Genomic DNA, 54674 nt, shown 5'->3' with positions numbered 1-54674 from the left:
CGCCGAGCGATCCGGTGATGTCCGGCGCGAGCACGTTGAGCGCCTGGTTCACGAACGCGTCGGTGATCGCCAGCATGCCGACCGCGATCACGGGATAGAACCTCATGACGGATCGAAGACGATCGGCTTGACCTCGCCGCGGCTGTACAGCGCGGCCTGGCCGGGCATGGACACGCTCCACGAGCGCATGCCATACCCGCTCAGCGCGACGATCCTCAGGCAGGGACCTCCGGCGAAGGCCGTGCCCTCCGCGTAGTAGGTCGACCGCAGGGACACGTCGAGGTCCAGCGCGCCGCCGCGGCCCGGCACGCCCGGCAGGAGCTCGTGCCCCTCCCCGTAGGTTTCGTAGACCCCGTCGGGCACGGCCCGCGCGGCCTGTTCGACGGCGTCCAGGAGGTCGTCGCCGGAGATCCGCGTCCGCCACGAGATCCAGGCCGTCGCGTCCGCCGACTCCGGGCGGGCGCGGCCGTCGAAGGCGAGCAGCCGGTGCAGGAGCCGTCTGTGCCCGCCCGGCCAGCCGCGGATCCGGCCGGGCTCCGCGGACGCGGCGGCCAGGAGCCTCGCCTGCCAGGTCGCGGTGTCCGGCCACCGGTCGTCCAGCGCCCACGCGGTCGCCTCGGGGACATCGACGGCGAAGGCGCGGGGCAGCAGCTCGGCGAGGCGTCTTCCCCGGCTCGTGTCACGGCCCGGCTCGTCGTTGAAGACGTCCGGATGCCACCGTTGCGGCGCCAGGGCCGGATCGGGCGTGACCGTGTCGGGGGCGGTGTTGCAGTTCTGCAGGTATCCGGAGGCGGGATTGCCGATCTGGACCAGGTCGGACGCCGGGCGGACGCCGAGCCAGGAGGTGGCGGAGGTGTTGCCGTCCAGTACGCCGCCCTCGCCGGAGGACCTGACCGGCACCCGCCCCGCGCGCAGGTAGAAACAGTCGCCCGCGGCGTCGGCGGCCAGCACGTTCTGGGGCGGGAACGCGCACGCCTCGAACGCCGCGCGCAGCTCGGCGACGTCACGGGCGCGCACCATGGCCATGAACTGCTGCTCGGTCTCCCCGGCCAGCCCCATGTACGGCGTGCACACCACGTAGACCGCCTCGTCGTCCCTGGCCAGGACGGGCGCGACCACCCCGTTGTGGACGACGTACTCGTGGCCGTCGTGCCGCAGGACCTTCCTGGGCTCGCCGTCGTACAGGTAGACGTCGCCGTCCACGGCGATCCGGTAGGCGTCCGCGACCCGCGGTCCCCCGGTGGTCAGGCCCCAGGCGCAGGTCCGGTTGTGGGCCAGCGGGGGCAGCATGGCTCCGAGGAAGCCGAACCCGGTGTAGTGCAGGTCACCGGCCTTGACGACCGCCTCGTACATGGCGAAGGCGCCGCCGAAGGGCAGGTGCGGGTCGCTGACCACGATCGTCTCACCGGTCGCGGTCCGCCACGGCCGGATCACCCAGGCGTTGGAGCCGAGAGGGGCGTAGCCGACGTCCTTCTCCGAGGCCGGGGCGGCCGAGAGCGCACCGGACGCGCGGAGCGCCTCGACGCCGTCGGTGATGATCCAGAACAGCATGACCGCGCGGTTGACGCCGATCGGCAGGGCGGGCTCCAGCGGCGGCGCCCAGGCGGGGACGCGCTCGGGATGCTCGTCCATCCAGGCGCCGATCCCGGCGACGAAGGCCTCGTAGCAGACGCGCAGCCCGGCGGGGAGGGCGTCGAAGCCGCGCCGGGCCTCCTCCAGCACCTGCCAGCGCCGGTGGACGGCGTCCCGCTCCGGGTCGCCGAGCTCGCCGCGGACCAGCAGGTACTGCCTGAGCACACCGTGCAGGTCGTCCTCGGCCTGCGCGTAGCCGAGCCCGTAGTAGGCGGCGGGTTCGCTGGACGCGTCGAGGAGCGGCATGCCGTACGCGTCCCGGTGGATCCGCACCGATCCCCAGGAATTGTTCATGCGCCAACCTTGGGTGAAGACCAGCCGTAATTCCTTGTCCGATCGGATGAGGAATCGTTACGGCCTTTGGCCGATACTTCACGGATGAACCAGGTCGAATACCTCGAACCATCACTCGCCCAGGTGGTCGAGCGGATCGGGGCCGGCTACGTGACGGTCGTCGCCGCGCCGCGCGGGACCGAGATCCCGGTCTCCGGGCCCGCGATCCACGATCCGCTGAGCGGCGCGCCGCCCCGCCCCGGGTCGATGGTGCTGCTGGTCGGGCTGACCGCGGGGACGCCCGGCGCCGCCCGGGTGCTCCGCGGGCTCGGCGGTGCGGCGGCGGCCGTACTCCGGTCCGACGCGGCGAGCGCCGCGCCGCTGGCCGAGGCCGCGGCCGAGGCGGGGGTCGCCCTGGTCGCGCTGGAGTCGGCGATGTCCTGGAGCCACCTGCACACCCTGGTCGAGGACACGGTCCCGCTGGGCGAGAACCTGGTCGCGGTGCCCGGCCGTGACCTCGGCAGCGTCGCGGTGCCCGGCCGCGACCTCGGCAGCGTCTCGGTCGGCGACCTGAACGCGCTGGTCAACGTCATCGCCGAGACGCTCGACCGGCCGGTGGGGATCGTGGACACGCAGTGGCGGCTGCTCGCCTACTCGGCCGTGCCCGGCCAGGTCAACGACGACCTGCAGCGGGACGTCATCATGCACAGGGTCGTGCCCGCCAGGAACGCCCCGCGGGAGACACGGCGGCTGCTGCTGACCACCGGCCGCGCGCTGCGCTTCCTCACCAACGCGCCGTACGACACCGCCGAGTACACGATCTGGCGGGTGGGCGCGGGCATCCGCAACGGCCTTGAGCCGCTCGGCATGCTGTGGGTCCTGGAGGGGCGGGACCAGCTCCCCGACGACAGGCTGGTGCTCGTCGAGGAGTTCGCCCGGCTGGCGGCCGTCCACCTGCTGCGGGCGCGAACGGCCAGGAGCGTCGACCGCGAGCGCCGCGGCGAGCTGGTCGGGCAGGCCCTGGACGGCACGAACCCGCGGGCCGCCTGCCGCCGCCTCGGCCTCGATCCGGACTCGGGGATCGCGGTGCTGGCCGTGGCCGAGACGGCCGATGGGAACGGTCCATCGGGTGAGCACCTCCTCGACGGCGTCGCGACCTACTTCGACGCCTACCGGCGCTCGGCCGCGTGCGTGCTGCGCGACGACACCGTCTACTGCCTGATGCCCACGCCGGACCTCGCCGTGCTCAGGGAGATCGCCTCCGACCTCACCCGGAGGCTCAGCCCGCGCCGCCGCCCGGTGGTGGCCGTCGGCGGCCGGGGGAGCGCGGACGATCTGCCGCGCTCCCGTCGCCAGGCGGATCTGGTCCTGGCCGCGCTGCGGGGCTCGGGCACGGCCGTGGCCACGATCGACGATGTCCGCGCGGCGGCGACGCTCATCGAGGTGGGCTCCCTTCTCGACGACCATCCCGGCCTGCTCCTGCACGAGGAGGATCCGGCGTCGGGCGACGTCGCGGACTCCGCGCTGGCGTGGATCGAGTGCCACGGGGACGTCCGCGCCGCCGCCCGGCGTCTGGGCGTGCACCCCAACACGCTCCGCTACCGGATCCGCAGGCTCGCCGCCGGAGGTCTCGACCTGGCCGATCCGGACACCCGCCTGGTCACCTGGCTCCGGCTCCGGCTCCGGCGAGGAGGGCCGGGGCCGGCCGGTCAGGAGTGAGGACCGGGCAGCGGTGTCAGGAGTGAGGACCAGGCCGCGGTGCGGGGCGTGAGGACCGGGCCGCTGTGTCAGGCGGCGGATCCGGCCATGCCCGCGCCGAGCAGGGCGAACGCCCGTTCCGCGTCCGCGACGGCCTCGGGGTGGACCTCGTCCGCGGTGCGCCCGGCCACGAGCTTGCGCCAGTTCTCGCGGGAGAGCACCTGGTGGACGGCGACGAGCTGGGCGGCGGCCAGCCGCGGGAGCAGGTCGTGCGGCCCGGCGGCCGTCGCCTCGCGCAGGGCCTCGGCCAGGGCCTCCTCGTCCCGCGCGAGGTAGCGCACGACGCTCGTCAGCAGGGCCGGGGTGGAGTACACCAGGTTGTGGAAGCTCAGCACCGCGGGATGGTCGTTGAGGCCGGTGACGGGCTCCCGCTCGCGCAGCCCGGTCAGGAAGTGGCGGCGCAGCGCGGTCAGCGGCGGCTCACCGGGGGCGCGGCCGCGCACGACACGGGCCCACTCCCCCTGGTGGTCGGCGATCCGGTGCAGCACCAGGTCTTCCTTGCTCGGAAAGTAGCGAAACAGCGTCGGCTTGGAGACCTCGGCCGCCGCGGCGATGTCGGCCACCGAGACCCGGTCGAAACCGTGGGTCAGGAACAGTGAGATCGCGGCATCCGAGATGGCCTGGTGTGTCCGCTCCTTTTTGCGTGCTCGCAACCCTGTCCGCTCGTCCACGCCGTTCACCGTATCACCTTGCACAACCGAGCCTCTTTTCTTACTCAGTTGCTTTTTTAACCTGGTTGCGTTTTTGTGGTGGCCGGACACGAGACGTCCACGGAGACGAGGAGACGAGCATGACCGATGTGCTGATCGTGGGAGCCGGACCGACCGGGCTGACCCTGGCCTGTGACCTCGCCAGGCGCGGCGTCGCCGTACGGATCATCGACAGGGCACCCGGGTCCACGGCCGGCTCGCGCGCCAAGGGGCCCAACCCCCGCAGCCTTGAGATCCTGGCGGACCTGGGCGTCGTCGAGGCGATCCTCGCCTCCGGCGTCGCGCCGCTGCCCATGCGCAAGTACCGGGACGGCCGGCCGATCACCGACACCGACCCCCACGAGGGATCCGTCCCGGCTCCCGGCGCCCCCTACGACCGGGGGTGGCTCATCCCGCAGTGGCGGGTGGAGGAGATCCTGCGGGACCGCCTGGCCGAGTACGGCGTCGGCGTCGAGACGGGCACCGAGCTGACGGGGTTCGAACAGGACGGCGACGGGGTCGTCGCCACGCTCGCCGGCGGCGGACACGTCGCGGCGTCCTACCTGGTGGGCTGCGACGGAGGGCACAGCGGCGTCCGCAAGGCGCTGGGCCTGAGCTTCGACGGCGAGACCGACCGGACGCAGGTGATGGTCTGCGGCGACGTCGAGGCGGACGGGCTGGACCGCGGCTACTGGCACCAGTGGTTCGACGAGGACGGCGGCGTGCTGCTGTGCCCGATGCCCGGCACGTCCTCGTGGCAGTTCCAGGCCACCCCCGAGCGGGACGCCGGGGGCGGTCTCGTCGAGCCGTCGCTGGAGAGCTTCCAGCGGCTCTTCGACCGGTACACCCGGGTCCCCGGCGTCCGCCTGGCCAACGCCACCTGGCTGTCGACCTACCGGGTCAACGTGCGCATGGTCGACCGTTACCGGGTGGGACGCGTCCTGCTGGCGGGCGACGCCGCGCACGTCCACCCCATCGCCGGCGGGCTGGGCATGAGCACCGGCATCCAGGACGCCTTCAACCTCGGCTGGAAGCTCGCGCTGGTCGTGACCGGCCAGGCGGGGGCCGGCCTGCTCGACACCTACGAGGAGGAGCGCCTGCCCGTCGCCGCCTGGACGCTGGACATCACCTCAGACCGCCTGCGCGCGGCCATGGAGGCGATCAGGGAGCCGGGCGGCGGCCTGGACGTGGTGGTCACCCGGGAGACGACCAACCTGGACCTGGGATACCGGTGGAGCTCGCTGTCCCGGCAGCCGGACGGGTACGACGGCCGGCTCCGGGCCGGTGACCGCGCCCCGGACGCGCCCTGCCGGGACGCCCGCACCGGCGCCCCGGTGCGCCTGTTCGAGGTGTTCGCCGGGCCGCACTTCACCCTGCTCGGTTTCGGCGCGGACACGGCCGGAGCACTGCGGGAGGTGGCCGCGGCGCGCGGCGACGCCGTACGGGCCTGCCCGGTGGGGGCGGGACCGGAGGGGCTGCTCGACGACCGGGGACACGCCCGGTCGGCCTACGGGACGACCGGCGCGCTGGTGCTGGTCCGGCCCGACGGCCACGTGGGGCTGATCGCGCCCGCCGGTGACTCCCGGGCGGTGCTCGGCTATCTGGACGGCCTCGGCCGCTGACGGGGCGAGAGGGCCCGAAGGGAGCCGAGAGGCGTCGGCGGGAGGAGGGCGGGCACCCCCGGCGGGTCAGAGCCGGGGGCGGGCGCCCAGGTGGGCGATGGCCTTGGCGGCCAGGCGGCAGCCGGAGGCGAGGGCGTCAGCGGGGGGCTTGCCCTCCAGCCAGGCGGGCAGGAAGCCCGCGGTGAACGCGTCACCGGCGCCGGTGCCGTCGACCACGCGCTCCACGGTCTCGGCGGGCGCCTTGACCGGCTCGGCGTGGCTGTTGGTGTACCACAGCGCGCCCTTGTCGTTGAGCTTGACGACGACCTGCGGGAACCAGGCGGTCAGCACCTTGGCGGCGGCCGCCGGGTCATCCCGGCCCGTCAGGACCTTGGCCTGGTCGGCGTTGGCGAACAGCAGCTTGGCGTTCTGGGTCCACTCCAGGAACGGCTCGGCCCCGGTCCGCTCCAGGGGGGCGGAGGAGGAGCAGTCGACCGAGACGGACATGCCGGCACGGCGGGCCAGCTCCAGCGCGGCCAGGCCCGCCTCGCGGGAACCCTCGTTGATGAGGGTGTAGCCGGAAAGGTGCAGGTGACCGCCCTGGACGAACAGGTCGCGGGGCAGGTCCTCCGGGGACAGGGCGGCGTTCGCCCCCGGGTCGGACAGCATGGTGCGCTCGCCCTTGTGGGTGACGAGCACCACGCAGGTGCCGGTGGGCCGTTCGGGGTCCATGACGAGACGCGCGTCGACGCCGTAGCCCATCAGCTCCATGTCGCGGTTACGCCCGGTGATGTCGGCACCGCGCCGGCCGATGAAGGCCACCTCGGCGCCCTCGACCGCCAGCCAGGAGGCGATGTTCGCCCCCGAACCGCCGCCGTGCATGGTGACGATCGCCGGTGTGTCGCTGGCCCTGGCCAATGGGTAGCGGGCCCTCGCGACCGCGTCGGTCATGAGATCGCCCACCACGACCACCCGCGTCATGATGTCACCACCTTGCTGCCTTCGATGCTGACGTACCTCTAGCCGCGAAAAACTTAACAGCTTCCGGCCAGCGTATGGGGTCCGGACCGGACAGCGCGCCACAGTCGATGCACAAGCGTTGCGTTAACCTGCCCTAATCTGCCCGGTCGGCCGGAGATATGTGATTGCCGTCTACTCTCGGGACTGTGGAGGCTGCTCAGTATCCCGCTCACTGGGAGGCGGACGTCGTCCTGTCGGACGGCGGCACCGCTCACGTACGCCCGATCCGGCCGGCCGACGCCGACCGGTTGCGTTCCTTCTACTCCAGGCTCTCCGAGGAGTCGATCTACTTCCGCTTCTTCGGTCCCCGGCCCCGCCTCTCCGAGCGGGAGATCACCCGCTTCACCAACGTCGACTACGTCGACCGCGTCGCGCTGATCGCGCTGATCGGCACGGAGATGGTGGCGGTGATCCGCTACGACCGGATCGAGCCGGGGGAGGCCGAGGTGGCCTTCCTGGTCGAGGACGCCCACCAGGGACGCGGGGTCGCCTCGGTGCTGCTGGAGCACCTGGCCGAGACGGCCCGGGAGCGGGGCATCACCCGCTTCGTCGCCGACGTGCTGCCCGCCAACCGCAAGATGATGGCCGTGCTCAAGCAGGTGGGCTACACCGCGCAGAGCCGGTTCGCCGACGGCGTGGTCCGGATGACCCTCGACCTCACCCCGACCGAGACCTCCCAGGAGGTCACGGCCTCCCGCGAGCACCGGGCCGAGTCCCGCTCGATCGAGCGGCTGCTGTCGCCCGGCTCGGTCGCGGTCGTCGGCGCGGGCCGGGAGCCGGGCGGCGTCGGCCAGACCGTGCTGCGCAACCTGCTCGCCGCCGACTTCACCGGCCCCGTCTACCCGGTGCACCGCGAGGCGCGGGCCGTGGCCGGGGTTCGGGCCTACCCCAGCGTGACGGCCATCGACGGCGAGGTGGACCTCGCGGTGCTGGCCGTACCCGCGGACGGGGTGATCGAGGTGGTGAAGGAGTGCGCGGAGAAGGGGGTGCGCGGGCTCATCGTGGTCTCCTCCGGGTTCGGCGAGACCGGTCCCGAGGGGCGGGCCAGGCAGGACGAGATGGTCCGCATCGCCCGCGCGTACGGCCTGCGCGTCGTCGGCCCCAACTGCCTCGGGGTCGCCAACACCGACTCGGCGGTCCGGCTGAACGCCACGCTGGCCGCGACCATCCCGGGACAGGGCAGGGTCGGCTTCTTCAGCCAGTCGGGCGCCCTGGGCACCGCGCTGCTGCAGCGGGTCGCCCAGCGAGGCATGGGCATCTCCTCGTTCGTCTCCGCGGGCAACCGCGCCGACGTCTCGGGCAACGACCTCCTGCAGTACTGGGAGGAGGACCCGAGGACCGACGTGATCCTGCTCTATCTGGAGTCGCTGGGAAACCCCCGCAAGTTCGCCCGCCTCGCGCGGCGGATCTCCCGGCGCAAGCCGATCGTGGTGGTCAAGAGCGGCGGCACCACCCAGGGGGTGCCCACCGGCCACGCCGCGCCCGTCCTCGGCCTGCCCGACACCGCGCTGAGCTCGCTGTTCGAGCAGGCGGGGGTGATCCGGGTCGACGACCTGATGCAGCAGTTCGACGTGGCGCAGCTGCTGGCCTACCAGCCGCTGCCCACCGGGCCGAGGGTCGGCCTGGTCAGCAACTCCGACGCGCTGGCGCTGCTCGCGGTCGACGCCTGCGTGCAGGCCGGGCTCGACCCCAGGCCTCCGGTCAACCTGGGCGCGCGGGCGGGCGCGGTGGAGTTCGGCGCGGCCCTGACGTCGGTGATCCCGGACGTGGACGCGGTGGTCGTCATCTACATGCCGCCGATCCCCGGCCCTGCCGAGGAGGTCGCCGCCGAGCTGCTGAGGGTCTCGCACGACTGCGGCAAGCCCGTGCTGGCCACGTTCGAGGGGAAGATCGGCGTGCCGCGCGGCCTGCGGACCGGCGCCGTCCCCGGGCGGGGGTCGATCCCCTCCTACGCCGCGCCCGAGGAGGCGGTCCGCGCGCTGGCCCACGTGGTACGGCACGCGCGCTGGCGGCAGCGGCCCGCGGGCCAGCCCGAGGAGATCGAGGGCGTCGACACCTCCGGGGCGCGGCGGCTGGTGCTGGCGAGGCTGCGGGAGGCGGGCCTGGAGGACCGGGTGGAGAGCAGGGTCGAGATCGACCCCGCCGAGCTGCTCGCCTGCTACGGGCTGACCGTCTGGTCCGCCGAGGTGGTGCACTCCCCCGAGGAGGCCGTGGCGGTCGCCGAGCGGCTGGGCTGGCCGGTCGTGCTGAAGGCGGCCGACCCGGAGGCGGCCAAGCGCGCGGGGACGGTCCGGCTCGGGCTGGCGGGGCCCGACGGAGTGCGCGAGGCGTTCTCGGGCCTGAAGGAGCAGCTCGGCCGGGACGCGGTGCTCGCCGTACAGCGGATGGCCCCGCAGCCCGCGGTGCCGACCGTGGTCAGCGTCATCGAGGACTCCGCGTTCGGCGCGGTCGTCTCGTTCGGGCTGGGCGAGGTCACCGCGCGCCTGCTGCGGGACAAGGCCTACCGCCTCGCCCCGCTGACCCGCGAGGACGCGGCGACGCTGGTCAGGGCGCCGCACGCGGCCCCGCTGCTCTTCGGCGAGTACGGCTACCCGCCGGTCGCGGTCGAGGCGTTGCGGGAGCTGCTGGTCCGGGTCGGGCGGCTGGCGGACGATCTCCCCGAGGTGGCCAGGCTGGACCTCGATCCGGTGCTGGTGGGAGAGTCCGAGGTGATCGTGCTGGGGGCGCGCGCGGTGCTGAGCAGCATGCAGGGACCCAGGGTCGACGCGGGGCCGCGCCGTCTCGGCGCCGTCCCGGTCGAATCTCCTCCGGACGGACCGGTGCGGCCTCGGCGGGGGACCGATCAATCGTAATTACGGCAAATTTGCAAATTGGCCACTTAAACCTTCAAAGCAGTCGCATTTGGTCGGGAGCGTATTTTTCGCCGAGGGCCGAACCTCGTGCGCTCCAGGCGAAAGCGCTGCCCCGGACAGGGCAGGATGGACCCATGAGGGAAACCCGACTCTCGGCCGCCGGCCTGCGTGACGCCATCGATCGCAGCGGCTACTATCCCGACCTGGTCGCCGACGCGGTCGACTCCGCACTGGGCAAGGAGCAGGTGAACGCCTATGTGGTGCACCACGAGGCCACCTTCGACCCGGCCATGGAAGTGCGCAGGCACGTCACCGTGCTGGTGCTCTCCCCGACCCGCCTGCTCGTCTGCCACACCGACGAGCACTCGCCGGTCGAGGGGGTCTCGGTCTCGCACGCGTCCACGACCACCGAGGCCGTGCGCCTGAGCAGGATCCAGTCGGTCGCCGTCACCCGGGTCGTCCCCGACCCCGCCTCCTACGTGCCGGGCGTTCCGCCGACCGAGGTCACGCTCACGATCGGCTGGGGCGCCATCTCCCACGTCGACCTGGAGCCGGCCACCTGCGGCGACGAGAACTGCGAGGCCGACCACGGATACACCGGCGCCATCACGGCCGACGACCTCTCCCTGCGGGTGAGCGAGGCGGCGGACGGCCCCGAAGCCGTCTCCCACGTGCTGGCCTTCGCCAAGGCACTGTCGGAGGCCACCGCCCGCGACGCCTCATGACCGCCCCGCTGATCCCCGCGTACGGCGAGGCCTCGCTGGCCGACCTGTCTTCCTCGCTCCTGGCCGTGCTGGGAATGAAGACGGACGGGACGGGGAGCACGGGCGGGGGAACGGGCAACCCGCTGGGCCTCGAACCCGCCGGGCGTGTCCTGCTGTTCCTCGTCGACGGCCTGGGCGCCGAGCTGCTGCGCGCCCACCCGGAGACGGCCCCCTTCCTGTCCGCCAGGCCGGGCAGGGTGCTCACCGCGGGTTTTCCGGCCACCACGGCGACCAGCCTCGGCACGCTGGGCACCGGCCTGGCCCCGGGAGAGCACGGCATGCTCGGCTACCGGCTCGCCGTGCCCGGCGCCGGATACCTGCTCAACTGCCTGCGCTGGACCGCCTCGGGCCCGCTGATCCCGCCCGACGAGTGGCAGCCGACCCCGACGGTCTTCGAGCGCGCCGCGGCGGCCGGGATCCCCGTGAGCTACGTCGCCCCGTCCGCGTTCGGGCCGACGCCGTTCAACCGGGCCGTCTACCGGGGCGTCGGCTTCGTCGGCGCCGACACGCTCGACGACCGGGTCGAGGGGGTGCGCGCGGCGCTGGCCGAGCCCCGCGCCCACGTGACGGTCTACTACGGCGACCTCGACGCCGCCGGTCACCGTTTCGGCTGGGGCTCCCCGGAGTGGCTCGAACAGCTCGCCGTCGTCGACGGGCTGGCCGAGCGTCTGGCCGGCACGCTCCCGCCCGGGTCGGCCATGTACGTCACCGCCGACCACGGCATGGTCAACATCACCGAGCGGATCGACGTGGACGACGCCGCCGACTGGGCCGCCGCGCTGCGCGAGGGCGTCGCCCTGCTCGGCGGGGACGGCCGGGCCCGTCACGTCTACACCGCCCCGGGCGCGGCCGGGGCCGTCCTCGACACCTGGCGCGGCGTCCTCGCGGGCAAGGCGTGGGTCGTCTCCCGGGAGGAGGCCGTCGAGTCGGGCTGGTTCGGGCCGCGCGTGCGGTCCGGCTGGCTGCCCAGGATCGGCGACGTCCTCGCGGTGCCCCACACCGACTGCGCGATCGTCGCCTCGGTCGCCGAGCCGGTCGAGTCGTCGTTCGTCGGTGCGCACGGTTCCCTGACCGCCGCCGAGCAGCATGTTCCTCTGTTGGAGGTAAGCACCCGATGAGCCCGCTGATCACTCCGTCCGAGCTGGCCGAGCTGGCCGGGCCGGCGATCCTGGACGTGCGCTGGAAGCTCGGCGGCCCGCCCGGGGCCGAGTCCTACCGCGAAGGACACGTCCCCGGCGCCGTCTTCTGCGACCTGAACGCCGACCTCGCAGCCCCGGCGGGACCGCTGGGCCGCCATCCGCTGCCCGCGCCCGGCGCCTTCCAGGACGCGATGCGCCGCCTGGGCGTCTCCGGCTCCCGCACCGTGGTGGTCTACGACGAGGCCGACTCGACCGCCGCCGCGCGGGCCTGGTGGACGCTGCGTTACTTCGGCCACTCCGACGTCCGGGTCCTGGACGGCGGGCTGCGCGCGTGGATCTCGGCGGGCCTGCCCGTCGCCGAGGGCGAGGAGCGGGCCGCGGCGCCCGGCGACTTCGTCGCGCGCCCGGACGGGATGCCCGTGCTCGACGCCGGGCAGGCTCAGGAGCTCGCCGCCGACGGGGTGCTCCTGGACGCCCGCGCCGCCGAGCGCTACCGGGGAGAGGTCGAGCCGATCGACCCCGTGGCCGGGCACATCCCCGGCGCGATCAGCGCTCCGACGAGCGAGAACGTCGATCCGGCCGGGCGCTTCCACCTGCCCGACTTCCTGCGCGAACGCTTCAACACCCTCGGCGCCGTTCCCGGCGTGCGGGTCGGCGTCTACTGCGGCTCCGGGGTGACGGCGGCCCACGAGGCGCTCGCCCTGGAGGTGGCCGGCATCCAGAGCGCCCTCTACGTCGGTTCCTGGTCCAACTGGGTCGCCGACCCCGCGAGGCCCGTCGCGACCGGCTGACCGCCGGCCACCGTACCGGCGGCCCACCGGATCACCGGGCGACCGGCTCCGTGCCGTCCGTCGCCGTGGGCGGGTCCACGGGCGGGCCGCCGTAGCCGAAGCAGACGAAACCGGCCACTTCCGTCTTGACGCTCGCCGTGGCGAGCGCCTCGGCGGGGGAGTGGCCGGTGGCCAGCAGCTCGTGGAAGACCGTCATGAGCGTCAGGGTCTCCTCGTCGCGCACCGGCACCAGGCTGGCCACCACGCACTGCGTGCCCAGTGACAGGAAGGTGCCCGCCAGTCCCAGCGGCGCCCCGTCCGCCGGGGCGTGCGCCATGCCCGCCTCACACGCCGACAGCACGACCAGCCGGGGCGGGGTGCGCAACCGCAGCAGGTCGTAGGCCATCAACCGGCCGTCGTCGAGGTCGATGCCCGACAGCAGCGGGCTGCGCGGGCAGAACGTCCCGTGCGCGGCCAGATGCGCCACCTCGGCCCGCTCCAGCGCCGCGATCACCGCGGGGCGCAGCGCCGCGACCCGTTCCGTCCCCGGATGGAGGTCGCCGACCATGTCCGCCTCGGCCTCCGCGCACCGCAGTCCGGGACCGGTCACCGCCACGACCCTCCCGTTCCGCGTGGTCCGCGCCCGCCGCCCGGCGAGCCAGGCGGCGGCCCCCGAGGCCACCGAGACCTGACGCCCGGTGTTCATCGGCAGGACGGGCCAGGGCAGGGTGTGCAGCGCCCCGGTCGGCACGACGACCAGGGGCCGGTCGCCGAGACGGCCGAGCAGCGGGCCGAAGAGCAGCCGTTCCAGCAGCGACGCCTCCCCGGCCACGCCGGGTCTCCTCCCGTCGCGCAGGTGCGCCCGGCGCAGGCCGTACCTGAGCCGGACCGTGGCCTCCGCGGCGGCGGTGAAGGAGCCCAGGCGGCGCAGCAGGACGCGCTCCGGGGTGACCGCGACGGCGACCAGCTCGTCGTCGTGCCGGGCGAACTCCACCAGGACCGCGTCGCCGAGCGCGGCCCTGAGCTCGTCCACCCCGGGGGCGACGGGCCGCGCCGCGCCTCCCACGACCGACCGCCACCGCTCGGCCCAGGCCAGGAGCGTCCTGGCCCGTCCGGTCCGCAGGGCCAGGGCCAGGCCGAACCCGGCCAGCGGCTCACCGGTCCTGACGGCGTGGGCGCGCACCGCCGGGTCGCCGACCCCCGCCGCCTTCGCGCCGGCCTCGGCCAGTCCCGCCCGCACGGCCGCGAAGGCTCCGCGCCGGTCTCCCGCCAGCTCCCGCAGGAGCGCCGTGGCGTGACGGGAGACCGTCCCGGGGCCGAGGCGGGTGAGGCGGGTGAGGCGGGTGAGCTGGTCTCGGGCGCTCTCCCGGTCGCCGATCCGCAGCGCGGTCTCGGCCGCGGTGAGCCTGAGCGCCGCCGAGACCTCCCGATGCCCCGCGCCGCCGAGGGCGTCGGCGCACGACAGCATCCCGGCCAGCAGCCCGCCGTCCGGGGGGCCGAGCGCCAGCCGGGCCCGCAGGAGGATCTCGGTGGCGAGCGGCACCAGGGCGGTACGGCCCTGCGCCGCGAGGTCCGCGGCGGCCCGCCGCGCGCTCTGCCCGGCGCGGTGGGGGTCTCCGGCGCGCAACTCGGCCCTGGCCAGCAGGAGACGGGCCTCGGCCAGAGCCACCTCCGCGCCCGCCGCGGCCAGTTCCGGCACCGCCAGGTCGAGCAGCGTCCGCGCCTCGCCGGGCAGATGGGCCGCGATCAGCGCCTCGGCCAGGTCGCAGCGCATCGCCGCCAGCCGCTCCGGATAGCCGAACAGGCTGCTCTCGGCCCGCCGGTAGGCCGAGAACGCGGCGGGCAGGTCTCCGCGCCGCGCGGCCAGGAAGGGCAGGTTCCCCTCGGCGAGCACGAGCACGTGGTCCAGCCCCGCCTCCGCGGCCAGCTCCGCGCACCGGGTCAGATCGGCCTCCGCGGTGTCGAACTCGCCGAGGAACACCCGGGCCAGCCCACGGTTCAGCATCGCCCCGGCCAGGAACCTGGTGTCGTCTCCGAGGAGACCGACCGCGCGGTCGCAGTGGTCGGCGGCCTCGGCGTAGCGGCCCAGCCTGACCAGGGCCACGGCCCGGTGGACGCCGAGCTTGGCCACCTCGACCGGGCTGAGATGGGGCTCGGCGGCCTCGGCGACGGCCAGGGCCTGCCGGGGGCGGCCGAGCTCGGCGCTGACGTGGACCAGCGAAAGGCGCGCCTGCGCCGCCCTGCGCGGCAGACCGGCGGACAGCGCGATGCTCACCGCCCGGTGCAGGTGCTCCTCGGCCAGCGGCAGGTCCCCCAGCTCCCTGGCGGCCACCGCCAGCGCCCGGTGGGCGATCGCCGCGGCCTCTCCCGCCGTCGCCGCCGAACGCAGCACCGCGTGTGCCGCGGCCCTGGCCCGCGCCGGGTCGCTGCCCGACAGCTCCAGCGCGCGCTCCGCGGCGGCTATCGCGTCGTGGCGGCCCACCTACGGGCGGATCCGGGTCCAGCTGGTGACGACCGGGCACTCCTCGGGCCGCCTGCACACCACGCTGAACCAGCCGGGAGGCAGCCCGGTGACGGCGAACTGGCCCGTCGCCGAGACCTCGCGCGACTGGGTGAGGTGCGGCGTGCGGACCTCGACCGTCGTGCCCGCCTCGGGGAGAGGCGACACCTGCCCCGCCAGGTCGACCAGGCCGTCCACCGAGGTGATCTCCAGCTCCACCGTGAGCTCGGCGGCCGTGAAGCGCAACAGCCGTCCCTCCTCCGCCGACCGGACGCCAAGCGGGGCGGGCACGGCCACCGGCAGGGCCGTCGAGGCGCCGGGCAGCCGCAGGCCGAAGGCCGCCCTGGCCGAGGCGGAGACGTGGGCGGGCACGGGGTCCCTGCCCGCCGTCAGGCGGAGCGCGGCGACCAGGGACTCGTCGTCGATCGCGGGTGGGCGTCGGGTCACGGTTTCGCCTCCTGGGCGGTGAGCATGATGCGTAGCCGGTTCAGGCAGCGGCCCCGGGTGGGACCGTAACTGCCGCTGGGCATGCCCAGCCGTCCGGCCAGCTGGTGGACTCCCGCGTCGGGCGCCGTGGCCATCAGCAGGAGCAGCGAACGGCAGGGTTCGTGCATCGCCTCGACGGCCTGCCACAACCGGCGGCCCTCGTCTGCGGAGAGCACGGTCAGTGCCGGATCGGGATGGACCTGCCCGGCCGGTGCCCGGCCGGAGGCGGCGTGCTCGTCGTCGGCCGGATCCGCGACGAGCCGTTCGCCCCGGGTGCGCCTGCTCAGGAGGGAGGCTTCGCGTCTGAGCGTGGTGAGCAGCCATGCGCCGATCCGCTCGGGATCGCGAACGGTGTGCAGGCTCTCGACCAGCCTCAGCCACGTCCCCTGCACCGCGTCGGCCGCGTCCGCGGCGCTCAGGCCGTGGGCGCGTGCCACCGCCCAGAGACGACCGGAGAACCGGGTGACCAGCGCGTCCCACGCCGCCTGGTCTCCCGCCAGTGCGGCGTCGATCGTCTGCTGGTCACTCACCGGCGCCTCCGAGATCACGTCGAACACCCTGGGTGTTCGCGCGAAGACTTTGGGTGAGACTTTACCTCGGCGTGGGCACGACAACCCCCAGATCGGGAATTTGCCGGGTCCTCAGCGGATCGAGAACGCGCGCCACGGCCTCCTTCGGGGGCAGGCTCCGCGCCGCCGCCGCGATCGCCCCGCTGACCGCGGCGGCGGCGAAGGAGGTCCCGCTCCACCGCGCGTAGCCCTGGAACGCTCCGTGATGGAGGAAGGCGCTCGCCGGCCATTCGCCCCGGGCACAGGCGTCCACCCAGGGGCCGTAGGCGGAGAACGGCGCCCTGCTCTCCTCCGCCGCGTCCAGCGCGCCGACGGCGACGACCCCGGGCAGCGCGGCGGGCCAGAACGGGCGCGCCGAGGCCGTGTTCCCGGCGCAGGCCACCACGGCGGTGCCGGTCAGACCGGCCAGCGCGGCCTCGACCAGCGGTGAGGGCCGGTCGTCGAAGGTGTGGCCGCCGAGGGAGAGGTTGAGCACCCCGGGTGGATCGTTCCCGAGCCTGCCCAGGACGCGCAGCAGTCCCGCCTCGTCCCCGACGCCGCTGCCGTCCAGCACCCGCAGCGGGCGGATCCACGCGGCCGGGGCCGCCCGCAGGATCAGGCCGGTGACGAAGGTGCCGTGCCCGGCCTGGGCGTCCAGCAGGCCGTCGCCGTCCGAGTCGGGTGTTTCCGCGGCCTCGTGCCGCTGCTCCTCGAACCAGGGGCGCTCCCGCCACCAGGGGTGCGCGCTCAGGCCGGTGTCGGCCACCGCCACGGTCACCGTCTCGCCGCCGGGCTCACCCGCCTCGGGGGCGGGCGGAGGATCGGCGGGGAAGGGACGGGAGGCGGGACCCCCGAAGAAGAGCGGCTGGCCCGCCAGCACGTGGTTGGGGGAGGCGGCGTGCCCCCGGTCGCGCAGTGCGGTCACCAGGTCGCAGACGTCGACCCCGGGAGAGAGCCGTATGCGGAAGACCCCGCCGGCCTCGGCCGCGGCGGCGGTCCACCGGGCGGCGGCGGCCGCGCCGGAGGCGTCGGTGAGCAGCTGGCCGGGCCTGATGAGCGCGGGCGCTCCGGTGACGGGCTCTACCCTTTTGATATCGGCGTCCATCCGGCACTCCAGGGGTGATCGCCAGGTCGATGGGTGTCTTCCTTTCAGAGGATGCCGTAGTCGCGCCCGCGCGTCGCAACATCTCGGTATGACCCTCCTCTGGTGCCGCGTCGCGACCGACGGTAGTCTCTCCTTCAGTCACTTGTGATCATCCTGGCGAGGCCGTTGGGGAAGGCGCACCTCGTACGAAACGGGAGGTCCGGTGTCTGCTCGTGGCGTGCTTTACGTCCACTCAGCTCAGCCTGCGCTGTGCCCGCATATCGAATGGGCGGTCGCAGGTGTCCTTGGCGTCCCCGTAGACCTGACCTGGACGCCACAGCCTGCCGCGCCCGGTCACGTGCGCGCACAGGCCGAGTGGGAGGGCCGGCAGGGGATCGCGGCGGCCATCACCTCATCCCTGATGGGCTGGCAGCGGATCCGCTTCGAGGTCACCGAGGACGCCTCACCGGGTGTCGACGGATCACGGCACGCCTACACTCCGTCACTGGGCGCCTTCACGGCGGTGATCGGGGCCACGGGCGACATCCTGATCCCCGAGGACCGGCTGCGCTCGGCCATGCTGATGGCACGGCAGGGCCGGGTGGTGCTGGAGGAGGAACTGGACCGCATGCTCGGCAGGCAGTGGGACGCCGAGCTGGAGTCCTTCCGCTACGCGGGCGAGGGCGCGCCGGTCCGCTGGCTGCACGCCGCCGTGTGACGGCGGGCACGGCCGGTCCGTGCCCTGTCGTCCCCTCGTGTGCCGCTGTGCGCCTCCCTGTGCCGTCGTGAGCCGCCGCGCGCCGTCTCCCGCCGGGGAAAGATCGGGCCGGGGTCCCGGCCTCCGTACGGCGGGCTCAGGGCGCCGTCCCGCGGGCGGGGGATCCCGGGGCGGAGACGGCGGCGGTCACGTTCGGTGACCGGCCGCCGGGGCGGGTGTCCGGGTCCGGGCCGCCGCCGGAGGGGCGCGGCCGTCGCGGGAGGCCGTCACGGAAGAGCACGACGCCCCCGTACGGCGGGGCCGTACGGGGGCGTCGTGGAACGGTTCAGAGCGGGATGTTGCCGTGGGCGCCGCGGGCCGGGGTGGCCTGGGCCAGGACCCTGGCGATCGCCCCACGGGTCTCCTCGGGCCTGATGACCTCGTCGACCACGCCGAGCTCCATGGCGCGCTGGAGACCGCCGGCGAGGATCTCGTGCTCCTCGGCGAGCCTGGCCTCCAGGGCCGCGCGCTCCTCCTCCGGCGCGGCGGCCAGCTCACGGCGCTTGAGGACGCGGACGGCGGCGACCGCGCCCATGACCGCGATCTGGGCGGTCGGCCAGCCGAAGACCCTGGTGGCGCCCAGCGAGCGGGAGTTCATCGCGACGTAGGCGCCGCCGTACGCCTTGCGGGTCACCAGGGTGACCCTCGGCACCGAGGCCTCGGCGAAGGCGTGCAGGAGCTTGGCGCCGCGGCGGACCACCCCGCCGTGCTCCTGGCCGACGCCCGGCAGGTAGCCGGGCACGTCGACCAGCACGACCAGCGGCACCCCGAAGGCATCGCACATACGGACGAACCGCGCCGCCTTCTCCGCCGAGGCGGAATCCAGGCAGCCGGCCAGCCGTATCGGGTTGTTGGCGATCACACCGACGGTCCGGCCGCCGAGCCGGCCCAGCGTGGTGACGACGTTGGGCGCCCACTTGGCGTGCAACTCGACGCCCGGCTCATCGAGCAGGCCCGCGACCAGCGGCTTCACGTCGTATGCGCGGCGGGCGTTCTCCGGCAGCAGGCCGGAGAAGTCGATCTCCTCGACCTCGGCGCGGATCCGGCCCTGGTGGCCGAGGAGCACCGTCAGGCGCCGGGCCTGGACGTAGGCGTCGCTCTCGGTCTTGGTGACCACGTGGACGACGCCGCTGCGCCTGCTGTGCGGCTCGGGGCCGCCGAGCCCGGCCATGTCGATCTGCTCGCCGGTGACGCTGCGGACCACGTCGGGGCCGGTGACGAAGATGCGGCCCTCGTCGGCCAGGATCACGACGTCGGTCAGCGCCGGGCCGTACGCGGCGCCGCCGGCCGCGGGGCCGACCACCACCGAGAGCTGCGGGACCGTGCCGGAGGCCCGGGTCATCGCGGCGAAGACGCGGCCGACGGCGTGCAGCGACTCCACGCCCTCGGCGAGCCGGGCGCCGCCGGAGTGCCACACGCCGATGATCGGGATCCGCTCGCGGACCGCGACGTCGTAGGCGTGCACGATGTGCTCGCAGCCCTCGCCGCCCATGGCGCCGCCCTGGACGCGGGCGTCGCTGACGAACGCCACGACCGGCACGCCCTCCACGCGGCCCGTCGCGGAGAGCACGCCGCTGCGGTCCACGGGAGAGATCAGCCGGACCGAGCCCTCGTCGAGGAGGGACGCGAGACGCACCTGGGGGTCTCGGGGATCGGTGTCCTCCCCGTCGGAGACACCGGTCACCACCCCATCGTCGAGCACGGTCATCGCGGGGTTCCCGTCAGACGCTGGTGAAGGCGACGGCGACGTCGTGCCCGCCGAACCCGAAGGAGTTGTTGATCGCGGCGATCTGGCCGTCGGGCAGCGCGCGCGGCTTGTCGCGCACGATGTCCACCTCGACGCTGTCGTCGAGCTCGTCGATGTTGATCGTGGCCGGTGCGATCCGCTCGTGCAGCGCGAGGATGGTGAAGACCGACTCGATGCCGCCCGCGCCACCGAGCAGGTGACCGGTCATCGACTTGGTGCTGGTGACCAGCGGGTGAGCGCCGATGACCTCGTTGATCGCGAGCGTCTCCACCACGTCGCCCGCGGGCGTGGAGGTGGAGTGCGCGTTGACGTGCTTGATGTCGGCTCCGGTGAGGCCGGAGTTCTCCAGGGCGCGGCGCATGGCCAGGATGACCCCGGCGCCGGTCGGCTCGGGCTGGGCGATGTGGTGGGCGTCCGCCGAGTAACCGACGCCCGCGGCCACCGCGTAGATCTTGGCGCCACGCGCGAGGGCGTGCTCCTCGGACTCCAGCACCACGATGCCTGCGCCCTCGCCCAGCACGAACCCGTCGCGGGCCTTGTCCCACGGCCTGGAGGCGAGCTGGGGCTCGTCGTTGCGGGTGGACATCGCGCGCATGGCGGCGAAGGAGCCGATGTTCAGCGGGTGGATGGCCGCCTCGGTACCGCCCGCGACGACCACGTCGGCCCGGCCGGAGCGGATCATCTCGATGGCGTAGCCGATCGACTCGGCGCCGGTGGCGCAGGCGCTCACGGTGGCGTGCACGCCGGCGCGGGCGCCGACCTCGATGCCGATCCAGCCGGCGGAGCCGTTGGGCATCAGCATCGGCACGGTGAACGGCGAGAGCCGCTGCCAGCCCCTCTCCTTGAAGGTGTCGTAGGCGGCCAGGATCGTGGTGATGCCACCGATCCCGCTGCCCACGACCACGCCCAGGCGCTCCGGATCGACCTTGTCGATCGCGGCGTGCGCCCAGGCCTCACGGGCGGCGACCAGGGCGAACTGCTCGGCCCGGTCCAGCCGCCGTGATTCCGGCCGGGGCAGCACCTCGGTCGGGTCCACGGCGGCCACGGCGGCGAACTTCACCGGGACGGAGTCGACCCAGTCCTCGGTGAGGTTGCGGACCCCGGACTGACCGGCGAGGAGCGCCGACCAGGTCGAGGCGACGTCCCCACCGAGGGGCGTGGTCGCGCCGAGCCCGGTGACGACGACACGTACCTGGTCTGTGTTCACGTTCTTGCGCTCCTTGTGAATCGCGGGTCAAAACCGGTTGGTTCCCAGAGGACTTTTCAGTTCTGGATGAAGTTGATGACGTCCTTGACGGTCTTGAGGTGCTTGAGCTGCTCGTCGGGGATCTCGACGCCGAACTCGTCCTGGGCGGCGACGGCGATCTCGACCATCGACAGCGAGTCGATGTCGAGGTCGTCCACGAAGCTCTTCTCCGGGCTGACCTCGGAAGCCGGGATCCCGGTGATCTCGTTGATGATCTTGCCGATGCCGGCGAGGATCTCCTGCTCGGTCAGGGCCATGTCGAGGTTCTCCTTGAATAGGGTGACAGATCGGTGTTCTTTGGGTGTTGCACGGCTGGGCCGTACAAGTTCTAGGGGATCTCGATGACCTGACCGGCGTAGGTCAGGCCCGCGCCGAAGCCCAGCAGCAGGGCGAGCCCGCCCGACTGGACCTCACCGCGTTCGATCATCCGGGACAGGGCCAGAGGGACCGAGGCGGCGGAGGTGTTGCCCGCCAGCACGATGTCCCGGGCGATGACGGCGTTGTTGGCGCCGATCTTGCGCGCGATGGCCTCGATGATGCGCAGGTTGGCCTGGTGGGGCACGAAGGCCGCCAGGTCCGCGGGGTCGACCCCGGCCCGCTCGCAGATCTCCCTGGCCACCGGGTGGAGCGCCGTGGTGGCCCAGCGGAACACCGTCTGGCCCTCCTGGCTCAGGAAGGAGTCGCGATCCTTGATCATGATCGCCTCGGACTTGTCGCCCGCGCTGCCCCACACCACCGGGCCGATTCCCGGGGTGTCGGAGGGGCCGACCACCGCGGCGCCCGCGCCGTCGGCGAAGATCACGGCGGTGGCCCGGTCGGTCCAGTCGATCCACTGGGAGAGCTTCTCGGTGCCGATGACCAGCACGTTGGTGGCCGAACCCGCGCGGACGGCGTCGTTGGCGACGGCCAGGGCGTAGCAGAAGCCGGAGCAGGCGGTGTTCACGTCGAACGCGCCGGGGGCGTCGATGCCGAGGCGGGTGGCCACCCGGGCGGCGGCGTTGGGGATCTGGGTCTCGAGCGTGCAGGTGGCGACGATCACCAGGTCGATGTCGGAGACCGACAGGCCGCTCGCGGCGAGGGCCTTGCCACCGGCCTGGACGGCCAGGTCGATCTCGGACTCGGTGGCCGGGGCGATCCGGCGTTCTTTGATGCCGACCCGGCTCTGGATCCACTCGTCGTTGGTCTCCATGGTCGCCGACAGGTCGTCGTTGGTGACCACGTTGGACGGCTGGTAGTGGCCGAAGGCCAGGATCCGCGCGCCGGGGGCGCCCTGCTGCACTCTCACTTGACGGCCTCCCGGGCGGTGTCGAGGTCGTCGGGGGTCTTCAGGGCGACCGTCTTGACCCCGCGCAGTGCGCGCTTGGCCAGGCCGGTCAGGGTGCCGCCGGGAGTCAGCTCGATCATGGTGGTGACTCCCAGGCCGGCCATCGTCGCCATGCAGGCGTCCCAGCGGACCGGGTTGGCGACCTGCCTGACCAGGCGGTCGACGAACTCGGCGCCGTCGGCGACCGCGGCGCCGTCGGAGTTGGACAGCAGCGTGACGGCCGGGGCGCCCGGCGTGATGGCCGAGGCGGCCGCGCGCAGCCGGTCGACCGCCGGAGCCATGTGCACGGTGTGGAAGGCGCCCGCGACCGACAGCGCGATCAGCCTGGCCCTCGGGGGAGGATCGGTCTTGAACTCCTCGAGCTGCGCGAGGGTGCCGCCGGCCACGATCTGCCCCGCGCCGTTGACGTTGGCGGGGGTGAGGCCGTGCTTGCCGATGTAGGAGAGCACCTCCTCCTCGTCGCCGCCGAGAACGGCGAGCATGCCGGTCTCGGTGACCGCGGCGGCCTCGGCCATGGCCAGGCCGCGCTCGCGCACGAGGGTCAGGGCCTGCTCGGCGGTCACCACTCCGGCCAGGGCCGCGGCGGTCAGCTCCCCGACGCTGTGCCCGGCGACGACGTCGGGGGAGACCCCGAGGATCTCGGCGACGGCCAGGCCGGTGGCTACGAGCAGTGGCTGCGCCACCGCGGTGTCGCGGATCTCGTCCGCGTCGGCGGTGGTGCCGTAGGAGATCAGGTCGAGTCCCACCAGATCGGACCATGCGGACAGACGGTCCGCCAGACCCGGTATCTCGAGCCACGGGGTCAGGAAACCTGGAGTCTGGGCGCCTTGGCCCGGCGCGACGAGTACGAGCACGAACCCCAGCGTGCCCTGTAGAAGTTCACTACATGGCTAGGGATCCTGACGAAGTTTGTGAGTAAAATCTTGTAGGAATCCTACAGCTTAGGTTTCGGTGAGGTTTCGCGGGGCCGACTACGTCGTGGATGTCTCCGCCAGGCGGCCGAGGATGAGACCCACCTGCAGGGTGAAGGCCGAACGCCCCTCGGTCGGCTGGTAGCCCGTCAGTTCGGTGATCTTGCGGAGCCGGTAGCGAACCGTGTTGGGGTGCACGAACAGTAACCGGGCGGTGGCCTCCAAGGACGTGCCCTGCTCCAGATAGGTCGCCAGCGTGTCGAGCAGCGGCGTGCCCGCCAGCGGCACGTAGACGCTCTCGATCAGCTGGCTCCTGGCGTCGGCGTCGCCGTCGATGGCCCTCTCGGCCAGCAGGTCCTCGGCGTGGACGGGCCTGGGCGCGTCGGGCCACCCGGCGGCGGCGCGCAGCCCGGCTATCGCCGCCCGCGCCGAGCTCGCGGCCGCCTGCAGGTCGTTCACCTCGGGCCCGATCACGATGGGACCCGGGCCGAAGCGCGGCACCACGTGCTTGGCCGCGGCGCTGACGCTGTCGGCGCCGCCCACGATCACGATCAGCCGCCCGCCCTGGACCCCGGCCAGCATGTCGAGCCCGGAACGGCGCCCCCGGTCGCGCAGCCCGTCGATCACCGCCTGCGGGTCGTCGTCGGGAGTCTGCCCCGCCAGCACCACGATGGGGGAGGAGGTCCAGCCGAGCGCGGCGGCCCAGGAGTGCAGGCCGTCGTCGACCTCGCCCCGGACCAGCGCGTCCACGATGAGCGCCTCGAGGCGCGCGTCCCAGGCGCCGCGCGCCTCGGCCTCCCGCGCGTAGACCTGGGCGGCGGCGAAGGCCACGTCGCGGGTGTAGCGCAGCATCGCCTGCTGGAGCTGGTCCTCCCCGCCGGGCGCGGCCAGTTCCCCGGTCTGCGCCTCGACCACCTCGACCACGATTCGGACGATGTCCACCGTCTGCTGCAGCGAGATGGAGCGCTTCAGCTCCCGGGGCGCGGTGCCGAAGAACTCGATGCTGGGAGTCCGGCGCCCCCGGCCGGCGTGCTGGAACCACTCGACGAACGCGGCGATCCCCGCCTGGGCCACCAGGCCGACCCAGGACCGGTCCTCGGCCGACAGGGCGCGGAACCACATCAGCCGGTCGTCCATCCTGGCCATGGCGGCGGTCCCCAGCGCGCCCATGGCCCGCTCCAGCCTGCGCGTGGTGTCCTGCCGTATCCGGTCGGAGCCGAGCCCTCCCTCCCCGGCCTCGACCGCGACGTCGTTGTGTCTGCTGGCTCGCTCGCTCCGTTCCCTCACCTCACTAAGAGTGCCAGGTCGGACGAGATGCGCCAGCCGCCGATCCGATCGGGCGGGCTCAGATGACGGCGACGGCGGTGATCAGACCGATGACCACGTGGGTGACCGCGAGCAGCCGCGTGCCCGGCTGCAGGTCGGACTCCTTGACCAGTTCGCGGACCGAGATCCCCACCACCTTGTCGAATGCGACCATCGCCACGGTCTGTACGGCGATGCCCACCAGCCCGAAGGCCGCGGTCGCCAGCAGGCCCTCGTGCAGCGCCCCGCCGGAGGACCAGATGGAGGCCGCGACGATCAGCCCGACGGCGGCCAGCCCGGAGCCGGTGAGCATGGTGGCGTTGGGGTTGCGGTCGACCTTGATCAGCCGGCTGAGCTTGCCCGGGATGGCCATGTCGATCACGTAGAAGCCGATGATCATCAGGATCACGCCGAGCGCGGCGTAGGAGGCGATGGCGAGGGCGCCGCGGCCGAGGGTCTCGGCGAGCGAGATCGTGTCCGCGCCCGTCACGGTCGGCGCTGCCTGGGGGGTGGGGATCATGGCTGTTCTCTCTTCGGGAAAGGGCTCAGAGTTCGATGCGGTGCGGGACGAAGGACGACGTGTCGTCGGTGACGAACCCCGAGGTCTCGCGGATGCCGACCCCGGCCGCCTCGTCGTGGACGACCCAGGCGCCGAGCACGGGACGCCAGCCGTCGAAGACCGGCAGCGCCTGGAACTCCTGGTAGACGTGTCCTTCGGCGCCGTAGTCGCCCGGGGTCTCGACGTGGTCGCCGGGGGTGACGATCCGCATGCTCGCGCCCTCCCGGCCGAGCAGCGGTTTGACGATGTAGGAGGACATCCCACGCGGCCCGTCGAGATAGGCGGGCAGCAGGTTCGGATGGCCGGGATACAGCTCCCAGAGCAGCGCGAGCAGCGCCTTGTTGGACAGCAGCATCTTCCACAGCGGTTCGATCCAGGTGCTGGAGACCTGCTGGCGCACCGCATGGGCGCCGAACGGGTCGGCGACCGCCCACTCCCACGGGTACAGCTTGCACAGCGAGCGGATCACCCGGCGTTCCATGTCGACGAAGCGCAGGTTGAGGCCGTCCCAGCCGATGTCCTCCATGGCCACGGCGATCGTGTTCAGCCCGGCCTGGTCGGCGGTCTCCTGGAGGTAGGCGATCGTCATCGCCTCCTCGCCGGTCTCGTCCATCCTGGTCCAGGCGAAGTGCGCGGGCCCGGTCGGCAGCCCGGCCGCTATCTTCCGCCACCGGTCGATCAGCCGCTCGTGGATGGAGTTCCACTGGTCGTCGTCCGGATGACGGTCGCGCAGCCAGAACCACTGCACGACCGAGCTCTCCAGCAGGCTGGTCGGGGTGTCGGCGTTGTACTCCAGCAGCTTGGCGGGGCCGGTCCCGTCGTAGCGCAGGTCGAAACGGCCGAACAGGTGGGGGTCGCCGCGCCTCCAGGAGGCGGCGATCTCCGGCGCGGCCCAGGCGGGCACGGCGAAGTCGGCGTAGCGGTCGTGCTCGACGACGTGCTCGACCACGTGCAGGCACATCCGGTGCAGCTCCTCCACCTGCTCCTCGAGGCGGAGCACCTCGTCCATGGAGAAGACGTACTGCACGCTCTCGTCCCAGTAGGGGCGGCCGAGGCCCTGCGGATGGGCGGTGCGGTGGTAGGCCAGGCCCTGGCCCTCGATGATGCCCTCCCAGCCGTCGCGGGGGAGCGAGGTCTCACGTCTCATCTGCCGGAGGTCAGCTCCCGCCGCCCCAGTGGCTCCCGAAGCCGCCACGCTGGATGACCGTGCCCTTGCGGGTCACGATCTGGACGTCCGAGGGACGCACCGTGGTGCCGTGCCCGATCCTGCTTCCCGACCTCGTGCCGCCGTAGTACCACCCGTAGGCCCCGTGGGACCCGTGGTAGTGGCTGCCGGAGTCGTCGCAGTAGTCGTCGTCGACGATCGTGTAGGAGCCGTCCTCCTGGTAGCTGTTGACGTCGACGCACTCGGCGCCGACCTCCTCGTAGTCGTCCTGCGCCGAGCAGTAGGCGATGAGGAGCAGCGAGACGACACCTATCCCCGTGAGCGTGATGACCTTCGACGCCTTGGAACCCGAGGGCTTGGCGGGCTGGTGGCCGACGCTCTGTCCGGCGGCCAGCGGGTGTTTCGGACTTGCGGCCATCGAGCTCCAATGAGATGTGTCGCCACAGGGTATCGATGCTGTTTTGTCGGTTCAACTGCTGACCGGGGATGATTGCGCCTCCAGACTGTCGGTATCGGCGCGTAACGTCGCAAGTGTGAACCGTATCGATCGGCTGTACGCCCTGGTCGACGGGCTTCGCGCCGCCGCTCCCGGGGCCCGCTCCGTCCGCGAGCTGGCCGCCGGGCTCGGGGTGAGCGCCCGCACGGTCGAGCGGGACATATCCGCCCTGCGGGGATGCGGGGTGCCGATCCGCGCCGAGCCGGGCGGGGGCGGCGGCTACGTCCTCGACGAGAGCGTGCCCCCGCTGCCGCTCGGCCTCACCCCGGCCGAGGCGGCGGCGGTCGCCGTCGTGCTCGGCGGCTCGGAGGACGGCCCGCGCGACGCCCACGCCCGTAGCGCCCTGCGCAAGCTGGTGGCCGCGATGCCGCCGGTCGAGGGGGAGCCCGGGGAAGCCGGGAGCGGGGAGTTCGCCGGACGGTCCCGGGCGGCCGCCGAGCCCGAGCCGTACCCCCGGGTGGCGAAGGTGATCGAGCGGTCGCTGCTGCACCGGCGGGTGCTGCGGATCGAGTACGAGGACCGCAAGGGCCGCAGGACCCTGCGCGAGGTGGAGCCGACGGTCTTCGTGGGCGGCCAGGGCGGTCACTGGTATCTCGTCGGAATGTGCAGGCTCAGGCGGGACGTGCGCGTCTTCAGGCTCGATCGCATCCGCCGGGCCGAGGAGACCGGGGAGAGCTCGCCGGAGCATCCGCCCGGGGAGTTCTCCGCGAGGCTCCCCGGCCTGTTCCCCGGAGATCCCGGCTCCGGCTGAGAGCCTCCCCGCCGGGAGTCCGGCCGCGGGCCGCCGCCGGTCGCCGTGGGAGTGCGCTGTCGCCGGTCGCTCCGCCGTCCGCCCGGAGCGCCACGCCTCCCGGCGGCGCGGGCGCGCTCAGCCCCGGCGGGAGCCGCCCGCCCGGTCCCCGAGCGCGAGCAGCACCTCGCGCAGCAGTCCCGCCAGGGCCAGGGAGGTGTCCTCGGGGACGTCCGCGAGCAGGTCCCGGTGAGCCTCGGTGGTGGCCAGGGCGAGCTCCTCGGCCCGCCGGGCGCCCAGCGGGGTCAGGCGGACCCAGGAGCTCCTGCCGTCCGCGGGATCGGGCTCGCGCTCGACGAGACCGGCGGTGGTGAGCCGCTGCAGGATGTTGCTCGTGCCCCCGGTGGTCAGCGAGGAGCGGGCGGCGAGCAGGCTGGGCTTGAGACGGTAGGGGCTGCCGGCCCTGCGCAGCGTCGCCAGGACGTCGAACTCGGCGTAGGTCAGTCCGTACTCACCGAGCACGGACTGCGTGACCTCCTCGATGAGGGCCTTCAGCCGCCCGGCACGTTTGACGATCTCCAGCTGGACGGTGGCGGCCTCGGGCAGCTCCGCCCGCCACCCCTCCATCATCTCGTCGACGTGGTCCCGTCCCGCGGTGTCTCCCCGTGCCATGGGATTGAGGATAGCTCTCCCGCCTGATAGCTTTTGGAAAAGCTTTTTGAATTGCTTTCTGAACGGAGAGATTTGCCGTGCGCATGCTCATCGCCAACGGGACCGTGATCGACACCGATCCTGAGCCGCGCGTCATGATCGGAACGGATGTCCTCGTCGAGGACGGGACGATCGCCGCCGTGGGGCGCGGGCTCGACGCCGGAGACGCCGAGATCCTCGACGCGACCGGCCGGATCGTGCTGCCCGGCTTCGTGGACACCCACCGGCACGTCTGGCAGGGCGTCCTGCGCTCCGTCGCGGCCGACGCGACCCTGGGGGACTACCTCGACCTCGTTCTGGGCAGGCTCACCCCCGTCTTCCGGGCGGAGGACGTTTACGCGGCCAACCTGTGGGGCGCGCTGGAGGCGCTCGACTCCGGGATCACCACCCTCTGCGACTGGTCCCACATCCAGCTCACCCCCGCCCACACCGACGCCGCGCTCGACGCCCTGCGCGAGTCGGGGATCCGCGCCGTCTTCGCCTACGCCCACCCGGGGCCCGGCGACGACTCCCGCCGCGAGGACGAGGTACGGCGGATCGCCTCACCGGGCCCCTCCGGCCTGGTGACCCCGGCCCTGGCGGCCTGGGGCCCGGTCTACGGCTCGGTCGAGGCGGCCGAGGCCGACTGGCGGCTGGCCCGCGAGCTCGGCCTCCGGATCAGCCTGCACGCGACCGGCACCGGAGCCGTCGAACGGCTGCACCGCCACGGGCTCCTCGGGCCCGACGTGATGTTCGTGCACGGCAACGGCTTCACCGACGAGGCGATGAGGCTCGTCGCCGACAGCGGCGGCACCGCCTCGGTCGCCCCGGCGGTCGAGTCCCAGATGGGGCACGGGCGTCCGGAGACCGGCAGGTTCCGCGCGTTCGGGATCACGACGGGACTCGGCGTCGACACGGTGACCGACACGCCCGGCGACATGTTCGCCCTCATGCGCGCCGCGTTCGCCGCCGAGCGGGCCGGGGGCGGATCGCTCACCGCGGCCGAGGTACTGCGGATGGCCACCGCCGAGGGGGCGGCGGCCCTCGGCATGGACGATCTGGTCGGGTCGCTGCGGCCCGGCGGGCAGGCGGACATCGTCATGCTCCGCGCCGGCGACCTCGGCCTCGCGCCCGTGCACGATCCGATCGGCGCCGTGGTGACCGCCGCGGGCCCGGCCAACGTGGACACCGTGCTCGTCGCGGGCCGCGTCGTGAAGCGGGAGGGGCGCCTGGTCGGCGTGGACACGCGCGGGGCCCTTGACCTCGTGTCCCGCTCGGCGGAGCGGATCGCCGGGGCCGCCGGGCTCCCGGCGCCGGTCGCCGGCTGAACGGCCCGGATCCCACCGGGCGCGGCCGACCGGGACCGCGACGGCCGGCAGGGACCGCGACGGCCGGTGGGTGGCGGCGGGCGACCGGTGCGAGGCCGGGGGCTCAGCGCAGCGCGTTCAGCACCGCGTCGAGCAGGCCGGGGAAGCGCGCGTTCAGGTCGTCCCGGCGCAACCTGACCAGCCGGGACCTTCCCTCCATCGTGGTCAGCGTGATCCCGGCCTCGCGGAGCACCCGGTAGTGGTGCGACATCGTGGACTTGTGCACGTCGATGCCGCTGCCGATGTCTCCGCAGTTCTCCCCGTCGCTCTCGGCCAGGCGTGACAGGATCTCCAGGCGTACCGGATCCGCCAGCGCGTGCATGACCTCGGCCAGCTTGATGTCCTCCGCCGCGGGGTGCCAGGGCTCCCGCATCAGTTCGCCTGCGCCTTCACGGCCCCATCCTAGCCCGCCGTTGGACAGTTGGATGATCATCCAACTCTGCCTTCGTCTCGATTGATGGTCGGTCCGCGGGAAAGCGGTGATCTACACCGTCCGGATGTGTAATCTCCGGGTAAGGGGGCCGTATACGAGGGGTCGGCAATGCCGGAAATCAGACCGCTGCGGCCAGGGGATCCACCGCGGCTGGGGGATTACACGCTCAAGGGCAGGCTGGGGGAGGGCGGTCAGGGGGTCGTCTACCTCGGGGAGTCCGAGGACGGGGAACGCGCCGCGGTCAAGCTGCTGCACGTGCGCTTCACCGGGGAGGACCACGCGCGCTCCCGCTTCGCGCGGGAGCTCGCCGCGGCCGGGAGGGTGGCGGCCTTCTGCACCGCCCGGGTGCTCGGCGCCGACCTCGACGGCGAGACGCCGTACATCGCGAGCGAGCTGATCGACGGGCCGTCACTGCGCCATGTCGTGGAGCGCGAGGGCCCGCTGTCGGGGGAGAAGCTCGAACGGCTGGCGATCGGCACGATCACCGCGCTGACCGCGATCCACCGGGCGGGGATCGCGCACCGCGACTTCAAGCCGGACAACGTACTGCTGGCCGCGGACGGTCCCCGGGTCGTCGACTTCGGCATCGCCAAGATCATCGACGAGAGCGGGACGATCACCACCCGCGCGGTCGGAACCCCCGCCTACATGGCCCCCGAGCAGATCTCCGACGAGGACGTCGGCTTCCCCGCCGACGTGTTCGCCTGGGGGTCGACCATGATCTTCACCGCGACGGGCAGGGCGCCCTTCGCCGGGGACACGATCGTGGCGACCCTCAACCGCGTCATCAACCAGGAGGCCGACCTGAGCGCGCTTCCCGGCGGTCTGCGTGAGATCGTCGGGCTCTGCCTGAGCAAGGACCAGGCGCTCAGACCGACGGCCGACGAGGTGCTGAAACGGCTGCTGGGTCACCCGGCGGACGAGGCCGAGGCCTCGGCGGAGGAACTCGCCGAAGGCGTCCAGGCCGCCACGATCGACCTGACCCGGCCGGGGCGGCCCGCTCCCGTCCGACGGCGCCGGGCCCTGGCCGCCGGGCTCGTGGTCCTCGGCGTGGCCGCGGCGGCCTTCCTGGTCGTCCAGTTCGCCCCGCTGCCGAGCAGGGGCGCCGCGTCCTCCTCGCCGCGGGCCGTCTCCCCGAGCCCGACGCCGACTCCCACCCCGACGCCCTCCACGGGGTCGGCCCTGCTCGACCGGATCAGGGCCAAGCACGTGATCAGGGTGGGCTACCGCGACGGGCTGCCCGGGGTCTCCCTGGGCAGACCCCCGCGCGGGTTCGAGGCCGACGTCGCCGAGTACGTCGCGCGCGCCCTGGGGGTGCCCGAGGGCGGGGTCAGGTTCGTGCCCGTCCGCCTCGGCGACCGGGAGACGGCGGTCGAGCGGGGCGAGGTGGACCTGGTGATCGCCAACTTCTCGATCGACGACGCCTCTCGCGAGCGGGTCGCGTTCGCCGGGCCGTACTACGTCGCCCACCGCGACGTGCTCGTCCGGCAGGGCGCGAGGATCTCCAAGCTGAGGCATCTGAACGGCAGGACCGTCTGCGTCTCGCCCGGCCTGACCACCGCCGCGATGATCCGCGACAGGGGCGTCGGCTTCGTCCCCCTGGAGGAGGAGGACATGTCCAGGTGCGCGACCCGGGTGGCCGACGGCACCGCCGACGCCCTGCCCGGCGACGACCTGGTGCTGGCCGGGTTCGGCGCCCGCCTGCCCGGAGCCGGACTCAAGATCGCCGGGCTCCGGCTCACCTCCGAGCGGTACGGCGTGGCGCTCAGACGCGGCGACCCCGTGGCCTGCCGGGCGATCAACGAGGCCATCGGCTCCATGTACGAGGACGGGACCCTGAAGCGGCTGCTCTCCAGGCACTTCGGCCGGGTCGACTTCCGCTCCGAGACCGGGACGCCCCGCCTGGAGCACTGCCGGTGACGGCGCGGCCCGCCGCCGGGTCTCCCGCGCGGGCGCGGGCGCTGCGGTTCGTGACAGTCTCGAACAGCTCAGCCGTGAGGGTCTCCCGCGCGGGCGCCGCGATCACGGCGAGGGGCAGACGGTGCCGTTCGCGGGCACCTTGCCGTCGAGCAGGTAGCCGTCCGTCATCTTCTTGACGCACGCGTCGCCGGACAGGTAGGCGCCGTGGCCCTCGCCCTTGTAGGTGACCAGCACACCGGTCTTGAGCTGCGACGTCAGCCTCGGCGCCCACTCGTACGGCGTGGCCGGGTCGCCCGTGCCGCCGATGACCACGATCGGGGCCGAGCCCGTGGCGTCGATCTTCCTGGCCTCGTTGCTGCCGGGCACCGGCCACACCGCGCAGATGGAGCCCATGCCTATGCCGCCGAACAGCGGAGAGATCTTCACGGAGGCCGCCTCGGTCTTGTCCAGCTCCTGACGGGTCGGCCGCTCGGCGGTGTCCACGCAGGTGATGGCAGGGAAGCTGCTCATGATGGTCGCGTAGGACCCGTCGGGCATGCGCGCGTTGTAGGCGTCGGCCAGATACAGCAGGATCCGGCCGTCTCCCTTGAAGGCCCGGCTCAGCCCCTGCTCCAGCAGCGGCCAGGTCAGATCCGAGTACAGCGCGGCGGCGATGCCGGTCACGGCCAGGCCCTGGGTGAGCTTGCGGTCGCCGACCGGCAGCGGATTGATCCTCAGGTCGTCGAGGAAGGTATCGACGTGCTTGTTCGCCAGGGATACGTCCGCGCCGACCTCGCACTCCCCGGGACCCTTGATGCAGTCCTTCAGGAAGGAGTCGTAGGAGTGCTGGAAGGCGGTCGTCTGGGCCAGCGAGCGCTGCTCCAGCGTGGCGCTCGGGTCCAGCGGCCCGTCCAGCATGAAGCGGTGCACCTTCTTGGGGAACAGGGTCGCGTAGACCGCGCCGAGCTGCGTGCCGTACGAGATGCCGAAGTAGTTGAGCTGCTTGTCGCCCAGCGCCTCGCGGAGCCGGTCCATGCTGCGGGCGGCGTTGACCGTGCCGATGTACGGAAGGACCTTGCCGGAGGTCCGCTCACAGGCGTCGGCGAAGTTCTTGATCGTCCTGTTCTGCTCGGCCCGTTCGGCCGGGTTCGTCGCCTGGGTGTCCATGGCGAGGTACTTGTCCATCTCCCGGTCGGTGCCGCACCGGACGCCCGCGGTGCGCTCCACCCCCGGCGGGTCGAAGCTGACCAGGTCGTAGCGGGTGTTCAGGCTGCCGAAGAGCTTGTAGGACTGGGCCATGGTGTCGATGCCCGACGCGCCGGGGCCGCCGAAGTTGAACACCAGTGAGCCGAGCCGTTTGCCGGGTTCGGCGGCCTGGATCCGGATCACCGCCATGTCCAGCGAGTCGCCGTCCGGCTTGCTGTAGTCCAGCGGGACCTTCAGCTTCCCGCACTGGAAGCGAGGGTCGGGACGCGGGGTCGCGCCGTCCGGGCGTTTGATGTCGGTGCACGGTCCCCACGCGATCCTGTCCGGCATGGCCGCGCCCGGTGAGGTGCCGACGGCCGACGGCCCGGACGCGCTCGGCACGGGACTCGGCTCGGTGACGGCCACGGCGCCGTAGCCGCCGGGCCCGCCGGAGCCGCCGCAGGCGGCCAGGGCGGTGGAAAAGACCGTCGTCACGGTGACGGCCGTCAGGATTCTTCGCATGAAGCGCCCCCCTCGGATCGGACTGTTCGCCGGGGGAAGCGTTTTCACACTAACCGGGCGAGGCCTTCCATAGGAGAAGGACCCGCCCGGCAGTGGTCACATCGTCACAGTCCCATGGACTGTGTGTCGTTGCTCTCGACGCCGCCGGCCTCGGTGACGCCGTTCTTCAGGTGGTACTTGGCGATGGCCTCCTTCAGCACCCGCGCGTCGAGCTCACCGCGCTTGACCAGCTGGGTGAGCACGGCCAGCGTGATCGAGGCCGCGTCCACGTGGAAGTGGCGGCGCAGCGCCGAGCGGGTGTCCGACAGGCCGAAGCCGTCGGTGCCGAGCGAGGTCCAGTCACCCGGAACCCACTGGGCGATCTGGTCCTGTACCGCGCGCATGTAGTCGCTGACGCCGACGAACGGCCCCTCGGCCGCCGACAGCGCCTGGGTGACGTACGGCACGCGCTGCTCGGAGTCGGGGTTGAGCAGGTTGTGCTCCTCGACGGCCAGCGCCTCGCGGCGCAGCTCCGTCCAGGAGGTCGCCGACCAGACCTCGGCCGCCACGCCCCACTCCTCGGCCAGCATCCGCTGGGCCTCGATCGCCCACGGGCCGGCCACGCCGGAGGCCAGGATGTTGGCCTTCGGACCGGCCGTGGCGGGGGCGGGGGCGAAGCGGTACAGGCCCTTGAGCAGCCCCGCCACGTCGAGGCCGGCGGGCTCGGCGGGCTGCGTGTAGGGCTCGTTGTAGACGGTCAGGTAGTAGAAGATGTTCTCCGGCCGCTCGCCGTACATCCTCCGCAGGCCGTCCTTGACGATGTGGGCCAGCTCGAAGGCCCACGACGGGTCGTAGGACACCGCCGCCGGGTTCGTCGAGGCGGTCAGCGGGGTGTGACCGTCCTCGTGCTGCAGGCCCTCGCCGTTCAGCGTGGTGCGGCCGGCGGTGGCGCCGAGCAGGAAGCCCCGGCCCATCTGGTCGGCGAGCTGCCACATCTGGTCGGCGGTGCGCTGCCAGCCGAACATGGAGTAGAAGATGTAGATCGGGATCATGTGCTCGCCGTGCGTGGCGTACGACGTGCTGACGGCGATCGTCGAGGCCATCGATCCCGACTCGCTGATGCCCTCGTGCAGGATCTGACCCTCGGTCGACTCCTTGTAGGACAGCAGCAGCTCGCGGTCCACGGCGTCGTAGGTCTGGCCGTGCGGCGAGTAGATCTTGGCGGTCGGGAAGATCGCGTCGAGGCCGAAGGTGCGCGCCTCGTCCGGGATGACCGGCACGAACCGGTGACCGATCTCCTTGTCGCGCATGAGGTCCTTGAGCAGCCGTACGAACGCCATGGTCGTGGCGACGTTCTGCTTGCCGGAGCCCTTCTTGAGCTGCGCGTAGGCCGCGTCGCCCGGCAGGGCGATCGGCTTGGCGCGGACCACGCGCTTGGGCAGGAAGCCGCCCAGGGCCGCGCGGCGCTCCATCATGTACTGGATCTCGGGGTCGTTCTCGCCCGGGTGGAAGTAGGGCGGCAGGTCGCCCTCGAGCGCGGAGTCCGGGATCGGGAGGTACAGCCGGTCGCGGAACTCCTTCAGGTCGGCCTTGGACATCTTCTTCATCTGGTGCGTCGCGTTGCGCGCCTCGAAGTCCTTGCCGAGGGTCCAGCCCTTGATGGTCTGGGCGAGGATGACGGTCGGCTGGCCGACGTGCTCGCGCGCCGCCTTGTAGGCCGCGTAGACCTTGCGGTAGTCGTGACCGCCGCGCGACAGCTTGCGGATGTCCTCGTCCGACAGGTGCTCGACCATCTTGCGCAGGCGCGGGTCGCTGCCGAAGAAGTCCTCGCGGATGTACTCGCCGCTCTCGACGGAGTAGGTCTGGAACTGGCCGTCGGGGACGGTGTTCATCTTGTTGACCAGCACGCCGTCGACGTCGGCGGCCAGCAGCGGGTCCCAGTCACGGCCCCACACGACCTTGATGACGTTCCAGCCCGCGCCCCTGAAGTAGGACTCCAGCTCCTGGATGATCTTGCCGTTGCCGCGCACGGGACCGTCGAGACGCTGCAGGTTGCAGTTGATGACGAAGGTGAGGTTGTCCAGCTCCTCGCGGGCGGCCAGGCCGATCGCGCCGAGCGACTCCGGCTCGTCCATCTCGCCGTCGCCGAGGTAACACCACACGTGGCTGCGGCTGGTGTCCTTGATCTTCCGGTTCAGCAGGTAGCGGTTGAACCGGGCCTGGTAGATCGCGCCGATCGGGCCCAGGCCCATGGAGACCGTGGGGAACTCCCAGAAGTCCGGCATCAGGCGCGGGTGCGGGTAGGAGGGCAGGCCCTTGAAGCCGTGCGAGCGCTCCTGCCGGAAGGCGTCGAGCTGCGCCTCGTTGAGGCGGCCCTCGAGGAAGGCGCGGGCGTAGATGCCCGGCGCGGCGTGGCCCTGGATGAAGACCTGGTCGCCGGACTCGCCGTGGTCCTTGCCGCGGAAGAAGTGGTTGAAGCCCACCTCGTAGAGCGACGCCGCCGACGCGTAGGTGGCGATGTGGCCGCCGACGTTGGTGCGGGCGTTGGCCCGCGTGACCATGACGGCCGCGTTCCACCGGATGTAGGCGCGGATCCTGCGCTCGACGTACTCGTCGCCGGGGAACCAGGGCTCCCGTTCCGGGGGAATGGTGTTGATGTAGTCGGTGCTGCGCAGGCCGGGAACCCCGACCTGATGTTCGCGCGCCCGCTCCAGTAGGCGAAGCATCAGATATCGGGCGCGAGTGCGACCTTCCGTCTTGATGACGTTGTCGAGCGACTCGAGCCACTCCTGGGTCTCGCTGGGGTCGACATCAGGGAGCTGGCTGGGTAGGCCGTCGCTGATGACCGAGAAACGCTGGCGTCCGGAAGCCACTGGGTCTCGCCTTCCGAGGATGGACTTTTGTCTGATGTAGGTCGTCTTCCATCCTGGTCGCTTACCCCGGAAAGTGCATCTCTACTGACCGGTAACCAGGAAGTCCCTGCTGGCAGGGGTACATAAGTGGCCTAGACCACCGATGGTAGGACGAATTTCCCCAAAAGGGTACATGGGCTTCCGGGTTTCACGGGGATCCGGGAGGGAGGAAGCGGGAAGTCTTTGGAGGAATGGGCAAACGGACGCGCGCGAGGTAGGGGTCGCGGGGCCCGTGGACCGGCGTGTCGGCCCGGGGACGCGGGCATCGGGGGAATCTGTCGTCGTCCCAGCTCAGCGCGGATCGTAGGATCGGTATGTGAGATCTCAGACGATCGAGGTGGTGACCGGGTCCCGTGAGCGGGTTCACGACATCACTCCCGAGTGCGAGAGCTTCGTCCGGTCGTGCGGAGGCGACGGACTGCTGCACGTCTTCGTACCGCACGCGACCGCGGGCGTCGCGCTGATCGAGCTCGGCTCGGGCAGCGACGACGACCTGATCGAGGCCCTGGGGGATCTGCTCCCGGCCGACGACAGATGGAGACATGCGCACGGATCCAGAGGGCATGGACGGTCGCATGTCATGCCTGCCCTCGTTCCGCCGTACGCCACCGTTCCGGTTCTGTCCGGGCGGCTCGCGCTGGGCACCTGGCAGTCCATCGCCGTGGTGGATCTCAACGTCGACAATCGGGAACGCCAGGTCCGTTTGTCATTTTTGTCGGACTAATTCATACGTAGCCCAGTCGTTGCCGTGGCGACCGTTGACGACCGAGGGTCACAGCGTGTGGACTGTGCCGAAGCACTTTGAGCACCGTGTAGCTGCGGGGCCATTCAAGCAGGAGGGACAAACGTGAGCGCGACCGCGGGTCAGGCGCAGGGCGAACGCGGCCTGGCCGAACGACTCGGCCTCAAGCCGGGTCAGGTGGTGCAGGAGGTCGGCTGGGACGAGGACACCGACGACGATCTGCGCGACTCCGTTGAGGAGCTGACCGGCAACGAACTGGTCGATGAAGACTTCGAGGACGTCGTCGACGTCGTGCTGCTGTGGTGGCGCGACGGTGACGGTGATCTGTTCGACGCCCTGAGCGGTGTGGTGACCAACCTGAGTGACGGCGGCCAGATCTGGCTGCTCACTCCCAAGGCCGGTCGCGAGGGGCATGTGGAGCCGAGTGACATCGGGGAAGACGCCACGACGGCGGGGCTCTCGCAGACGAGCAGCATCAGCGCCGCCCCCGACTGGTCGGGGACAAGGCTGGTAACGCCCAAGGCGCGCCGCTAAGGTTCCGCCCTGCCGTACGGCTCAGGCGAGCCGTACGGCAGGATGATGGCCTCGCCCATCATCCGATGAAAGGACCTTTCGACATGGCGGTGGAAACAGGTTCTGCGGCTCCGGACTTCGAGCTGAAGGACCAGCACGGCACCCCGGTCAAGCTTTCGGACCACCGGGGCAAAAAGGTTGTGCTGATCTTCTACCCTCTCGCGTTCAGCAGCGTCTGCCACGGCGAGCTCTGCGCCATCCGCGACGAGTTCGTCGCCACCGCGCCCGACGACGTCCAGGTGATCACCGTCTCGGTCGACTCCATGTTCACCCATCGTGCCTGGGCCGACCAGGAGGGCTACGATTTCCCGCTGCTCTCCGACTTCTGGCCGCACGGGCAGGTCGCCCGGGCGTACGGTGTGTTCGATGAGGAGAAGGGCATCGCGACGCGCGGCACCTTCGTCATCGACGGCGAGGGCGTGGTCCGCTGGAGCGTCGTGAACCCCATCCCTCAGGCTCGTGACATCGCCGAGTACCGCAAGGTGCTCGCTGAGATTTCCTGAAAGCGGTGGGCCCGCGGACGTTCACGAGACGTCCGCGGGCCGCGACCCATCGGAGGCGATCATGCCCTGCTTCTCCTGCGGGGCCAGGCAGACCGACCCGGTTCGCGGCGCCAGCCCGTGGAAGCGCGGAGTGCGCGGGGAGACCCAGGTGCTCGTCTGCCCGGAGTGCCAGCGCGCGCACGACCTCGACCTCGACACGTGTTCCGAATGCGGTTCCGTGGCGCTCATCTGCAGACTCGGTGAGATCGAGTGCCGTTCCTGCGGATCGGTACGGCCCGCGAGGGCCGACCAGAGGGTGGCCGCGCCCCTCACTCCCAGCCTGTCGAAGGAGCTGTCGGACGACGTCGAGGCGGCGCTGAACCGGGTCCTGGGGCGAGTTCATTAGTGCTCATAAAGCTTCGTTAAGCGCATTTATGGGCATATGTACTGATGTGGTGTTATCACCATGCGCTATGGTCAGGCTCGCCCCTCCCCTTCGAACCGCTGGATGCGTGCATGAGCTCCTTCGTTGTGGCCCTTGACGTCGGTGGCACCTCCATGAAGGGAGGCATCGTCGACCGCTCCGGAGGGATCGTTCTCACCGAGCGCCGTGATACCCCGCGGGAGAAGGGCCCGGCGGCCGTCGTCCAGACGATCCGTTCCTTCATCGACCACCTCGCCACCGCCGGCGGCGGCGCCCCCGCCGGGGTGGGCCTGGCCGTACCCGGCCTGGTGACCGCCGACAGGGCGCTCTACTCCGCCAACATCGGCTGGCGCGACGTCCGGGCCCGGGATCTCGTCCCCCTGGACGCGCCGATCATGCTCGGACACGACGTGCGCACCGGCGGCCTCGCGGAGAGCGTTCTCGGTGCGGGCCGCGAGATCTCCGAGTTCCTGTTCCTGCCCATCGGAACCGGCATCGCGGGCGCCGTGGTCGTGCACGGCGAGCCGTACGGCGGGAACGCCGGATGGGGCGGGGAGATCGGCCACATCCCGGTGTTCCCCGACGGAGATCCGTGCGCGTGCGGCCAGGTCGGCTGCCTGGAGACCTACGCCTCCGCATCCGCCGTGAGCCGCCGCTACTCCGCCAGGGCGGGCTCACCCGCCACCGCCGAACAGGTGGCCGCGCTGACCGCCTCGGGCGACCCCGTGGCCACGGAGGTGTGGAACGGCGCCGTCGAGGCACTCGCCCTGGCCCTGGCCACCTACACACTCCTGCTGGACCCCGCCGCGATCGTCCTGGGCGGCGGCCTCGCCGAAGCCGGCCACCTCCTGTCCGACCCCCTGTCCGAGCGCCTCCAGAAGCGCCTGACCTTCCGCGCCGCCCCGCCCCTCCGCCAGGCCGCCCTCGGCGTCAACGCGGGCATGCTCGGCGCCGCCCTCCTGGGCTGGCGCGCGGCCGGATCCCCCGACGTGGGCGCCACATGGTCGCTTGATGTGCTGAAGTCCCCTCCGGTGGCGTAAGGTGTTGTCTCGTCTGCCCGACGGGACGACAGGGGCGCTTAGCTCAGCGGTAGAGCGCTCGCCTTACAAGCGAGATGTCACTGGTTCGAACCCAGTAGTGCCCACCCAGCTCAGGCCCGCTTTTTAGGGCGCGCACGAAGATCGCCAACCTGGTTTTGGGAGCGATTTGGGAGCAGATCTTGGAAAGGTCTCTCCCGATACGGCTCCAGCAGCCCGTCTAGCAGCGGTACTGCCGACCGGCCGCCCCACAGTGCGGCCCGCTCTCTCAACGAGGACTCCCAGCGCTCCTGGAGACCATCCAGGATCCGCCGCACCATCTCCGGCGAGGTGTGCGAATAGGTGCCGATGATGCCCGGCAACTCGTGCCCCAGCCGCTCCTCGATCGCCACCGCTGGGATGCCGTCCTCGTCCAACCACACCCGGTGGCCGTGGCGCAGGCTGTGCATCGTCAGCCCCGACATCAGAGGCAGCCACGACATCACGTGATGCCGCTCGATGTCGTAGCTCCAAAAGCCCCGCTGCCGTGGAGGGGAGAATCCCGCGCCGGGCACGGCCGCCGGCCAGGAGCGCCTGACGAGGCCGGGCCATGGAGCCGCGGCGACGTCGGCCAGCACCGGATAGCCAGGCCGGTCCTTGTTGTCCGGGTGGCGGCCGTCGGCGGCAGGCCGGACCCGGCGCCGCCCATAGTTCGACCTCCGCTCATGCCCGCCGTCCTCGGCAAGGAACACGTAGGTACCACCGCCGCAGCCGCGCGGCCCCGTGCAGGCGCATCGCCCATCCCCGCTGGCCTGCAGGTGAGCCGACAGCAGGCTCGTCAAAAATTGCGGGATCGCGACCGTGCGGTAGGAGTCGTCCTTGGGCGGCTTCTTCATCCAGTCGCCGCCCCGCTCGTACACCTGCTGTTCGACACGGATGGACGACAGCCGGAAGTACTGGCGTTCCAGGCCGACCAGCTCGGCCCAGCGAAGCCCGGTGAAGCCGGCCGTCACCGCCTTCACGAAGTCGTCAGGCCGTCCGGACAGGGCGGACAGACGCTCACCGAAGAGCAGAACGGTAAGTGGAGTGGTCCATGCCTGCTCAGGGCCGCGGGTGCGGTGCTTGCCGTTCTTTCGCCCGCGGTTGCGTTGTCGTACGGCGGGGTTGGCCTGGATCAGGCCGGCAGAGACAGCGTCGGAGAGGATGGTGTGCAGCAGGGTACGGGCGGACGCCGCAGACGTTTGGCCACAAACCTTATCGCGGTGAAGTTGGAGCTCCCAGGCGTTGATCTCAATCGTCGACAACGTGTTCAGAGATCGTGACCCAAAATAGGGCAGAATGTGCACTTCGATGTGCCATCGATACCCGTCCAGAGTGGTTAATTCGAGATCTTGGGCGGGGTACCACTTATTCGCCCACTCCTCAAGGGTGATATCTCCAGCCCGTGGATCTTTCCATAGATTGCGACGTGCATCAGCCTCCTGCTCTTCGGCGAAGGCTAGAGCTGCGCGTTTGGTGGTGAACTTCTTGCCATCATGGCCAACGGTCGCCGAGGCGACAGAGCCGTCTGGAGTCTTGAACCGGCCTCGCCAGTAACGGCCACGCTTCTCGGCGTACGCCACGGGGCCCTCCGTGATCGTGGGGGTTAGGGCTCCGGGGTGACCGGCCGGTGGTGGGGACACCGGCCAGTCCCTGGATGGGCCTCTTTCTAGCAGGCCTAGGAGATCTTCAAGGGCGAGTCAGGCTCGATCCTTCTGGTCAAGCCGATGATCTGCCCCCTCAGGTGAGTGATGCGGTTGTCCTTCTCCAGCATGGCGACTGCCAACTCGAAGCCGTCGAGGTTGCCCTGCACCTTGCCATCGCAGAAGCCGGTGGCGTACCCGGCCTTGTTTGCGACGCGAGCGATGACGAGCGAGCCGATTCCCAAGCCGATGGTTGCGACCGTGAGGTCTCTTACGAGGGACGACATCGTGCTCCTAACTCCGTGGTACTGGTCCGAGCTATGACCAGCGAAATTGGGACGCACAGTCGTTGGGTTTCGGTTTACGTAGTTGAAAGCTGTAGTTCAAGTAATTCGACCCGTGTCCAATACGTTACGTAACGTACTCGATACGGTTTGGATATGTCACGAAAGGTCCGGGTGGTCCCTTTGGTCCTCTATGACTTGCTTCCAGCGCTTAAGGCGTGATCGCCTCAAGTGTTCCAATTCGGCTTCCTCTTCGGCGATCAACCTCTCCAGGCGCTGCCGGCGCCACTCGGGAAGCTCCCCCATGAGGGTGTCGATCTCCGCCTGGAGCTCTTCGATGGTCGGCGTGTCGATGCCGTGGCTTATCAGCGTCGCCATGTTGGTCAAGAACTCTTGAGATGAGCCGACGGTGGCGGGGGTGGGTTCTTCCCCCTTCAGTGCGGCCTCGATCGATCCTGGCGACCAGCGAAGCGCTTCTTCGAGCCTGGCCTCTACGACGTCGGTGAATCCGCTCTCTCCTCGACGGATTCGGCGTAGGTGCGTGCCGGAGATCTCTGCTCGTTCGGCGATCTCCTCCCAGCGCAAACGTAGCTCTTTACGCCGAGTGTCCATTGCGTCGGCGAGGCGTAGGTGTGCGCTCTCGTCGGTGCGGTTCATGACAGCCCTTCTGACTGCTCTGAGGGGAGACTTGCGGACCTGATCGCACTGTACCGCACATGCGCAGTTCAGGCATTGCCTAAGAGGTGCCTGTTATTGACTGTGGGCGACGCGTCTAAAGAAACATGTGCGAACAGTTGCGGTCAATCGCACATGTGCGGTACGTTGCGAACATGGCAAGCAGACGCCTATCACTTCCGTTCAACGGCCAGCGCGCACGCCACGAGCGAGAGAGGCAGGGACTCACCCTTGTCGCCCTCTCGGAGCGATGCGAAAAGGCTGGCCGGAAGTTCAACCACACCACCTTGTCTCGTTGGGAGGCGGGAGCCTTCGTGCCCTCAGCCCCGAACCTCAAGGTGCTCGCCACAGCGCTCGATGTAGAAGTCGATGACCTGTGCAGCCCGCCCCCTCTAGAGAACGTGGGGCAGGGCTGATGGAGCAGGTCTACACGCTCAAAGAGGCTGCGCAGCTGCTCCGGAAAGCAGAGAACTGGCTCAAGGTCAACGCTCGTAAGAACGACTGGGGGAGCAAGCTCGGTCGCACACGACTGTTCACCGAAACGCACCTCGCCGAGATTCTCGCCTCTGGAACGAGCCAAGCCGCTCACCCGCGAAAGCCGCGCCCGATCAAGGCGAAGACGCCGAAGGTCGTCATGCCCAATCCGGTTGCTGGCGCGTCGGTCACTCCACTCCGTGCCCGCCCCGAAGCCGCCCGCTCCTACGGGAGGACGGCGTGAACGAGCTCGCTCTTACCGAATCCCCGTCGCTGCGCGCTCAGCACGCGGACCGTGTCGATGTCCTCGACAAGGTGAAGGCGCTGAGCCTGCTGCCGGACGGCGTCCACATGAGCACCGAACTGGTGGCCAGCTACTACGAGGTTGACGTCGACACCATCGAAAGCGTGGTTCGGCGCAATCGGGCCGAGCTGGAGTCGAACGGGTATGAGGTGCTCCGCGGCGAGAAGCTGCGCGAGTTTGAGACCGTCAACTTGACGGGCTCAAAACGGCGGGCATTCGCTCTGTTCGCCCGTCGCACCGTGCTCAACGTCGGCCAGTTGCTCACGGAGTCTCAGGTTGCCGCTGATGTGCGGGCGTACCTGCTGAACCTCGAAGAGGTCGCGACCCATGAGCAGCGATCCGAAGCGATTGACCGGGTCAAGCTGGCCAAGGAACGAATCGAGCTCCTCAAAGCCGGTGACGGCTACCTGGACGGTGACTGGCTGCGGCTGAACATCCGTATCCAGACCGCGATCGGCCTGGGCAAGGAGCCTGAGGTTGACCCGCTCGATGTGCCGCTGTACGTCCCGGACTTCCTGAAGTCCAAGGGGCTGAGCAAGAAGGACATCGAGTCCGTGCAGTCGACGTTCGGCAGACGCGCCGCAGCTCTGCATGAGGCGGAGCACGGATTCAAGCCCGGCAAGCGGCAGTCGGAGATTCCGAACGGCAGCATCCGGCAGACCCTCGCGTGGACACAGAAGGACCTCCCGCTGTTTGAGGAGGTCTGGGACCGCTGGTACGCCGCGAAGTACACGCCCCAGGCCGAGCTGTTCGGAGCTAACGCGTGAACCCGGCGCAGGAATACGTGCTGCTGGGCGCCCTGGCCCGCTTCGAGGAACTCCGCGAGCTCGACCACGCGGACTTCGCCGGCACCTCCAGCTAAGTGCGGGCCCAGCCGATGGCACGGCTGGAACCCGCTGACCCACCCGCTCACGAGATCAACAGAGAGAGCAGGAAAGTCAATGACCAAGAGTACGGCCAGCGCCGCCGACGAGGCGAACGCCTGGCAGAAGATGAAGACCGATTCCCCGGAGCAGGCCCGCAGGCTGCTCGACGAGATCGAGTTGGGCGTCGAGGTGGCTGACGCTCTGAACGGGGGCGGAAAGTGACCGCCGCCGAGCCGATCAAGAGCGTCGTTGAGGCGCTGGAGTACGCGCAGGCCTTCCAGGACATCGCGGCGTTTCTCACGGCGAACCCGCGCCTGGCGGAGCGGGCGACCGTTCGCCCCAACTACGTGATGATCTACGTAACCGCGCTACTGAAGGACGACCCGGTCGGCTTCATCATGGATGCCGCCCGGCTCGGTCTCGCGGCGGGCGCCCGGGTCGAGGAGTACGCCAACCAGAAGTTCGGCGGTGTGCACCTGCACTTCGGGCCGGTCTACGTGCAGGTGTACACCGAGGCCAAGCTGGTGTGCAGCCAGGTCGTCGTCGGCCAGGTTCCGGACGTCCGTCACGCGTTGACCTTCAACCTGGATGGCTCCCCGCGCGAGGCTGCTCAGGCGGTGGCCCAGTGAGCACCGACGTCGAGCCCTACACCGCTGAGCGCGCCGTCCTGGCCCAGTGTGAAGTGGCAGGGTGCCCGCGTTCGGCAACCACCACGATCCAGGCTTGCGGCACTTTCCGAGTGTGCGGCCCGTGCAGTGAGCTGATCAAGCAGGCTGCCACCCAGCAGCGGGCCGAGGCCGGTCAGGCGGTGGAGTCGTGACCGCCATGACCGTGGCCAGCGCCCTGGTCGAGGCCCGTCCAGCGGACACTGAGGTCGCCATCGTCTACGTTCCCGCAGGCTCCACGGTGCAGGTTCACCACCCGGATGGTGTCCGGTGGTACGAGCCGCTGCTGCCGGACGAGGCGTGCTACGCGGTCGTCCCAGGCGACAAGGACAAGATCGGGTGGGGTGCGGTGCCGTGCTGGTACGGCTCCCTGACCGGGATCCGCAATGGTCGCCACCGGATGGACCGGGAAGCGTGGCACGCCGCCGCGCGGGCGCTCGCCGCCACCGGAGTGGTCTACGTCCAGTACAAGCAGCGTGAGTACTACGGCGCGCAGCGGTGGACCGCTGTCGCGTGCCGGGTGGAGGTGCCGGCATGAGCGACATCGCCGAGCGCTTCAGGCGGGAGACCGCCGACCACGTCATGGAGATCAAGCATGACGACGACCTGTACCGGCACCTGCGGTTCATGGAGCCGAAGCACAGCTCCTACTGGTTCGACCTGATCACTGTCCCCGGCGCTTTGATCTTCCGGGGCGACGGCGAGAGCTTCGTGTTCAGCCGCCTGCCGGACATGTTCGAGTTCTTCCGGGGGCCGGTCGGCCGCATCAACCCGCACTACTGGGCGGAGAAGCTGACCTCCGACCGTGACAGCGTCATGAAGTACAACCAGGGGCTGTTCGAGCAGCTCGTCAAGGAGCACGTCGCCGAGGCGATCATCAACAGGTCCGCTCCCCGAGGAATCAGCCGAGCGATCAAGGAACTGTTCGAGACCGGCGACATCACCTGGGAAGGTGGTGCGCGCCGAGCGCTGGAGGAGTTTGAGTACCGCACGTTCAAGGCGTCCTGCAAGTGTGGCGACGCCGAGACGTTCACCGACGACCTCGACGCCACTATGCGGGAGAGCCGCCACGTTCGCGAGCACATCCGGGACGTGAGCGTCACGCACCGTACATCGGTGGAGCGCACGGGGAGCTTCAGCTTCTCCGACGTGTGGGAGTGGAACTTCCGCGACTACGACTGGTGGTTCCTGTGGGCGCTCCACGGAATTGTGTGGGGCATCGCCCAGTACGACGCCGCGAAGGCCGCTGAGGCTCAGACCTCTCCCGCTCAGGGAGGCGGCAGTGACGCGTGAAAGCTTCGACATGGAAAGCCTGCCGGAAACGGTTATCGCATCGGAGGCTGCGCGGATCTTCGGTATAGACGACGCGAACGTTTACCGCTGGGCCAAGAAAGGCGAGGTCACACCTGTCGAAGGTTCGAAGCCTCGCCGCTTTCTGACCGCCGACATCGTGGCCATCATTACGCGCCCGTCTTACCCCACTCGTGACCTGAATGCCCGCTTTTGGAACAAGGTCAACAAGTCGGAAGGCTGCTGGCTGTGGGCTGGAGGGCTAGACAGCCACGGCTACGGGACTATCAAGGTCTCCGGGCGGAAGTACGGCGCGCATCGCTGGTCTTATGAGTATCTGGTCGGCCCCATCCCCGATGGCCTAGAGCTTGATCACCTTTGCCGCGTCCGGCGTTGCGTGAACCCGGCGCACTTGGAGCCGGTTTCTCACAGAGAGAACTCTCTGCGGAGCAACTCGCTTGCCGCTGCTAATGCGGTCAAGACGCACTGCAAGAACGGCCATGAGTTCAACGAAACGAACACCTACTACTGGGGTGGCCACCGGCAGTGTCGTGTCTGCCGCAATGCGGTCGGCGCGCGGAAGCAGCGCAAAGCCAGGTTGGCCAGACGGCAGCTTGGAGGCGAGGGCTGATGCTCACCGCACTGCTGGAGCTTCGCTGGGAGGAACTCCCTCCGCCCTGCAGGACATGGGTGAGGCCGCCGCGGATGGACTGGCCTGCGATCGGCGGTGTCCTGTGTTCCCGCCCCGCTGAGTGGGCGGTGGTGGCGGTGCTGCCGACTGCGGCTGCTGCTGCCCGCATGGCTCACCAGATCCGCAACGACGACATCCCTTCCCTTGAAGTGCGGGGAGTGTTCGAGGCCGCGGCCCGGACTGTGGGCCAGGAGCACCGCGTCTACGCCCGCTACATGGGCGGTGAGGACTGGTGACTCCTATCAGCTGGCTGACGGTTACCGCTACCGCCGCTCGCCTTGGTCTGCCGGTCGAGGAGATCCAGCAGCTGGTCGACGCCGGCTCCCTGAACGGCCGGTGGATTCACGACCACTTGTCGATCTCTGAGGAGTCGGTGGAGGCCTACTTGCTCGTCGCGGACGCCGAAGACGCCACGGCTGAGCACCTCGCTGAGCGGGTCGAGGACTCAGAGGCGTGGCCTACCCCGCGGGATCCCTGCAACCCGGCCGAGGGCGAGATGACTCCCGACGACAACGAGACGTACCGCGAGGAACAGAAGAAGTGAACCTCCCCACGCCTATGGGGCGCTACCTCGGACGATGGGCCAACAACACCTCTGAGTGGGATGCTGCGCGAGCTCACAGGATCGGTGGATCTCGTGTAGCGGCGCTGCTTGGTCTGTCTCCGTGGGCGTCGCCGTACTCGGTGTGGTGCCAAATGGCCGGCCTGGTCGGCAAGGACAAGCAGACCAGGCCGCAAGAACGAGGCCACTACCTGGAAGCTGGTATCGCGGACTGGTTCGCTGACCAGCACCCCGAATACGAGATCCGCAAGGCTGGAACGTACGTTCACCAGGAGCGGGACTACCAGCTCGCCAACCCTGACCGGCTGTTGCTCGGCATGCCCGGCCATTTCGATGCGCCGGGCGTGCGCGCCGGGCTGGAAGTCAAGACCGACGCTGACGCCTCCGGCTGGGGACGTCCGGGAACCGACGAGATCCCGGCCTACTACCGGCCGCAGGTCCAGTGGTACATGGACACCCTCGGCGTACCGGTCTGGTACGTGGTCGTGCTCACCGGCCGGCTGGACTTCCGGGAGTACGTCGTTCGCTACGACGCCGAAGACTGTGCGTGGATGCGTGACCAAGCCGAGGACTTCCTGGCGTCGCTGTACTGGCGGGAGATGCCCGAGCTGGATCACCATCCGGCCACGTACGCGGCGGTTCGCAAGCTGCACCCGCAGATCAACCGGGATGAGGCGTACATCGCCAGCCTGAATCTAGCGGTCGAGTACATCGAGGCGACCACGGGTCTGCGCGAGGCGCAGGAGCGTGAGCAAGAGGCCCGCACTCGCCTGCTGGAGGCGATGGGCAGTGCGCAGCGTGCCTTCTACGACGGCCACCGCCTGGCCCGCAGGCAGGCCAAGGGCGGCGGGGTTCCGTTCCTGGTCGCCGAACCGAACCTTCCTGATGTTTCTAACCTTCAAGGAGTTGCGGCATGACCGTGACCGACACCTTGCCTGCTGTGCCGGGCAGCGGGGCGCTGGCCATTCAGCCGGTGCAGACGATGTGGACGCCGGAGCAGCGAGCTGTGCTCGCCAGCATCGGCGTGGAAGCGGACTGCACAAACGCCGAACTGGCCGGCTTCCTGCACCTGTGTCAGCGCCGCGAGCTGGACCCGTTCCTCAAGCAGGTGTACTTGATCGGCCGCTACGACAAGCGTGTGAGCCGCAAGGTCTATACGCCGCAGACCGGTATCGACGGCTTCCGGGTGATCGCCCGCCGAGCGGCGGACAAGTCCGGCATCGACTACGAGTACGAGGACACCGTCTGGTTCGACGCCGACGGCGCCCAGCATGAGGTGTGGCTGATCGATGAGCCGCCTGTCGCGGCGAAGGTTGTGGTGATCCGCAACGGCAAGCGGTTCTCCGGAGTGGCCCGCTACGCCGCGTATGTGGACTTGGACCGCGAAGGCAAGCCGAAGAACCAGTGGAAGACCAGCCCAGACGGCCAGATCGAGAAGTGCGCCGAAGCCAAGGCACTACGGCGCGCCTTCCCTGAGGATCTGGGCGGTCTCTACAGCGATGTCGAGATGGAGCATCTCGACGAGGACACGCCACGGGAAGCGGTCCAGGGGCAGACGATCCGCGATGCCGCCCAGGCCAAGGACGATGTTGAGCAGGCCAACGGCATGGCCACCCGCAAGCAGCGCAACGAGATCGTCCAACTGTTGTCCGCCCGGGGCGTCGATACCCCTGACAAGGCTTTGACGTACATGTCGATCGTCACGGGCCGGGACATCACCAGAAGCGACGAGTTGACCGGAGCTGAGGCGGCACAAGTCATGGCTGCCCTGTGCCGGGGTGCCCACCTAGAAGACCCGCGCTTCGCTTCCGTGCCGGACAGCGAAGAAAACTCTGGTGAGCCGCAGGACATGCCGGGCGGTGAGTCGTGAGCGACTTCGAAAAGCGCGAGTCGGGCTTCGAGTTCATCGGTGAGGACGCGATCCTCACCCCTGTCCAGACCGACTACTACCTGAAGGTCCTCAACAACGAGCTCGGCCGCTCTCAGCTCGCGGTGAAGCGGGCCCGGCAGGACGAGCTGGAGAAGGAACGCTCCTACCTGGAGATGCGGGCGCCGCTGCTGCTGGATGAGGACTGCCCGGAGGTTGGCCGCGGCGCCGGCCAGGTGTCGGCGAAGGAACGCGACTCCTGGTTCGCGGCTCGGATCCCTGACGAGTACTGGGCGTACCGGGAAGCGAAGGTCGTCCGCACCAACGCGGTGGATTACGCCTGGCAGGTCAAGGCTCAGGTCGAGATCATGCGGTCCCTCAACGTCAACGCCAAGGCGATCTACGACTCCCACGGCGGTGGCCGGTGAAGACCCGAGTCCGCCCCTGCTGCAGCAAAGAGACCTTCGCCAACGAGAAGGAAGCCCGCCGGCGCCTGGACCGCATCCTCGCGCTGGGAGTATCGAGCAAGCTCCCCATGGGTGTGGAGCGATGCCGGAACGGCTGGCATCTGAAGTTCCCCACCGCAGATACCGGGCCGTCGGCGAAGGTGCGCGCGCAGGTCGAAGCCCGCGACACGGTGTGTGTCCGTTGCGGGGCGTTGGTGCCGCGCGATGAGGACTCCATCCACCACCGGATCCCTCGGGGTCGGGGCGGCGGAAACGCTGTGGAGAACCTGCTGCTGTTGTGCGGTTCTGGCACAACCGGCTGCCACGGCTGGACGGAAACCAACCGTGCCGCGGCTTACCGGCTCGGGTTCCTGGTGCGTACCGGCATCGACCCGCTGGATGTGCCCGTGGCGGTCGCCGGTTGGGGATGGCGCTACCCCTCCGCAGACGGCCGGTGGCTCACTCCGCAGGAGTACGGCGCTGACCCAGCAGAGCTGGGGGAGACGGCGCCATGACCGAGCTTCCCGGCCCCGAGTTCCTCGACTGCCCGACCGCGGCCGGCCATCCGTGCGGCTGCTGTCTGCGGTGTCTCGCCCAGCAGGTCGAGGCTCTCCGTCGTTCCTCGGCTGACCTACACGGGTCGCCGTCTGACCTCGACTTCCCCTGACTTCTCTTCGGTGTCTCCCCGCCTGGCCTATCGGGGGCGGGCGGGGCGGCACTTTCCCCTACCTCCAGCAAGGAGAAATCACATGGCCTCTAGTGATCAGCACCACCGGCGGGAGTCGCTGCGAGGCGCGATCCGACGCGACTTCGAGGAGGAGACCAACATCCGCTTTCGGCCGGTGCGCTGGTTCTTCGGCGCTCTTGCCGTGGTGCTTGTGATTGGCCTGGTCTTCTGGATCGTCGGCTGGCTGATACAGCCTCTCCGCACTGCTTCGGGCGTGCGGGAGCGGGTCGGCGACCCCGACAACGTGCTGTACCAGTACGAGCACTTCCACGACCTGTGTGCCGGGGTACGCGCCGACGACGCGAAGATCGCCGCCAAGCGGGACGAGATCACCGCCTACGACAAGCGGCACCCCAACGGCGACAAGAGCGACCAGTTCCAGGCCGCCCCGAAGCGCGACCGCCTCGACACCGAGTTGACCGGCCTGCAACAGCACCGGGCCGACCTGGTCGAGACCTACAACGCCGACTCCGCTAAGGCCAACCGGTCGCTGTTCAAGGACCGCAGCCTGCCTGAGCGGCTCGGCGACGACACCCCCACCTGCAACTAGCCCTCTGGAGAACCGAGTGAATCCCCGACGCATCGCCGCTGTGCTCGCCCTCGCGGCCCTCGTCACCGCTGGCTGTTCTGGAGCTGACCCCGATCGGAAAGCCGCCCAGCAGACCTCGGGCAGCCAGCAGCGCAAGTACGAGAAGGCCGTCCCCTTCCCGGCCGGAGACCTCAACTATCCGCTGGACCGGGCGAACCTCTCGGAGTACCTCAAGCGCAACAATGACCCCAAGCGCGTCTCGTACGTCTACCTGCTGTCGATGGACGCCAAGGTCATCGCCTACTACACGATCAAGGGCAAGGTGACGAGCGTCTCGTCGCAGCTCCTGCCGGTCGACGACATCACCGACCCGTGCTCGTCGTCTTACTGTCCGCAGATCGTCGACTCCGCTGGAGACGACGGCACCTACGGCGGCAACGAGCCGGGCGTGTTCTTCTTCACCACCGCCGGCACGCTCGTCACCTGGACCGGCGACTACATCCAGTCGGACCGTCCGCTGGACGTGAAGACCCCCGTCTCGCTCGTCGCGAAGGTCGGTGACTGAGCCATGACTTACGACCACGACTGGGGTCAGGAGTGCGCCCCCTACGAGCGCGACTTCCACCAGGAAGCCAAGGACAACGCGGCGCAGGGAATCGACCGCGAGCCGTACCCGCCGGAGGAGCACTTCGGAGCAGTCGACCTTGAGAAGATCGAGCGCCTGCTGAAGGCATTGCCTCCGACGATGACACTCACCTCCGAGAAGGCGGAGCTGCTGGCAGCCCTCCCGGACCTGGTCACCGAGCTACGGCAGAAGCGCGCGGAGGTCGCCCGCTGGGAGCTCATGCCGGCCGAGTACCGCTACGTCGCGGTAGGCCCGGAGCGGGACTCCAACGGGCGCCCCATGGCCAGGGAGATTCCCCGCGGCGAGGTGGCTGCGTGGACGCCTGATGGGCCGGATAGCCGGCTGATGCGGCGAACTGTGCATCTCGGCCCGCAAGAGGACGTCACCGACTACGACACCGAGCCTCCCTTCTGACCTTCCCCCTTCCCGTCTTGTGCTCGACCTCAGGGGCGAGCACAAGACGGCCCCGTTCCCGATCGGAGAAATCTCCATGACTGAGCAGACCGATATCCCGCAGAGCGTCGAGGCCGTCGAGGAGGCTGCGGACAAGCCAGCTGAGCGGGACGACTACAACAACGCCAATCTCAGGACCTATGAGGTGACGTGGGAGCACGGCACGGTCGAGCACGTGCCCGCCCACTGGGTGTTCCACCCGACCGCCAGCCCTCTCGACAAGACCAGAGAGCACATCAAGTTCGCCGGTTGGTACGACGGCGAGCACCGAACCATCCTGTCGGCTCGGCCGGACCGGATCCGCTGCATCCGGGACCTGGGGATCCTGGCGCCGCTGCCGGATGTGGAAGCGCCGCTGGTCATTGATTTGGGCCTGACGATTCCGACCCCTCCTGAGACGGTCCGCATCGACAGCGACCTGTTCGAGAAGGTCGTCACCCACCCCGACTGGAACGGGGGCCGACCAGTACGCGTCACCGCCCTGCTCGGAGACCACGAGGACGATGTCCCACCCGACCATGTGCGGGTGCACTGGGAATCCCTTCAGGGTCACGTCACCGGGACGGCCACGGTTCCTGAGGACTTCCAGGTCTACCCGTGGGGTGGTGAGTGATGGACGCCGTCGAGGAGATCCGTACCGCCGCCACCAGACTGCGCGAGACCGCCGAACGCACTTCCCGCGCCCCCTGGAGCACCAACGGCATGTGGGTCATGGGAGCCGACTCCCACATCGCCCACTTCGGCGGGCACCTGCCCAACCGCGACTGGGTCGCCCTCGCCCACCCAGGCCTGGCCGAGCCGCTCGCCGCATGGCTGGAAGAGGTCGCCGACGACGCGGAGAAGCACGCCCGCGGCGGATGGGGCAACTCCGCCGACGAGATCGCCTGCGGATGGCCGCTCGCCGTGGCCCGACTCATCAACGGCTCTGACTGATCCACAATCCCGCTCCTCCCTGCAGTCACCAGGGAGGAGCGGGACCCCACCTCATGAAACACCCGTTAAGCCGATTAGGGGAGACCCGAAAATGCGATCCAGGGACAACGAGCAGCCTTCGCCCGCAGATCAGCTTGTTCACCCGCCCGCCCCGGTCGTGCGATTCGCCACTGATGCCGCCGCGCAGTCCGTGATCGGACCGATTCGGGACCGGTACGAGCAGGCCGCCGCGTTCGCCTACGCCGAGTGGCAGCAGGCCGACAAGGCTGAGACAGACATCGCGGCCTACCAGAGGGACATCGCCGACGCCGAGAAGCGCATCGCGGAAGACCAGCAACTTGTCAGCGACCGCGAGCAGCAGATCCAGCGCCGCACCTTAGACCGGCAGCAGCACCTCACGCACGCCCAGCAGGGGGCAGACGTAGCCAACCCCAATGCCCAGTACCTCAACTGGTCAGGCGTACAGGTTCCGGAGGTCATCCGCCCTCTACCGCTGCCGCTGGTCGATACGACGACCGCAGCGGCGAACGGGCTGGGTTTAGAGCTGTCCGGCGATCCCGACGGAAACCTGGCTCGTTTCAACGAGGCTCACGACTCGCTGGCTCCCGAGCGAGGAGACGTCTTGTGACGTGCCTCCTTGCCCCTTTCGGGGTGTTCCGGCGTCGCAAGGGCCGTCACTCCGGAGTTCGCCGCCTGCGGCCGTCCGAGCCTCAAGCGCCGGTTTTCGAGGCCCCAGAAACGACTCCAGAAGCCTTTCAGGGCGCCGACACCGTCCCTGTCCCCGCTATCCGATCCCACCCGTACTCCGACCCGCAGGAGAGCACCTCATGAGCCGCCCCCAGAACACCCGCGACGAGATCATCCCCATCCCTGCCATGCACGGCGTTCACCTCCCCGGCGCGATCGAAGCGCAGGAGGCCGCTGGTGGGGAGGCGATGGCGGCAGGCGACTGCGAAGTCATTCCCGCCCGGGGCAGCGACGCCCTGGCGCTCCTCGGGTTCTCTCTGGGAGAGGTCGACTCGCGTGACCCGCTGTTCCGTACCGCCACCCTTCCCGAAGGGTGGAAACGAGCGGCCTCAGACCACGCGATGTGGACGCACCTCGTCGATGAGCTCGGCCGCAAGCGGGTTGCGATGTTCTACAAAGCCTCCTGGTACGACCGGAAAGCGTTCTGCCAGATCGAGTCGGTCTACAGCTACATCTCGACCTGCCTCTACGAGGACACCACGCCTGTTTTGGACGAGACCTGGGCGACTCGCGACGCCGTCCTCGAAGCGTTGGAGGAGGTCCGCAAGAGCGAGCAGGAGACCCTGGACCTGTGGTTCGGCCGGCCAGAGTCATTCGCCGCCGAGTACGAGGCGCAAAGCCGCGAGACGCTCACCAAGGTTGAGGCTCTCCGTGCCGAACTGGCGGGCGGTGCCGCCTGATGGACGCGCTCACCCCGCCCACCCCAGAGAACGTCGCCCAGCTCTTCGCCTCCGAGGAGACCATCTATGACGGTGGCCCCGGCTCCTGGTACCCGCTGATCGAGGCGAACGGCAACGTCATCGAGATCACCGTCACGCCTGGAGACGAACCCGTCCACTTTCGGGCGGTCGTCGTCGAGGGGGAGGAAGCCCCGATCGTCCTGCCGCAGCCCACCGAGCTCGGGCTGTCGTGGCACGACGGAGGCGACATGCTCGCTCTCACCCGTACTGGCATCTGCCTGTTCCCGGGCGGTGCTGATGAATGGGAGATACCTCCAGCTCAAGCGCGGGAGATGGCCGCCCAGCTCGCCGCGATGGCCGATGCCTATGAGGCTGCTGAGGAGGCCCGGCAGTGAGCACCATCACCTTCCTGGAACCCGAGCTCCCCGCTGCGGAGGAGCCCCGCCGCCCGCTGCTGCTCATCGATGTGGACGGGGTGTTGAACGCCTTCCGTCGCCCCGGCCCCGAATGGTTCAAGACGAAGTGCACGGCGGACGGGATCACGTACAACATGATCCTCAACCCCACGCACGGGCCGAAGCTCCTCAACGTGGC

63 protein-coding genes, 1 tRNA gene and 1 pseudogene (1 of these 65 running past the window's edge) are annotated in these 54674 nt (G+C 70.4%); 41 read left to right on the top strand and 24 right to left on the bottom strand.

The genetic code is table 11. From position 1 onward, the window contains the following. Both AB0N02_RS44025 and AB0N02_RS44020 read right to left on the bottom strand, forming a co-directional pair. A protein-coding gene (locus AB0N02_RS44025) for an MFS transporter (RefSeq protein WP_363960463.1) crosses the window boundary here: on the bottom strand, positions 1-106 show its start. It extends 1103 nt beyond the left edge of the window; 106 of the gene's 1209 nt are visible here — the first part of the coding sequence; it begins with the start codon at positions 104-106; its stop codon lies off the left edge, out of view. Beyond that, positions 103-1926 carry a penicillin acylase family protein gene (locus tag AB0N02_RS44020; RefSeq protein WP_363960461.1) on the bottom strand — a complete coding sequence of 608 codons (1824 nt, stop codon included), beginning with the start codon at positions 1924-1926 and terminating at the stop codon, positions 103-105. Before AB0N02_RS44020 ends, AB0N02_RS44025 begins: the two co-directional genes overlap by 4 nt. 84 nt (positions 1927-2010) lie before the next feature. Here AB0N02_RS44020 and AB0N02_RS44015 point away from each other — a divergent pair, with 84 nt between their 5' ends. Continuing rightward, positions 2011-3624, top strand: a complete 1614-nt coding sequence (locus AB0N02_RS44015) for a helix-turn-helix domain-containing protein (RefSeq protein ID WP_363960459.1) — start codon at positions 2011-2013, stop codon at positions 3622-3624. 68 nt (positions 3625-3692) lie between these two features. Here the strand turns inward: AB0N02_RS44015 and AB0N02_RS44010 are convergent, their stop codons facing one another. After that, positions 3693-4334 carry a TetR family transcriptional regulator gene (locus tag AB0N02_RS44010; protein ID WP_363960456.1) on the bottom strand — a complete coding sequence of 214 codons (642 nt, stop codon included), beginning with the start codon at positions 4332-4334 and terminating at the stop codon, positions 3693-3695. A 119-nt stretch (positions 4335-4453) separates the two neighbouring features. On the opposite strand from AB0N02_RS44010, the gene AB0N02_RS44005 reads away from it, so the two are divergent. Beyond that, positions 4454-5974 (top strand): FAD-dependent oxidoreductase, encoded by a 1521-nt coding sequence (locus AB0N02_RS44005; protein WP_363960453.1) that lies wholly within the window; start codon positions 4454-4456, stop codon positions 5972-5974. Between the two features lie 66 nt (positions 5975-6040). Here AB0N02_RS44005 and AB0N02_RS44000 read toward each other — a convergent pair whose 3' ends face one another. Continuing rightward, positions 6041-6934: a sugar kinase gene (locus tag AB0N02_RS44000; RefSeq protein ID WP_363960450.1), complete on the bottom strand. Its 894-nt coding sequence runs from the start codon at positions 6932-6934 to the stop codon at positions 6041-6043. 185 nt (positions 6935-7119) lie between these two features. Here AB0N02_RS44000 and AB0N02_RS43995 point away from each other — a divergent pair, with 185 nt between their 5' ends. The 4 genes from AB0N02_RS43995 (at position 7120) to AB0N02_RS43980 (ending at position 12519) form a co-directional block, all read left to right on the top strand. Then, positions 7120-9825, top strand: coding sequence for a bifunctional GNAT family N-acetyltransferase/acetate--CoA ligase family protein (locus AB0N02_RS43995; RefSeq protein ID WP_363960447.1), 2706 nt, complete (start codon positions 7120-7122; stop codon positions 9823-9825). 134 nt (positions 9826-9959) lie between these two features. Continuing rightward, positions 9960-10550: a DUF5998 family protein gene (locus tag AB0N02_RS43990; protein ID WP_363960444.1), complete on the top strand. Its 591-nt coding sequence runs from the start codon at positions 9960-9962 to the stop codon at positions 10548-10550. Continuing rightward, on the top strand, positions 10547-11707 hold the full coding sequence (locus AB0N02_RS43985; protein ID WP_363960441.1) for a nucleotide pyrophosphatase/phosphodiesterase family protein: 1161 nt from the start codon (positions 10547-10549) through the stop codon (positions 11705-11707). The genes AB0N02_RS43990 and AB0N02_RS43985 overlap by 4 nt, the downstream gene beginning before the upstream one ends. Next, positions 11704-12519 (top strand): sulfurtransferase, encoded by an 816-nt coding sequence (locus AB0N02_RS43980; RefSeq protein WP_363960438.1) that lies wholly within the window; start codon positions 11704-11706, stop codon positions 12517-12519. The genes AB0N02_RS43985 and AB0N02_RS43980 overlap by 4 nt, the downstream gene beginning before the upstream one ends. Before the next feature lie 31 nt (positions 12520-12550). Here the strand turns inward: AB0N02_RS43980 and AB0N02_RS43975 are convergent, their stop codons facing one another. From AB0N02_RS43975 to AB0N02_RS43960, 4 genes are all read right to left on the bottom strand, one after another. Further along, the gene (locus AB0N02_RS43975) at positions 12551-14980 is read right to left on the bottom strand and encodes a CHAT domain-containing tetratricopeptide repeat protein (protein WP_363960435.1); all 2430 of its coding nucleotides are present in this window, start codon (positions 14978-14980) and stop codon (positions 12551-12553) included. Next, a complete protein-coding gene (locus tag AB0N02_RS43970) occupies positions 14981-15445 on the bottom strand; it encodes a hypothetical protein (RefSeq protein WP_363960432.1) in 465 nt (154 codons plus the stop codon). It abuts the gene before it with no gap. Further along, entirely contained in the window at positions 15442-16014 is a 573-nt protein-coding gene (locus AB0N02_RS43965; protein ID WP_363960429.1) for a sigma-70 family RNA polymerase sigma factor, read from the bottom strand. Before AB0N02_RS43965 ends, AB0N02_RS43970 begins: the two co-directional genes overlap by 4 nt. 61 nt (positions 16015-16075) lie before the next feature. Further along, positions 16076-17137, bottom strand: a complete 1062-nt coding sequence (locus AB0N02_RS43960; RefSeq protein WP_363960426.1) for a S8/S53 family peptidase — start codon at positions 17135-17137, stop codon at positions 16076-16078. 202 nt (positions 17138-17339) lie between these two features. Between AB0N02_RS43960 and AB0N02_RS43955 the strand changes: the two genes are divergently transcribed. Continuing rightward, a complete protein-coding gene (locus AB0N02_RS43955) occupies positions 17340-17834 on the top strand; it encodes a DUF3145 domain-containing protein (RefSeq protein ID WP_363960423.1) in 495 nt (164 codons plus the stop codon). Positions 17835-18159: 325 nt separating this feature from the next. Here AB0N02_RS43955 and AB0N02_RS43950 read toward each other — a convergent pair whose 3' ends face one another. From AB0N02_RS43950 to AB0N02_RS43910, 9 genes are all read right to left on the bottom strand, one after another. Then, the gene (locus tag AB0N02_RS43950; protein ID WP_363960420.1) at positions 18160-19581 is read right to left on the bottom strand and encodes a carboxyl transferase domain-containing protein; all 1422 of its coding nucleotides are present in this window, start codon (positions 19579-19581) and stop codon (positions 18160-18162) included. Between the two features lie 13 nt (positions 19582-19594). Then, entirely contained in the window at positions 19595-20827 is a 1233-nt protein-coding gene (gene fabF / locus AB0N02_RS43945; protein ID WP_363960417.1) for a beta-ketoacyl-ACP synthase II, read from the bottom strand. Positions 20828-20883: 56 nt separating this feature from the next. Further along, the gene (locus AB0N02_RS43940) at positions 20884-21123 is read right to left on the bottom strand and encodes an acyl carrier protein (protein WP_271220373.1); all 240 of its coding nucleotides are present in this window, start codon (positions 21121-21123) and stop codon (positions 20884-20886) included. A 71-nt stretch (positions 21124-21194) separates the two neighbouring features. Next, complete coding sequence (locus tag AB0N02_RS43935) at positions 21195-22151, bottom strand: beta-ketoacyl-ACP synthase III (protein ID WP_363960414.1); 957 nt, start codon at positions 22149-22151, stop codon at positions 21195-21197. Further along, the gene (locus AB0N02_RS43930; RefSeq protein ID WP_363960411.1) at positions 22148-23044 is read right to left on the bottom strand and encodes an ACP S-malonyltransferase; all 897 of its coding nucleotides are present in this window, start codon (positions 23042-23044) and stop codon (positions 22148-22150) included. The genes AB0N02_RS43935 and AB0N02_RS43930 overlap by 4 nt, the downstream gene beginning before the upstream one ends. A 117-nt stretch (positions 23045-23161) precedes the next feature. Next, positions 23162-24271 (bottom strand): helix-turn-helix domain-containing protein, encoded by a 1110-nt coding sequence (locus tag AB0N02_RS43925; RefSeq protein ID WP_363960473.1) that lies wholly within the window; start codon positions 24269-24271, stop codon positions 23162-23164. Positions 24272-24446: 175 nt separating this feature from the next. Next, complete coding sequence (locus AB0N02_RS43920; protein WP_363960409.1) at positions 24447-24926, bottom strand: DUF350 domain-containing protein; 480 nt, start codon at positions 24924-24926, stop codon at positions 24447-24449. A gap of 25 nt (positions 24927-24951) precedes the next feature. Next, positions 24952-26112, bottom strand: coding sequence for a glutathionylspermidine synthase family protein (locus AB0N02_RS43915; RefSeq protein ID WP_363960406.1), 1161 nt, complete (start codon positions 26110-26112; stop codon positions 24952-24954). A 10-nt stretch (positions 26113-26122) separates the two neighbouring features. Beyond that, the gene (locus AB0N02_RS43910) at positions 26123-26548 is read right to left on the bottom strand and encodes a hypothetical protein (protein WP_363960404.1); all 426 of its coding nucleotides are present in this window, start codon (positions 26546-26548) and stop codon (positions 26123-26125) included. A gap of 115 nt (positions 26549-26663) precedes the next feature. Here AB0N02_RS43910 and AB0N02_RS43905 point away from each other — a divergent pair, with 115 nt between their 5' ends. Next, on the top strand, positions 26664-27377 hold the full coding sequence (locus AB0N02_RS43905; protein ID WP_363960401.1) for a WYL domain-containing protein: 714 nt from the start codon (positions 26664-26666) through the stop codon (positions 27375-27377). Between the two features lie 117 nt (positions 27378-27494). Here the strand turns inward: AB0N02_RS43905 and AB0N02_RS43900 are convergent, their stop codons facing one another. Beyond that, positions 27495-28028, bottom strand: a complete 534-nt coding sequence (locus AB0N02_RS43900) for a MarR family transcriptional regulator (protein ID WP_363960398.1) — start codon at positions 28026-28028, stop codon at positions 27495-27497. A gap of 83 nt (positions 28029-28111) precedes the next feature. Here AB0N02_RS43900 and AB0N02_RS43895 point away from each other — a divergent pair, with 83 nt between their 5' ends. After that, a complete protein-coding gene (locus AB0N02_RS43895) occupies positions 28112-29374 on the top strand; it encodes an amidohydrolase family protein (protein WP_363960471.1) in 1263 nt (420 codons plus the stop codon). Positions 29375-29477: 103 nt separating this feature from the next. Here AB0N02_RS43895 and AB0N02_RS43890 read toward each other — a convergent pair whose 3' ends face one another. Then, positions 29478-29846 (bottom strand): metalloregulator ArsR/SmtB family transcription factor, encoded by a 369-nt coding sequence (locus tag AB0N02_RS43890; RefSeq protein WP_363960395.1) that lies wholly within the window; start codon positions 29844-29846, stop codon positions 29478-29480. 108 nt (positions 29847-29954) lie between these two features. Here AB0N02_RS43890 and AB0N02_RS43885 point away from each other — a divergent pair, with 108 nt between their 5' ends. After that, positions 29955-31766: a bifunctional serine/threonine-protein kinase/glutamate ABC transporter substrate-binding protein gene (locus AB0N02_RS43885; RefSeq protein ID WP_363960392.1), complete on the top strand. Its 1812-nt coding sequence runs from the start codon at positions 29955-29957 to the stop codon at positions 31764-31766. A gap of 102 nt (positions 31767-31868) precedes the next feature. On the opposite strand, the gene AB0N02_RS43880 is transcribed toward AB0N02_RS43885, so the two are convergent. Together AB0N02_RS43880 and aceE are read right to left on the bottom strand one after the other, a co-directional pair. Beyond that, positions 31869-33452, bottom strand: coding sequence for an alpha/beta fold hydrolase (locus AB0N02_RS43880; protein WP_363960389.1), 1584 nt, complete (start codon positions 33450-33452; stop codon positions 31869-31871). Between the two features lie 104 nt (positions 33453-33556). Continuing rightward, positions 33557-36304, bottom strand: a complete 2748-nt coding sequence (aceE, locus tag AB0N02_RS43875; RefSeq protein WP_363960386.1) for a pyruvate dehydrogenase (acetyl-transferring), homodimeric type — start codon at positions 36302-36304, stop codon at positions 33557-33559. A gap of 355 nt (positions 36305-36659) precedes the next feature. Between aceE and AB0N02_RS43870 the strand changes: the two genes are divergently transcribed. The 6 genes from AB0N02_RS43870 to AB0N02_RS43845 all read left to right on the top strand — a co-directional run bounded on the left by AB0N02_RS43870 (position 36660) and on the right by AB0N02_RS43845 (position 39708). Continuing rightward, a complete protein-coding gene (locus AB0N02_RS43870) occupies positions 36660-37067 on the top strand; it encodes a secondary thiamine-phosphate synthase enzyme YjbQ (protein ID WP_363960383.1) in 408 nt (135 codons plus the stop codon). Between the two features lie 123 nt (positions 37068-37190). Continuing rightward, a complete protein-coding gene (locus tag AB0N02_RS43865; protein ID WP_363960380.1) occupies positions 37191-37619 on the top strand; it encodes a DUF3052 domain-containing protein in 429 nt (142 codons plus the stop codon). An 83-nt stretch (positions 37620-37702) separates the two neighbouring features. After that, a complete protein-coding gene (locus tag AB0N02_RS43860) occupies positions 37703-38161 on the top strand; it encodes a peroxiredoxin (protein WP_363960377.1) in 459 nt (152 codons plus the stop codon). A 61-nt stretch (positions 38162-38222) separates the two neighbouring features. Then, positions 38223-38546 (top strand): hypothetical protein, encoded by a 324-nt coding sequence (locus AB0N02_RS43855; protein WP_363960374.1) that lies wholly within the window; start codon positions 38223-38225, stop codon positions 38544-38546. Between the two features lie 110 nt (positions 38547-38656). Beyond that, the gene (locus AB0N02_RS43850) at positions 38657-39604 is read left to right on the top strand and encodes an ROK family protein (protein ID WP_363960371.1); all 948 of its coding nucleotides are present in this window, start codon (positions 38657-38659) and stop codon (positions 39602-39604) included. A gap of 32 nt (positions 39605-39636) precedes the next feature. Next, positions 39637-39708, top strand: a tRNA-Val gene (locus tag AB0N02_RS43845). A gap of 6 nt (positions 39709-39714) precedes the next feature. On the opposite strand, the gene AB0N02_RS43840 is transcribed toward AB0N02_RS43845, so the two are convergent. From AB0N02_RS43840 to AB0N02_RS43830, 3 genes are all read right to left on the bottom strand, one after another. Continuing rightward, positions 39715-41202 (bottom strand): hypothetical protein, encoded by a 1488-nt coding sequence (locus tag AB0N02_RS43840; RefSeq protein WP_363960368.1) that lies wholly within the window; start codon positions 41200-41202, stop codon positions 39715-39717. Positions 41203-41297: 95 nt separating this feature from the next. Then, positions 41298-41549 (bottom strand): hypothetical protein, encoded by a 252-nt coding sequence (locus tag AB0N02_RS43835; protein ID WP_363960365.1) that lies wholly within the window; start codon positions 41547-41549, stop codon positions 41298-41300. Between the two features lie 156 nt (positions 41550-41705). Further along, the gene (locus AB0N02_RS43830; RefSeq protein WP_363960362.1) at positions 41706-42203 is read right to left on the bottom strand and encodes a hypothetical protein; all 498 of its coding nucleotides are present in this window, start codon (positions 42201-42203) and stop codon (positions 41706-41708) included. A 125-nt stretch (positions 42204-42328) separates the two neighbouring features. Here AB0N02_RS43830 and AB0N02_RS43825 point away from each other — a divergent pair, with 125 nt between their 5' ends. The 25 genes and pseudogenes from AB0N02_RS43825 to AB0N02_RS43705 form a co-directional block, all read left to right on the top strand. Continuing rightward, positions 42329-42637 (top strand): helix-turn-helix transcriptional regulator, encoded by a 309-nt coding sequence (locus AB0N02_RS43825; RefSeq protein WP_363960359.1) that lies wholly within the window; start codon positions 42329-42331, stop codon positions 42635-42637. Further along, positions 42637-42939: a hypothetical protein gene (locus AB0N02_RS43820; protein WP_363960357.1), complete on the top strand. Its 303-nt coding sequence runs from the start codon at positions 42637-42639 to the stop codon at positions 42937-42939. Before AB0N02_RS43825 ends, AB0N02_RS43820 begins: the two co-directional genes overlap by 1 nt. Continuing rightward, a complete protein-coding gene (locus AB0N02_RS43815; RefSeq protein WP_363960352.1) occupies positions 42936-43766 on the top strand; it encodes a hypothetical protein in 831 nt (276 codons plus the stop codon). Before AB0N02_RS43820 ends, AB0N02_RS43815 begins: the two co-directional genes overlap by 4 nt. A 174-nt stretch (positions 43767-43940) precedes the next feature. Further along, positions 43941-44087, top strand: coding sequence for a hypothetical protein (locus tag AB0N02_RS43810; RefSeq protein ID WP_363960346.1), 147 nt, complete (start codon positions 43941-43943; stop codon positions 44085-44087). Further along, a complete protein-coding gene (locus tag AB0N02_RS43805; protein WP_363960343.1) occupies positions 44084-44494 on the top strand; it encodes a hypothetical protein in 411 nt (136 codons plus the stop codon). Before AB0N02_RS43810 ends, AB0N02_RS43805 begins: the two co-directional genes overlap by 4 nt. Beyond that, positions 44491-44685, top strand: a complete 195-nt coding sequence (locus AB0N02_RS43800) for a hypothetical protein (protein ID WP_363960340.1) — start codon at positions 44491-44493, stop codon at positions 44683-44685. The genes AB0N02_RS43805 and AB0N02_RS43800 overlap by 4 nt, the downstream gene beginning before the upstream one ends. Continuing rightward, positions 44682-45068: a hypothetical protein gene (locus AB0N02_RS43795; protein ID WP_363960337.1), complete on the top strand. Its 387-nt coding sequence runs from the start codon at positions 44682-44684 to the stop codon at positions 45066-45068. The genes AB0N02_RS43800 and AB0N02_RS43795 overlap by 4 nt, the downstream gene beginning before the upstream one ends. Next, positions 45065-45823: a hypothetical protein gene (locus AB0N02_RS43790; RefSeq protein ID WP_363960334.1), complete on the top strand. Its 759-nt coding sequence runs from the start codon at positions 45065-45067 to the stop codon at positions 45821-45823. The genes AB0N02_RS43795 and AB0N02_RS43790 overlap by 4 nt, the downstream gene beginning before the upstream one ends. Beyond that, positions 45813-46451 (top strand): HNH endonuclease, encoded by a 639-nt coding sequence (locus AB0N02_RS43785; RefSeq protein ID WP_363960331.1) that lies wholly within the window; start codon positions 45813-45815, stop codon positions 46449-46451. The genes AB0N02_RS43790 and AB0N02_RS43785 overlap by 11 nt, the downstream gene beginning before the upstream one ends. Beyond that, positions 46451-46747 carry a hypothetical protein gene (locus AB0N02_RS43780; protein WP_363960328.1) on the top strand — a complete coding sequence of 99 codons (297 nt, stop codon included), beginning with the start codon at positions 46451-46453 and terminating at the stop codon, positions 46745-46747. The genes AB0N02_RS43785 and AB0N02_RS43780 overlap by 1 nt, the downstream gene beginning before the upstream one ends. Continuing rightward, on the top strand, positions 46744-47055 hold the full coding sequence (locus AB0N02_RS43775; RefSeq protein ID WP_363960324.1) for a helix-turn-helix domain-containing protein: 312 nt from the start codon (positions 46744-46746) through the stop codon (positions 47053-47055). The genes AB0N02_RS43780 and AB0N02_RS43775 overlap by 4 nt, the downstream gene beginning before the upstream one ends. Before the next feature lie 14 nt (positions 47056-47069). After that, the gene (locus tag AB0N02_RS43770; RefSeq protein WP_363960469.1) at positions 47070-47990 is read left to right on the top strand and encodes a lambda-exonuclease family protein; all 921 of its coding nucleotides are present in this window, start codon (positions 47070-47072) and stop codon (positions 47988-47990) included. Further along, complete coding sequence (gene bet / locus AB0N02_RS43765; protein ID WP_363960321.1) at positions 47987-48943, top strand: phage recombination protein Bet; 957 nt, start codon at positions 47987-47989, stop codon at positions 48941-48943. The genes AB0N02_RS43770 and bet overlap by 4 nt, the downstream gene beginning before the upstream one ends. Next, positions 48940-49368, top strand: coding sequence for a hypothetical protein (locus AB0N02_RS43760; RefSeq protein ID WP_363960318.1), 429 nt, complete (start codon positions 48940-48942; stop codon positions 49366-49368). The genes bet and AB0N02_RS43760 overlap by 4 nt, the downstream gene beginning before the upstream one ends. Continuing rightward, complete coding sequence (locus tag AB0N02_RS43755; protein ID WP_363960316.1) at positions 49365-49901, top strand: HNH endonuclease signature motif containing protein; 537 nt, start codon at positions 49365-49367, stop codon at positions 49899-49901. Before AB0N02_RS43760 ends, AB0N02_RS43755 begins: the two co-directional genes overlap by 4 nt. Beyond that, positions 49898-50053 carry a hypothetical protein gene (locus tag AB0N02_RS43750; RefSeq protein ID WP_363960314.1) on the top strand — a complete coding sequence of 52 codons (156 nt, stop codon included), beginning with the start codon at positions 49898-49900 and terminating at the stop codon, positions 50051-50053. The genes AB0N02_RS43755 and AB0N02_RS43750 overlap by 4 nt, the downstream gene beginning before the upstream one ends. An 82-nt stretch (positions 50054-50135) precedes the next feature. Then, positions 50136-50663, top strand: coding sequence for a hypothetical protein (locus AB0N02_RS43745; RefSeq protein WP_363960311.1), 528 nt, complete (start codon positions 50136-50138; stop codon positions 50661-50663). 16 nt (positions 50664-50679) lie between these two features. After that, positions 50680-51207, top strand: coding sequence for a hypothetical protein (locus tag AB0N02_RS43740; RefSeq protein WP_363960308.1), 528 nt, complete (start codon positions 50680-50682; stop codon positions 51205-51207). Positions 51208-51210: 3 nt separating this feature from the next. After that, positions 51211-51681 (top strand): hypothetical protein, encoded by a 471-nt coding sequence (locus AB0N02_RS43735; protein ID WP_363960305.1) that lies wholly within the window; start codon positions 51211-51213, stop codon positions 51679-51681. 76 nt (positions 51682-51757) lie between these two features. Then, positions 51758-52333 (top strand): hypothetical protein, encoded by a 576-nt coding sequence (locus tag AB0N02_RS43730; RefSeq protein ID WP_363960303.1) that lies wholly within the window; start codon positions 51758-51760, stop codon positions 52331-52333. Continuing rightward, positions 52333-52653 carry a hypothetical protein gene (locus AB0N02_RS43725; RefSeq protein WP_363960300.1) on the top strand — a complete coding sequence of 107 codons (321 nt, stop codon included), beginning with the start codon at positions 52333-52335 and terminating at the stop codon, positions 52651-52653. Before AB0N02_RS43730 ends, AB0N02_RS43725 begins: the two co-directional genes overlap by 1 nt. Positions 52654-52744: 91 nt before the next feature. Continuing rightward, complete coding sequence (locus AB0N02_RS43720) at positions 52745-53281, top strand: hypothetical protein (RefSeq protein ID WP_363960297.1); 537 nt, start codon at positions 52745-52747, stop codon at positions 53279-53281. Between the two features lie 199 nt (positions 53282-53480). Then, complete coding sequence (locus AB0N02_RS43715) at positions 53481-54080, top strand: hypothetical protein (RefSeq protein ID WP_363960294.1); 600 nt, start codon at positions 53481-53483, stop codon at positions 54078-54080. Then, entirely contained in the window at positions 54080-54475 is a 396-nt protein-coding gene (locus tag AB0N02_RS43710) for a hypothetical protein (RefSeq protein WP_363960292.1), read from the top strand. Before AB0N02_RS43715 ends, AB0N02_RS43710 begins: the two co-directional genes overlap by 1 nt. Then, a pseudogene (locus AB0N02_RS43705) lies at positions 54472-54674 on the top strand (hypothetical protein); the annotation flags it as partial. The gene AB0N02_RS43710 and the pseudogene AB0N02_RS43705, both read left to right, overlap by 4 nt.

It is taken from the genome of Streptosporangium sp. NPDC051022, assembly GCF_040683035.1.
GTDB lineage: Bacteria > Actinomycetota > Actinomycetes > Streptosporangiales > Streptosporangiaceae > Streptosporangium.
Note: the sequence above shows the minus strand (reverse complement) of the source record. Positions and strands in the feature narration are given on the sequence as shown.

Excerpts from the sequence above, each read along its gene's own strand:
- AB0N02_RS44020 (WP_363960461.1), bottom strand. The coding sequence starts at position 1,926 with ATGAACAATTCCTGGGGATCGGTGCGGATCCACCGGGACGCGTACGGC.
- AB0N02_RS44015 (WP_363960459.1), top strand. The coding sequence starts at position 2,011 with ATGAACCAGGTCGAATACCTCGAACCATCACTCGCCCAGGTGGTCGAG.
- AB0N02_RS44005 (WP_363960453.1), top strand. The coding sequence starts at position 4,454 with ATGACCGATGTGCTGATCGTGGGAGCCGGACCGACCGGGCTGACCCTG.
- AB0N02_RS44000 (WP_363960450.1), bottom strand. The coding sequence starts at position 6,934 with ATGACGCGGGTGGTCGTGGTGGGCGATCTCATGACCGACGCGGTCGCG.
- AB0N02_RS43990 (WP_363960444.1), top strand. The coding sequence starts at position 9,960 with ATGAGGGAAACCCGACTCTCGGCCGCCGGCCTGCGTGACGCCATCGAT.
- AB0N02_RS43985 (WP_363960441.1), top strand. The coding sequence starts at position 10,547 with ATGACCGCCCCGCTGATCCCCGCGTACGGCGAGGCCTCGCTGGCCGAC.
- AB0N02_RS43980 (WP_363960438.1), top strand. The coding sequence starts at position 11,704 with ATGAGCCCGCTGATCACTCCGTCCGAGCTGGCCGAGCTGGCCGGGCCG.
- AB0N02_RS43960 (WP_363960426.1), bottom strand. The coding sequence starts at position 17,137 with ATGGACGCCGATATCAAAAGGGTAGAGCCCGTCACCGGAGCGCCCGCG.
- AB0N02_RS43950 (WP_363960420.1), bottom strand. The coding sequence starts at position 19,581 with ATGACCGTGCTCGACGATGGGGTGGTGACCGGTGTCTCCGACGGGGAG.
- AB0N02_RS43940 (WP_271220373.1), bottom strand. The coding sequence starts at position 21,123 with ATGGCCCTGACCGAGCAGGAGATCCTCGCCGGCATCGGCAAGATCATC.
- AB0N02_RS43925 (WP_363960473.1), bottom strand. The coding sequence starts at position 24,271 with ATGGGCGCGCTGGGGACCGCCGCCATGGCCAGGATGGACGACCGGCTG.
- AB0N02_RS43920 (WP_363960409.1), bottom strand. The coding sequence starts at position 24,926 with ATGATCCCCACCCCCCAGGCAGCGCCGACCGTGACGGGCGCGGACACG.
- AB0N02_RS43915 (WP_363960406.1), bottom strand. The coding sequence starts at position 26,112 with ATGAGACGTGAGACCTCGCTCCCCCGCGACGGCTGGGAGGGCATCATC.
- AB0N02_RS43910 (WP_363960404.1), bottom strand. The coding sequence starts at position 26,548 with ATGGCCGCAAGTCCGAAACACCCGCTGGCCGCCGGACAGAGCGTCGGC.
- AB0N02_RS43900 (WP_363960398.1), bottom strand. The coding sequence starts at position 28,028 with ATGGCACGGGGAGACACCGCGGGACGGGACCACGTCGACGAGATGATG.
- AB0N02_RS43895 (WP_363960471.1), top strand. The coding sequence starts at position 28,112 with ATGCTCATCGCCAACGGGACCGTGATCGACACCGATCCTGAGCCGCGC.
- AB0N02_RS43890 (WP_363960395.1), bottom strand. The coding sequence starts at position 29,846 with ATGATCATCCAACTGTCCAACGGCGGGCTAGGATGGGGCCGTGAAGGC.
- AB0N02_RS43885 (WP_363960392.1), top strand. The coding sequence starts at position 29,955 with ATGCCGGAAATCAGACCGCTGCGGCCAGGGGATCCACCGCGGCTGGGG.
- AB0N02_RS43880 (WP_363960389.1), bottom strand. The coding sequence starts at position 33,452 with ATGCGAAGAATCCTGACGGCCGTCACCGTGACGACGGTCTTTTCCACC.
- AB0N02_RS43860 (WP_363960377.1), top strand. The coding sequence starts at position 37,703 with ATGGCGGTGGAAACAGGTTCTGCGGCTCCGGACTTCGAGCTGAAGGAC.
- AB0N02_RS43855 (WP_363960374.1), top strand. The coding sequence starts at position 38,223 with ATGCCCTGCTTCTCCTGCGGGGCCAGGCAGACCGACCCGGTTCGCGGC.
- AB0N02_RS43850 (WP_363960371.1), top strand. The coding sequence starts at position 38,657 with ATGAGCTCCTTCGTTGTGGCCCTTGACGTCGGTGGCACCTCCATGAAG.
- AB0N02_RS43835 (WP_363960365.1), bottom strand. The coding sequence starts at position 41,549 with ATGTCGTCCCTCGTAAGAGACCTCACGGTCGCAACCATCGGCTTGGGA.
- AB0N02_RS43830 (WP_363960362.1), bottom strand. The coding sequence starts at position 42,203 with ATGAACCGCACCGACGAGAGCGCACACCTACGCCTCGCCGACGCAATG.
- AB0N02_RS43825 (WP_363960359.1), top strand. The coding sequence starts at position 42,329 with ATGTGCGAACAGTTGCGGTCAATCGCACATGTGCGGTACGTTGCGAAC.
- AB0N02_RS43820 (WP_363960357.1), top strand. The coding sequence starts at position 42,637 with ATGGAGCAGGTCTACACGCTCAAAGAGGCTGCGCAGCTGCTCCGGAAA.
- AB0N02_RS43810 (WP_363960346.1), top strand. The coding sequence starts at position 43,941 with ATGACCAAGAGTACGGCCAGCGCCGCCGACGAGGCGAACGCCTGGCAG.
- AB0N02_RS43790 (WP_363960334.1), top strand. The coding sequence starts at position 45,065 with ATGAGCGACATCGCCGAGCGCTTCAGGCGGGAGACCGCCGACCACGTC.
- AB0N02_RS43780 (WP_363960328.1), top strand. The coding sequence starts at position 46,451 with ATGCTCACCGCACTGCTGGAGCTTCGCTGGGAGGAACTCCCTCCGCCC.
- AB0N02_RS43770 (WP_363960469.1), top strand. The coding sequence starts at position 47,070 with ATGGGGCGCTACCTCGGACGATGGGCCAACAACACCTCTGAGTGGGAT.
- bet (WP_363960321.1), top strand. The coding sequence starts at position 47,987 with ATGACCGTGACCGACACCTTGCCTGCTGTGCCGGGCAGCGGGGCGCTG.
- AB0N02_RS43750 (WP_363960314.1), top strand. The coding sequence starts at position 49,898 with ATGACCGAGCTTCCCGGCCCCGAGTTCCTCGACTGCCCGACCGCGGCC.
- AB0N02_RS43745 (WP_363960311.1), top strand. The coding sequence starts at position 50,136 with ATGGCCTCTAGTGATCAGCACCACCGGCGGGAGTCGCTGCGAGGCGCG.
- AB0N02_RS43735 (WP_363960305.1), top strand. The coding sequence starts at position 51,211 with ATGACTTACGACCACGACTGGGGTCAGGAGTGCGCCCCCTACGAGCGC.
- AB0N02_RS43730 (WP_363960303.1), top strand. The coding sequence starts at position 51,758 with ATGACTGAGCAGACCGATATCCCGCAGAGCGTCGAGGCCGTCGAGGAG.
- AB0N02_RS43725 (WP_363960300.1), top strand. The coding sequence starts at position 52,333 with ATGGACGCCGTCGAGGAGATCCGTACCGCCGCCACCAGACTGCGCGAG.
- AB0N02_RS43720 (WP_363960297.1), top strand. The coding sequence starts at position 52,745 with ATGCGATCCAGGGACAACGAGCAGCCTTCGCCCGCAGATCAGCTTGTT.
- AB0N02_RS43715 (WP_363960294.1), top strand. The coding sequence starts at position 53,481 with ATGAGCCGCCCCCAGAACACCCGCGACGAGATCATCCCCATCCCTGCC.
- AB0N02_RS43710 (WP_363960292.1), top strand. The coding sequence starts at position 54,080 with ATGGACGCGCTCACCCCGCCCACCCCAGAGAACGTCGCCCAGCTCTTC.